This is a genomic window from Paraburkholderia sp. SSBN10T, assembly GCF_056619545.1.
Genome location: NZ_JBWQQI010000008.1, coordinates 230026 through 287696, shown reverse-complemented (window position 1 = coordinate 287696; position 57671 = coordinate 230026). Strand labels below are relative to the sequence as shown.

Genomic DNA, 57671 nt, shown 5'->3' with positions numbered 1-57671 from the left:
AGGACGTGAAGGCCGAGCCCGGCGAAAAGGCGCTCGTCACGTTTCACACGGTGGCGTTCGAAGGCTCGATCGGTTTCGTCAATCTGCTGCAGGCTACTCGCCTGCAACGCAAAGGCTTCGAGACGTCCGTGCTGCTGTACGGACCGGGCGTCACGCTCGGCTTGCAACGCGGCTTTCCGACGCTCGGCGACGAAGCGTTTCCAGGCCATCTGAACTTCAACAAGCAGTTGATGAAGTTCATGGAAGAGGGCGGCAAGGTGTATGCGTGCCGTTTTGCCTTGCAGGCGCTGTATGGACACGGCGAGGCTTCGCTGATCGAAGGGATCCGGCCGATCAGTCCGCTCGATGTGCTCGACATTCAGCTTCTGCATCGTAAGGACAACGCGCTAATCATCCACACCTGGACGGTCTGAGCACAGGCGGCCATCACCATGTCTGAAAAACGCATTGTCCGCGCGGCTGCCGTGCAGATTGCGCCCGACTTCGAGCGCAGCGGCGGCACCCTCGACAAGGTCTGCGAAGCGATCGAGCAAGCGGCGCGCGAAGGCGTGCAGTTGATCGTGTTTCCCGAGACCTTCGTGCCGTACTACCCGTACTTCTCGTTCGTGCGGCCGCCGGTGGCCTCCGGCGCCGATCACATGCGGCTCTACGAAGAGGCGGTGGTGGTGCCGGGGCCGGTGACGCAGGCCGTCGCCGAGCGGGCGCGTCTCAATCGCATGGTGGTCGTGCTCGGTGTCAACGAGCGCGATCACGGCAGTCTTTACAACACGCAACTGATCTTCGACGTGGACGGCCAGTTGCTGCTGAAACGCCGCAAGATCACGCCGACTTTCCACGAGCGGATGATCTGGGGGCAAGGCGACGCGGCCGGGCTGAAGGTCGTGCAGACCGGGCCCGCACGGGTCGGTGCACTCGCCTGCTGGGAGCACTACAACCCGCTCGCGCGCTATGCGTTGATGACGCAGCACGAGGAGATTCACTGCAGCCAGTTTCCCGGCTCGCTGGTGGGGCCGATCTTCGCCGAACAGATCGAAGTGACGATCCGCCATCACGCGCTCGAGTCGGGCTGCTTCGTCGTGAATGCGACGGGGTGGCTGAGCGAAGCGCAGATTGCTTCGGTCACGAGCGATACGAATCTGCAGAAGGCGCTGCGCGGCGGCTGCAATACCGCAATCATTTCGCCCGAAGGGCAGCATCTGGCCGCGCCGCTGCGCGAGGGCGAGGGCATGGTGATCGCCGATCTCGACATGGCGCTGATCACCAAGCGCAAACGCATGATGGATTCGGTCGGCCATTATGCGCGGCCTGAACTGCTGAGCCTCGTCATCAACGAACGGCCGGCCGCGACGGTGTCGCCGATGCCTTCGTGGGGTGCTGCTTCCGCCGCTTGCGCCGGCGCCGATTTCAACTCAACCGTGGGATGCCGCGATGAACGCCAACGAGACGCTGCCGGCTGCGAGCCGGCAATTGATGACTGAGCTGCAGTCGGCCGGCTTGCGGCTCGCCGATCCGGATGCGGGCGCCGCCAGCCGGCGCGGCGGCGCGGGGCCGTCGGACCACAAGGCCGTGACGGTTGATGGCGTGACCATCATGGTGCCGGTGCATACCAACACGGCCTGGCATTCGCCGTTCGTGGCGGCGCCCGCCGACGCAAGCGGCACCAGTGCGCTGCTGCGCGGCACGATTCCGATCGCCAATATCAGCTTTCCCCGCGCGCCGCGCTTCTACGCCATGCAGACGCTCGATGGGGTGCCGTATTCGCATATCGCCACGCTGCATGGCGCCGACGTGTTGGCCACGACGGTCCTGCAGACCTGCATCCGCTACGAGAGCCGCCGCAAGAGCTGCAAGTTCTGCGCGATCGGCCAGTCGCTCGCGGCGGGCCGCACGATTGTGCGCAAGAGCCCCGAGCAACTCGCCGAAGTGGCGCGCGCGGCGGTGCTGCTCGACGGCGTCAGGCACATGGTGCTGACCACCGGCACGCCGCCCACCGGCGACCGCGGCGCGCAGATTCTCTGCGAAAGCGCGTTTGCGATCCGCGCGGCCGTCGACCTGCCGATCCAGGCGCAGTGCGAACCGCCCGACGACGACCGCTGGTTCGCGCGGATGAAAGCGAGCGGCATCGATACGCTTGGCATGCATCTCGAAGTCGTGACGCCGGCCGTGCGCGAACGCATCATGCCGGGCAAGTCGAGCGTGCCGCTAGCGCGCTACATGGAGGCGTTCAAGGCCGCGGTGGCGGTGTTCGGCCGTGGCCAGGTGAGCACCTATATCCTCGCCGGGCTTGGCGATAGCGCGGCAGCGATTCTGGCGATCTCGCGCGAGCTGATCGAACTCGGCGTGTATCCGTTTGTGGTGCCGTTCGTGCCGATCAGCGGCACGCCGCTCGAGGACCATCCGGCGCCCACACCCGAATTCATGAAGTCGGTGCTGCAGCCGCTCGGTGCGATGCTCGCCGCCGCCGGGTTGCGTTCGAGCGATATCAAGGCCGGTTGCGGAAAATGCGGCGCGTGTTCGTCGCTGTCTTCGTACGAGGTGTGACCATGTTTGGCGAAGCGATCGCGGGCGTCTCCGCGCAACCCGATCTCGCGCCGGTGCTCTACACACCGGCCGAGTACCGCATCAAATGGACCACGCTGCCGTGGGAAGCAGAGGAGGCCTACAAGCTGCGGCGCGCGGTGTTCTGTATCGAACAGGGCCTCTTCGTCGGAGACGACCGTGACGAGATCGACGCGCGCGCCCAGCAACTGGTGGCGGTGAGCTGCATTGCCGGCATCTCCGAGCAGGTGGTGGGCACCGTGCGTATCCATCAGGAGGCGCCGGGCGTGTGGTACGGCTCGCGGCTCGCGGTGCACGCGGCGTTTCGCCGGCACGGCAAGATCGGCGCGACGCTGATCCGCCTCGCTGTGACGAGCGCCCGCGCGCTCGGTTGCGAGACGTTTCTCGCGCACGTGCAGAGCCAGAACGTGCCCTTGTTCGAGGCGCTGCATTGGCAGGCGCTCACCCAGGAGATGTTGCTGGGGCGCTCGCACCATCTGATGCAGGCGCAGCTCGAACACTATCCGCCGTGCACCGCACCGCGCAGCGGCTTTGTCACGCAAGCTCGGAGCGCGTCATGAGCGTGGCGGAGCTGGTCGCCGGCTTGCGCGAGAGCCGCGGCTTTCGTCACAAGACCGATATTGCCGGTGTGGTGTCGTCGCTGGCGCGACGCCTGCCCGGCGGCGCAGATGCGCTGGGTCAGGCGGTGGCGATAGGCGACGATTGCGCGGCTCTGGCCGACGGCGACGGTTACCTGCTGTTTGCGATCGAAGGCATGGTCAGCGACTTCGTGCAGGCCATGCCCTGGTTTGCGGGCTACAGCGCTGTGATGGTCAACGTCAGCGATATCTATGCAATGGGCGGCCGGCCGCTCGCGGTGGTGGACGCCTTGTGGAGCGACGGCATCGAAGCGGCGCACGAGGTGCTGGCGGGCATGGCGGCGGCGTCGCTGGCGTATGGCGTGCCGCTGGTCGGCGGCCATACCAATGCGCGCAGCGGCGCGGCGCAACTGGCCGTGTCGATTGTCGGGCGAGCCAGGGCGCTGTTGTCGAGCTTCAACGCGCGCCCGGGCGACCGCCTGTTGATGGCGGTCGATCTGCGCGGCCGCTTCGAGGAGCCATATCCTTTCTGGAATGCGTCGGTAGGCGCGCCCGCCGCGCGTTTGCGCGGCGATCTGGAGTTGTTGCCGCAATTCGCCGAGAGCGGGCTGTGCGATGCGGCCAAGGACATCAGCATGGCCGGCGCCCTGGGCACCGCGTTGATGTTGCTCGAATGCTCGAAGGTGGGCGCGCGTATCGATCTCGATGCGCTTCCCAAGCCGGCCGAGGTGCCGCTGGCGCGCTGGCTCACGGCGTTTCCGAGCTTCGGCTATCTGCTCGCGGTGCGCGAAGAACAGGCCGGGCGTGTCCGGGCGCAATTCGAGGCGCGCTCGCTGGCCTGCGCCGAGATCGGCACAGTCGACACATCGCGCAAGGTGGTCGTGCACCGGGGCAACGACGCCGCCGTTTTATGGGACTTTTGCGGCGAGCCGTTCATCGTGCCAATGGATGAGGCGCCGCGATGAGTACGGGGCCGCTGCGCATCGCACTGCTGACACATTCGGTCAATCCACGCGGCGGCGTGGTGCATACGCTCGAACTGGCGCGCGCCCTCAGCGTCCTCGGTCATGACATGACGGTGTTTGTGCCGGCCACGAACGATGAAACGCTGTTTCGCGAGTCCCCCTGCCGCGTGGTGTACGCGCGGATCATTGGTGCGGAGGCCGGTACGGTCGCACTGGTCGACGCGCGTATTCGCGCCTTGAAGCGCAGTCTGCAGGGGCACGGCACGGATGCCTTCGACATTCTGCATGCCGAGGACAGTATCAGCGGCAACGCGCTGGCCGAACTGAAGGCAGAAGGCTCGATTCGCGGCTTCGTGCGCACCGTGCATCACCTCGATCAGTTCGACGATCCGCGTCTTGCGGCATGGCAGGAACGCGCGTATCGCGACGCCGACCAGGTCTTGTGCGTCAGCGAGACGTGGACGCGCGAGATGCAACTGCGTTATGGAATCGCCGCGGTCACGGTGCCGAATGGTGTCGATATCGCGCGCTTCAACCCCCAGGCGAGCCCATCCGACACGGTACTCAAGCAACGGCTTGGACTGGGTGAGGGTCCGCTGATCCTCGCCGTGGGCGGCATTGAAGCACGCAAGAACACGCTGGCGCTGCTCGATGCCTTTGCGATGGTTCGTGCCGTGGCGCCGCAGGCGCAACTGGTGATCGCGGGCGGCGCAAGCCTGCTGGATCACGACGCCTATACACGGCGCTTTATCGAGCGCGTGGCGCACCACGGACTGTCAACCGGCCCAGGGCAAAGCATCGTGATCACCGGGCCGCTCACAGACGACGAGATACCCGCGCTCATGCGCAGCGCCCAGGTGCTGGCGATGGTCTCCGTGCGCGAGGGCTTCGGCCTGGTCGTACTCGAAGCGCTCGCCTGCGGCACGCCGGTGGTGGCGTCGGCGATCGCACCGTTTACCGAGTATCTCGATGACACCACCTGTAGCTGGGCCACGCCTACCGACCCAGCCTCGATTGCAAGCGCATTGCTGCGCGTGATACGCGGCGACGGCGCGACCGGTTTCGCCCGTGCGGTGCCCGCGCTGCTCGCACGTTTTAGCTGGGCGGCTAGCGCGAGCCGCCATCTCGAGGTGTATCGCGCATGGCTCGCCCGGCAGCCGCTTGCCATTCATTAAGCCTTACGTACAAGGAACTTCCCATGCCTGTCATGCACTTTCGCATTCAATGGCCCGATGGCGGCGAAGCGAATTGCTATTCGCCGTCGCAGGTGGTCAGCGAATTCTTTTCGCCGGGCCACGCGTACCCGCTCGACGACTTCGTACGACGCTCGCGCGAGGCGCTCAACATCGCCTCGGAGCGGGTGCGGCAGAAGTATGGGTTCGCCTGCTCGGCAGCGCTGGATCAACTCGCACAGATCGAACGCGACGCGGAGCGTTTTCGCGAGCACGCGGATGCCACCGTGAAAGTGATCGAACTGATCTGATTTTCTTCTTGCAAGGACGCATCATGTCGAACCTGGCACACTCCACGAGCGCGGCGCCACACGGCAATGGGCACTATCGCGTGCTCGTCGTCGGCGGCGGGCAGGCCGGTCTGTCGATCAGCTACTACCTGAAACAGGCCGGTATCGATCATCTGGTGATCGAGAAACAGACCGTCACGCACACCTGGCGCCAGCAGCGCTGGGACGCGTTCTGCCTTGTCACGCCGAACTGGCAATGCGCGTTGCCCGGTTATCCGTACACGGGCGACGATCCGCACGGTTTCATGAAGAAGGATGAAATCGTGGCCTACCTCGACGGCTTTATTGCCACCGTGGATGCGCCGGTACTCGAGCACACCGCGGTCAACCGCGTGAAGCGGCGCGATGACGGCACGTATGCGGTCACGACCACGCAAGGCGATTTCACCGCGGACCACGTGGTGGTGGCCTCGGGCGGCTATCACACGCCGATCGTGCCGCGCATGGCTGAGCGCTTGCCCGCGCGGATCGTGCAGTTGCAATCGTCCGGTTATCGCAACCCGCAGGCGCTGCCCGACGGCGCGGTGCTGGTGGTGGGCTCGGGACAATCGGGCGCGCAGATCGCCGAGGACCTGCATCTGGCCGGCCGCCAGGTGGTGCTGGCGGTGGGCGAGGCGCCGCGCTGCGCGCGCTTTTATCGCGGCAAGGACGTGGTGGACTGGCTGGCGGACATGCAGTACTACGACATGCCGGTGGAAAAGCATCCGTTGCGCGAAGGCGTGCGTGACAACACCAATCACTATGTGACCGGCCGCGACGGCGGGCGCGATATCGACCTGCGCAAGTTCGCTGCCGAAGGCATGCAGCTATACGGGCGCCTCGAAGACCTGCGCGACGGGCTGCTGCACTTCGCACCGAACCTCGCGGCGAATCTCGACGACGCGGACGATACCTATAACCGCATCAATGCGAGCATCGACGGCTTTATCGAAAAGCAGGGCATCGAGGCGGCGCCGGGTGGTGTCTATGAACCCGTGTGGCAACCGTCGCACGAACGCGCGACGCTCGCGCTCGAAGACAGCGGCATCGCTGCGATTATCTGGTGTATCGGCTTTACGCCGGACTTTAGCTGGATCGATGCGCCGGTGTTCAACGGACGCGGTTATCCGGCGCACCAGCGCGGCATTACGCCGGTGGAGGGGCTCTACTTCGTGGGCTTGCCGTGGCTGCACACCTGGGGCTCGGGCCGCTTCTCGGGGATTGCGCGCGACGCGGAGTATGTCGTGCAGGCGATTCTGGCGCGCGAGCGTGAACGGGCTGCGACGTGTGCGACGCTGGCGGCCTGAGTTGCTGAGTTGCTGAGTTGCTGAGTTGCTGAATCGCATCGCTTGAGTTGCCCGAGCGATGACCGACTGGTCGCTGGGGCAGGTCTGAGCCGTTCTGGCTGCGCGAATTCGCGCAGCCAGAACGTGTCCTCGCAGCCCAGCCTGCTTAGCTACCCAGAGCCGGATCGCTCATGCTGCTGCGTCCCGTTTCGACGTGGCCACCCAGGCGCCGCGTGAAGGTCGGGTCCGTATCGACGGTCACCGTCAGGTCGTACCAGCCGTAGGCCGCGCGCAGATCGAGGTAGAGGTCCTCATTGTCGCCGCCCTTCACCGTGCGCTTGACGATCATGCTCGGATCGTACGCGTTGGTGATGGTGAACTCGCAACGCGCCGTGCCCGGATTCTCGAGACGCAATTGCAGGTTGCCGTTGGCGACGTCGTAACCCTCGGCCACTTCCGGGCGGGCCACTTCCGAGCTGCTCCACCAGTTCGACGCTGCCGGCGGTTTGCCGGCGAAGCGGCGCAGGTAGCCGTTCGGACCGTACACGGTGTAGTCGTAGGTGCCGTTGGCGTTGAGCGGCAGTTGGTCGTCGAGACGCTTGCCGGCTTCCACCGTATAGCTGAGCGGCGCCGCGCCGCTGTTGGTCGAGTAGACGAGGAACGCCGCACCGGCCTTGCCGCTGTTGACAAAGCGGATGGCGATCTTGCCTTGCGACGCCTCGCTGTGCAGACGCACGAACAGTTCGTAGGGCAGGGCGCGCGCCGGCCGCACACCGGGTTCCTGCTTCGGCACGGCTTGAACGAGCGGCGGCAGCGGGACATAGTCCGGATGACGCAACTGGTCCGGCGGTACGTAGCTTTCCGTGCTCGGCAGCGCCGGCGTGGCGTCGTTCGGATTGACGAAGTTGAACGCCGACATCAGGTCGCCGCACACGGCGCGGCGCCACGGCGTGATATTCGCTTCGGCCAGATCGTGATGCTGGCCGAAGCGCTTCTCGATGAAGCGGATCACCGACGTGTGGTCGAACAGTTGCGAGCACACATAACCGCCCTTCGACCACGGCGAGACCACGATCATCGGCACGCGCGGTCCGAGGCCATACGGGCCGTTCGCATACTCGCCCGCCGTATATTGGCCGTTGCCGCCGTAGATCTCGTTCGTGTTGGGAACCGTCGACAGGCCGTTGGCGCTCGAAGCCGGCGCGAACGGGGGCGCCATGTGATCGAAGAAGCCGTCGTTCTCGTCGTAGTTGACGAGCAGGACCGTCTTGCTCCACACCTGCGGGTTCGACGTCAGGATCTGCAGCACCTGGTCGACATACCACGCGCCGTAGTTGGCCGGCCAGTTCGGGTGCTCGGAATAGGCTTCCGGTGCGACGATCCACGAAACCTGCGGCAGCGTGTTGTTGGTCACGTCCTGCTTGAGCACGTCGAAGTAGGTGCCGCCGTTCGCCACGTTGGTGCCGGTGCGCGCGTTGTCGTAGAGCGGATTGCCTGGCTGCGCGTTGCGATACTGGTTGAAGTAGAGCAGCGAGTTGTCGCCGTAGTTGCCGATGTAGGCGTTCGAGGTCCAGCCCCACGAACCGTTGGCATTCAGGCCGGTGCCGATGTCCTGATAGATCTTCCACGAAATGCCGGCGTTTTGCAGGACTTCCGGATAGGTCGACCAGCCGTAGCCAAGCTCGGAGTTGTCGATCACCGGGCCGCCGCCGTTGCCGTCGTTGCCCACCCAGCCGGTCCACATGTAGTAGCGGTTCGGGTCCGTCGGGCCCATCAGCGAGCAGTGATACGCGTCGCAGATCGTGAACGCGTCGGCCAGCGCATAGTGGAACGGAATGTCGTCGCGCGTCATGTACGCCATCGTCGTGGTGCCCTTGGCCGGCACCCACTGGTTGTACAGGCCGCCGTTCCATGCCGTGTGGGTGCTGTTCCAGTCGTGCGCCAGATCCTGCAGGAACTGCAGGCCGAGGTTCGGCGCGCTCGGGCGGAACGGCAACACATGGCCCACATCTTCGACTGCGCCTGCGAGCAGCGGCTGATACCACACCGGGTTGCCGGTGGGCAGCGAGATGGCGCGCGTGTCGCCAAAGCCGCGCACGCCGCGCAGCGTGCCGAAGTAGTGGTCGAACGAGCGGTTTTCCTGCATCAGGATGACGATGTGTTCGACGTCCTGAATGCTACCGGTGGCGTTGTTGGCAGGGATGGCGAGCGCGTTGCGAATGCCGAGCGGCAGCATGCTCAACGCGGTTGCGGAACCCGCAGCCGAGGCGGCTGCGCGCAGAAAATCACGGCGGTTTTTTGATGTCATGTTCGGCTTCGATCTTCAGGAGAGGGAATATGCACGACGGCGGGCAAGCACAAGCCGAACCGGCGCGGGGAGTCGGACGAGCTCAATCAACGGTGTGAATCACGGGTGTTACAAGACTGTCGGATGCGGCGGCGCCGAGCTGTGCGGAGCCCGGCGGCGGAGTCTGGATGGCGTGTGCCGGCAGCACGGAAGCGTTTTGCGACGACGCGTTTTGCGACGGCGCGGAAGGTACCGCATAAGGCGCCGGCGGGGCAGCGTTGATCTGCTCGGCGGATGTCGTGCTGGTGTCGGGCGTCTTGCTGTCGTCGTTGCCGCAGGCGCCGAGCGCCACGCATAACGCGATTGCCAGTGCCGCATGGGCGGTGCCCGGCCACGGCGTCGCCGTTCGCGGGCGCGGCCATGCGCGCGGTGCTACTACCAAACGTTTGCTCGCCGGTTTGGATTCGAACAACGCGCTGCGCGCAGACCTGGTGGACATGGGAGGCCTTTGACGGTATTGGGGGACGCTGGCGAGGGTACGTACCCTGACCAGGCACCGTCGAAGGATAACTACTTACCTGTGTAAGATTTATGAACGTTGGGTAAGAAGTTGCGATTGTGCATGTTTGCGCAATTTACAAAATGACGTTTTCGAGGCAGCGGCGTTCAGTCCGCACGTCACTCCCACACTGAGACAACCGCCTCGATCTCGACGGTGATGTTCCCCGGCAGCGAGCCCATCCCGACCGCCGAGCGCGAGTGGCGGCCCGCGTCGCCGAACACGTCGACGAACAGGTCGGAGCAGCCGTTGATGACGCGCGGATGTTCGGTGAATTCAGGCGTGGCGTTGACCATGCCGAGCAGCTTGACGATCTGCTTCACGCGTTGCAGGTCGCCCAGTTCATCATGCAGGACCGCGAGCAGGTTGAGTCCGACCAGTTGCGCATGGCGATACGCTTCTTCGGTATTGACGCTTGCGCCGACCTTGCCGGTCATGAGCGCGCCGGTTGCGTCGATCGGTCCCTGGCCCGAGAGAAACAGCAGATTGCCTGCGCGGGTGCAGTGGCAGAAATTGCCGATTGGCGAGGGCACTTGCGGTAGTTTCAGGCCGCGCGAATGCAGCCGTTCATAACAGTTCATCTGGGATCGAGTGAGTGAGAGCGGACGTTCTGAAGAGAGCGTGGCGCGGCACGATTGCAGCGAGGCGGCAATCGCGCCGCGCTCAGGCCGTTGTGGCGTTGCGCGCAGGGCGCCTGAAAGCTTCGTTCACTTAAGGTTCATGCGGCGGTCACGATTCGCGCTGGCGCCAGCCGAGTCGTGCTTCGATGCGCGCAGCGACCGCTTGCACCGCTTGCGCGTAGCGTTCGGTGCCGAGTACGGCTTTCGCTTCGGGCATCACGATGGAAATCGTGAACACGCACACGCCTGCGTTGTCGAGGACGGGGGCGGCGAGACAGGCCACCGAAGCATCGGATTCGCCGATCTGGATCGACAGGCGCGCCTCGAGTGCGTCCCTTGCAATCTGCGCGAGCACCTTGGGCCGGGTTTCGGCGCGGCCGGTGGGCGAAGCCTGAGCGTGCTGCGTAAAGAAGGCAATCCGCTCGGCGTCCGGCAAATGGCCGACCAGCAAGCGGCCCGAGGCGGTCCAGTTGAGCGGCACGCGACTGCCCACGCGCGAGGTGACACGAAAATGTCCTGGCCCCTCGGACATTTGCAGCACGACCATCATGCCTTCTTCGAGTCCGCAAACCTGCACGGACTCTTCGACTTCGGCGGACAGCCGCTGCATTTCCTCGGCGGCCACCGCGAGGTAGTCGAGCGAGCCGGCATAGGTCAGGCCGTAACCGTACAGGCGCGAGCCGAGCCAGATGGCGCCGTCGAGCCGGCGCGCGAGCAGGTTCTTCTCGACCAGGTCGTTGATGATCGAATAGACCGTGGAGAGCGGTGCGCCCACCATGCGCGCCACCTCATAGGCGGTGGCGGGCCGGCCGGCCGCTTGCAGTGCATCGAGAATCTGCACAGCGCGCTCGATCGCGCTGGTGCGGGAGCGGGGCGCCTGGGCAGTCTGGCCGGTTTGGTCGCTTTGGGCCGTGAGCCCGGCGGCCGTCTCGGAAGCGGTCGCGCCAGACTCGGCGGCGGTGGATCGGGGCGTGCGGGCCATCGTGCTCCTTGGGATGCCGGGTGGGTATGCCTAATGGGGGTTTTTGTCCAGTTGACGCTCGGGCATTGTATGCTAGACTGATCCGCAATTACAACATATATTCCATAATTAAGAAATACCAGTTTGGAGGCTTTTCTCGATGGACATCCGCACTCGTTTCGGCTTACGCCCCGTCATCAATGCCTCGGGCACGATGACGAGCCTCGGCGCGTCCATCGTCCGCGCGCCGGTAATCGAGGCGGTGGCGCAGATCCTGCCGGAGTTCGTCGAGATCGACGACCTGCAGCGCAAGGCCTCGGCGGTGATCGGCGAGGCGTGCGGCAGCGAGTCCGGCTATATCACCGCGTCGTGCTCGGCGGCGATCACCCTGAGCATCGCGGCCACCATGACGGGTGACGACCTGGGGCTGATCGAGCGTCTGCCGGACGCGAGCGGCCTGCGTAACGAAGTCGTGATCCAGACCGGGCACCTCGTCAATTATGGCGCACCGGTGGATCAGGCGATCCGCCTCGCCGGAGCAACGGTCGTTCCGGTGGGCGCCGCCACTGAAGCGCACGGCTACCAGTTGGCCGGCGCGATTGGCGCGCGCACCACGGCGGCACTCTATGTCGTGTCGCATCACGCGGTCCAGTACGGCATGATCCCGCTCGAAGAATTCATCGCCGTGGCGCACGCCCAGGGCGTGCCGGTGATTGTCGACGCCGCGTCGGAATACGACCTCAAGCGCTTTATCGCAGCGGGCGCGGATCTCGCGCTCTACTCGGCGCACAAGTTTCTCGGCGGACTCACCGCCGGCATCGTGGCCGGCCGCAAGGCGCTGGTGCGGGCGGCCTATTTCCAGAACGGCGGGATCGGCCGCGGCATGAAAGTCGGCAAGGAGGGCATCGTCGGTGCGATGGCTGCGCTCGGGCAATGGCAGCAGCGCGATCACGGCGCGGTCCGGTCCCGCGAGCGCGCTTATCTGACGCTCTGGCGCGACGCGCTGAACGCTCGCGCGGGGGTGCGCGCCGAACTCGATGCCGATCCGACCGGCAATCCTCTCGAGCGCCTGAAACTGCAGATCGATCCGCGCGAGGCGCGCACGACGGCCTGGGATCTTGCCGATGCGCTCGCGCGGCCGCCGGCCGGCGTCGCACCGGTGATCGTGCGCGATCACGAAGTCGAACAGCATTTCTTCTTCGTCGATCCGTGCAACCTGCATCCCGGCGAAGAGCAGGTCGTGCTGGCCCGGCTGGTGGCCGAACTCGAACGGGCGCAAGCCGCGCCTGAGCCGCTGGTCACGCCGTTCCATCAGCGCGACGCGCGCCGTCTGGCAGGCCGCCGCAACTGGCCGGACTGATCTGCGCGCGTGGGCCGAGATGGCCGACGCAGCCGGCGCGGCTGAAAGCGTCGCGCTGAAAACCTGATTGTTTGACCGTCACACCGGAGCAATTCCGGTGTCGCTTTGCTCTGTTCGTTTAGTACGCCTTATGTAGCTTGAAAAATCCATAACCACCGCTGTTTGCTGTTCTTTCGACTTGAGACTTGGGGAAACCATGATGCAAAAGAAAATGCTTCGTACGGCGCTCGCCATCGCCGTAACCGGGATCGGCGGCACGGCCGCGCACGCGCAAAGCAGCGTCACGCTGTACGGCATCATCGATGCCGGTTTCACCTACACCAATAATCAGAAGGGCTCGGCCGCGTATCAGGCGACTCAAGGCAACGTGCAGGGCTCACGCTGGGGCTTGACGGGTAGTGAAGATATCGGGGGCGGCAACAAGGTCCTGTTCAAACTGGAAAACAGCTTCAGCGCCGAAACGGGCGCGCTGGGCGGCGGCGGACGGATGTTCGGCCGCGGCGCATGGGTGGGCCTGAGCAATCCGACGGCCGGCACGATCACGCTCGGGCGCCAGTACAACAGCGTTCAGGACTACCTGTCGAATCTGCAGATCAACGGCGTCGGCGCGATGAGCCAGTACGGCAATGCGGTCTACGACAACGACGACCTCAACAACACCTACCGCACCGACAACGCGGTGAAGTACACCACGCCGACCTACGCCGGCTTCACCGCCAACGCGATGTACGCGTTTTCGAACATGGCGGGGCAGTTCGCCAACAACCGGGCATGGAGCGTGGGCGCCGACTATGTGAACGGCCCGCTGCGTCTCGACGCGGCGTATTCGCTGGTCGACAGTCCGGCCAGCAATACGACCGGCGCGGCGCCTTCGGACAACTACTATGGCACCGGCTCCTCGATCATCGGCACCAGCAACGTCTCGCGCAATCAGGTGTTCGGCGGCGGCGGCGCCTACACATTCGGTCCTGCCACGGTAGCGCTGCTGTACACGAATTCGCAGTTCCAGTTGATCAGCGGCGGCAGCCTGCGCTTTGCCAACTACGAAGCGAGCGTACGTTACCAGTTGACGCCCGCCACGCTGCTCGCCCTCGGCTACATCTACACGAGCCAGAACAGCAGTTCGAAGACGGCGCCGAATGCGCATTACAACCAGATCAGCGTCGGCGGCGAGTACTTCCTCTCGAAGACCACCGACCTTTACCTGAACGGCATCTACCAGAACGCTTCCGGTTCGAAGGCGTGGATCGAAGGGATTTCCAGTCCTTCGAGCACCAATGGTCAATTCGTGACCGTCGCCGGTATCCGCCACAAGTTCTAAGGACAGCGGCCGGGCCGCGCGGTAAGCGCGGCCGTCCGCACACGCGCGAGAGGCACGCGCACCGCATGCACCGCGCGGTGCGCGTGCCCCGCGCGTGGCCGATCTCATTCACCAGGAGCACCCATGGCGACCGTTCAAGGAAGTCTGTTACTCGTCTATGCATTGATTGCAATCATCGCGCTCGTCGTGCTGATCGCGCGCTTCAAGATGAATCCGTTCATCACCTTGATGATGGTGTCGGTCGCGCTGGCGCTCGCGGTCGGCATGCCGATGACGTCGATTCTCAAGTCGTTCGAAACCGGCGTGGGCGGCACGCTCGGCCATATCGCCATTGTGGTCGGGCTCGGCACCATGCTCGGCAAGATGATGGCCGAGTCGGGCGGGGCGGAGCGGATCGCCCGCACGCTGATCGAGCTGTTCGGGCCGAAGAACGTCCACTGGGCGATGATGTGCATCGCGTTTCTGGTCGGCCTGCCGGTGTTCTTCGAAGTCGGTTTTGTGCTGCTGATTCCGATTGCCTTCAACGTGGCGCAACGCACCGGCACCTCGATGATTCGCGTGGGCATTCCGATGGTGGCCGGGTTGTCTGTGGTGCACGGCCTGATTCCGCCGCACCCGGCGGCCTTGCTGGCGGTGACCGCCTACAACGCGGACATCGGCCATACGATCTTCTACGCGCTGATTGTCGGGATTCCGACGGCCGCGATTGCCGGCCCGCTGTTTTCGAAGCTGATCAGCCGTTTCGTGGTGCTGGAAGGCGTGAACCCGATGGCGCAGCAGTTCATCGAACAGGACGCGAAGCGCGCCCAGCAGCAGTTGCCGGGCTTCGGCATTACCCTGCTGACGGTGCTGCTGCCGGTCTTGCTGATGCTGCTGGGGAGCTGGGCCGACCTGCTGGCGCCGGCGAAATCGACCGCGAACAACGTGCTGCATCTGATCGGTCATCCGGATATGGCCTTGCTGCTCGCGGTGCTGCTGAGCTTCTACACCTTCGGCACGACACGCGGCTTCGGCCGGGAGCAGATTCTCAAGTTCACCAACGAGTGTCTTGCGCCAACCGCGAGCATCACCCTGGTGGTGGGGGCGGGTGCCGGTTTCGGGCGCATCCTGATCGATAGCGGTGCGTCGAAGGCGATCGTCGACGTCGCCACCGGCGCGCATGTGCCGCTGCTGATCCTGGCGTGGCTGGTGGCGGCGCTGATCCGGGTGGCGACCGGCTCGGCCACGGTGGCCATGGCGACCGCCGCGGGCATCATCGCGCCGATTGCGGCTGCGGCGGCGAGCACAGGCGGCGTGCGTCCCGAGTTGCTGGTGCTCGCCACCGGCGCGGGCTCGCTGATCCTGTCGCACGTCAACGACGGCGGCTTCTGGCTCGTCAAGGAGTACTTCGGCATGACCGTGCCGCAGACCTTCAAGACGTGGACCGTGTGCGAAACGATCATCTCGCTGACGGCGCTGCTGTTCACGCTAGGTCTGGCCGCTGTGGTCTGAGTGGTCAGGCGCGCCGGGTCTGCCCGACAAACGCCACGAACGCCACAATCGCGGCATTGAGCGCGCCGGGCGCGTCGCGATGTGGCGAGTGCCCGCAAGCATCGAGTTTGGCGAGCCGTGCTTGCGGCACTTGCGCGGCGATCGTTTCGATCTGCGCCATCGTGCCGTAGTGATCGTCGTGGCCCTGCACGGCGAGCAGCGGACAACGGATGGCCGGTAAGGCAGCGACGATGTTCCAGGCTCTGAACGCCGGGTTCAGCCAGATGTCGTTCCAGCCATAGAACGCCGAATCGACGTCGGCGTGATAGCGGCTCAATTTGTCGCGCAGACCGCTTTGCTCGTAGGCTTGCCTCGCCTGCGCGATGCTGCGCACTGAGATGTCTTCGACGAACACGTGCGGTGCTATCACCACTGCGCCTGCCAGACCGGCCGGGAAGGACGAGGCGTATAGCAGTGCGATCGACCCGCCGTCGCTATGACCGATCACCCACAGGCGAGCCCGTTGTTCGGAATCGACGCCGAGCGTGTCCAGCAGCGCGGGCAACACATCCTCGGCTTGCTCCCGCATGAAATCCACCGGCCACTTTGTGTCGCGCGGCCGCGGCGTCGAGCGTCCATAGCCGGGCCGCGAATACACCAGCCCACGCATGCCGAGCTGGTCGCACAGCGTCTGAGGCCAGTCGCGCCACATGGCGATCGAGCCGAGCCCCTCGTGCAGAAACAACGCGATCGGCGCTGCGCTGAGCCCGCTATTGAGCCAGCGGTATTCGATATCGAGCGGACCGCGCGTGGCGTTTGCGGGCAGTCGTGCGAATTCGCCAGCGGTTGCGAGCGTCGGCGCCGCGGTTGTCCCGTCGGTTGTCGCAGGGTTGTGCATGGACCACCTTAAAGCTGTTCGCGCAGTTTGAAGCGTTGAATCTTGCCGGTCGCCGTCTTCGGCAGATCGTCGACGAAAACGATATCGCGCGGATATTTGTGCGGCGCAAGCCGTTCCTTGACGAAGACCTTCAGTTCATCCGCCAGTGTGCCAGACGCCGCGACATCACGCTTCAACACCACGAAGGCGCGCGTCTTCACGAGGCCGCCATGATCGACGCCGACAACCGCCGCCTCGAGTACGGCCTCGTGTTGCACCAGCACCATCTCCACTTCTACGGGCGACACGTATTGTCCGCTCACCTTGAGCATATCGTCGCTGCGTCCGGCGTAGACATAGCAGCCGTTCGGCAGCCGCCGGTATTTGTCGCCGCTGCGGATCCATTCGCCGAGGAAGGTTGCACGCGATTTCTCGCGATTGCTCCAGTACATCAGCGCCGCGCTCGGTCCCTTGATGAACAGGTCGCCCACTTCGTCATCGGCGACGGCGTGCCCATTCTCGTCGCGCAGTTCGACCTCGTAACCGGGCACCGGACGGCCGGTGGTGCCATATTCGACACTGCCTGCGCGATTCGAAAGAAAGATATGCAGCATCTCCGTCGAGCCGATGCCGTCGAGAATCTCGGCGCCGAAGTGTGCGGTGAAGCGCTCGCCGATCTCACGCGGCAGCGCTTCGCCGGCGGAGGTGCAGATGCGTAACGCGAGATCGACGCGCTCGGGCAGATTGGGCGAGGCCAGCATGCTCGCGTAAAGCGTCGGCACGCCGTAAAACACGGTGGGTTTGTGTCGCACGAGACGCGCGAAGATCGCTTCGGCGGTGGGGCGCTCGGCCATCAGCACCGCGGTGGCGCCCACGGACAGAGGGAAGGTCAAGCCGTTGCCGAGGCCGTACGCGAAGAACAGCTTGGCGGCGGAAAACACCACGTCGGTTTCGACGATGCCGAGGATCGGCTTGCCATACAGCTCCGCGGTCCAATAGAGATTCGCATGGGTATGCACGGTGCCTTTGGGCTTGCCGGTCGAGCCCGACGAATACAGCCAGAAGGCGATATCGTCGCAACTGCTTGCGATCGGCTTGAGCGTGGGTGCGGCCGCGTCGAGCAATGCGCTGAACACCTGCGCGCGCGGCGCTTCGCCGTCGGTTGGCTGCGATAGGATCAGCAGGCAGCCGTCGTGCTCCGCCTCGCTCAGGGCCTGCTCGACAGCCGGCAGCACCGCGCCCGAAGCGATCACGACGCGAGCGTGACTGTGCGTGAGCATGTAGACGTAGTCCGCCGAGGTCAGCAGCGTATTCGCCACCACGGGTACGACGCCCGCGTACAGCGCGCCTAGAAACGCAATCGGTAGTTCTACAGTGTCCTGCATCACCAGCAGCACGCGTTCTTCGGCATGCACGCCGAGCGTGCGCAGCACCGCGGCGCAACGGCGCGCCTGCTCTTCGAGTTGCCCGTAGGTGGTGATGCCGCGGTCGTCGATATAGGCGGGCTTGCTGGCGCGTGCCTGATTGAGATCGAACAGATGCGCGGCGAAATTGAACTGGGCCGGCGGCGGCTCGACGTTCAAGGCGGGCTGGGGCTGACTAGCAGGCGGTTCCAGCAGGGCTTCCATGTTTCCTCCAGCGGTGGGGCGGCCTGGACTCGTGAGGCGCGTGGGTCCGATGATTCCCTGGTGCCAACGCCTGGTACCAGGATCAGGTACTGAGGTTTGCTTATTGCATCGAGCGCGTCAAAGCGTCGATGCCCGCGCTCGACATCTGGAGCGCCGAGCGGCGGTGATAGAAATTCAACGCCCGCAAGCCGCCCAGTTCTTCGCCGCCACCGGCCCGGCCGGGGCCGCCGTGCAGCGACATCGGCATCACGTTGCCGTGACCGGTTTGGCTTTGCTGCACCGATGGTGAAACGGCATGGACCCGTCCGTGCGAATCGGCGAGTTCGAGCGCGACACGCGCCAGATGCGCGTCGTCGTTCGCATAGATCGACGCGACCAGCGAGCCGCCGCCGCGGCGCGCGAGGGCGACGGCATGCGCTTCGGGCAACTCGCCCGCGTCTGCCGCGGGGCGGTACGGCGCCACCGTGGCGACGGGGCCGAACACTTCGACCTCGTGCAGCAGCGTGGCCTGATCGGGATCGTTGACGACGAACAGGTGCGGCGCCACGCAAGCGGCGATGGCGGGATCGGCGTCGATCAACGGCGTGGCAGAACCGTCGTAGGCGAGCACCGCTTCTTCGCGCAGCGCGGCGATGCCCGCGAGGACGTTCTCATACTGCTCGCGGTTCACGAGCGCCCCCATGCGCACGCTCTCGTTACGCGGATTGCCGACGGCAACCTTGGCGAGCTTCGCTTTGAGTGCGTCGACGACCGCCTCGAGTGCGGCGTCGGGCACGAAAACGCGGCGAATCGCCGTGCATTTCTGACCGGACTTGACAGTCATCTCACGCACGACTTCCTTGATGAACAGTTCGAAGGCGGGCGTATCCGGCGTCGCGTCGGTGCAGAGGATCGCGCTGTTGAGGCTATCTGCTTCGACGTTCAGGCGCGCACCGTGCCGCACGAAGGCGGAATGCGCGCGCAGCGTCGCGGCGGTGGCGGCCGAGCCGGTGAACGACACCACATCGAAGGCCTGCACCTGATCGAGCAGACCCGCGGCGCTGCCGCAGATCACGGACAATGCGCCGGCCGGCAGAAGGCCTGCATCGACGACGTCCGCGACCATTCGCTGCGTGAGCCATGCCGTGGCGGTGGCCGGCTTGACGATCACCGGCACCCCGGAGAGCAACGCAGGAGCCGCTTTTTCCCACAACCCCCACGACGGAAAATTGAACGCGTTGATCAGGAGCGCGACGCCGCGCGTGGGCGTGAGCACATGCTGCACGCTGAACGACTGGTCCTTGCTGAGCGATGCGGCCTCGCCGTCGCGCAATGCGTGCACGTCGCCCAGCGCCGCGCCGAGTTTCGCGTAGTAGGACAGCGTGAAAATGCCGCCGTCGATATCGACCGCCGAATCGTTGCGGGTCGTTCCGGCATTGGCCGTGGCGATCGCGTAATAGTCGTCGCGCTGCGCTTGCAGCAGCTTGACGATCGCGGCGAGGCGCTCGGCGCGTGCGGCATAGGTCAGCGCGCGCAACGCGGCGCCGCCGTGTTCGCGGGCGAAATCGAAGGCCTGCGGCAGATCGAGCCCTTCGCTCGATACGCGCACCAGCGCTTCGCCCGTCACCGGGTCGGTCAGCGTGACGCCAGCGCCGGTGCCGGCAAGCCACTGGCCGGCCACGTAGTTGTTCAGTAACTCAGTCATGGCGAGCGGTCTCAGCGAGGGGTTCAGGGGTGAATTCAATCGCGCCTTGCGGCAACAGATACAGCACCAGCGCCCGCCCGTTGGCAACGGTCGGACGATGCGCGCTACCGGGGCCGTACACGCACCAACCGGCTGGATGACCGTCGAAGGTCGCGCCCTCGGTGAGCGGCATGATCAGATCGATCTCGCCATGCGGATGAAGATGGTGCGGGCCGGCGATGTCCTGCATGTCGACCACGTCGACGGAAAAGCCGTGCGTGGCCGGCAGCGCCTTGAAGATGCGGCCATAGCGGATGCCGCCGCCTTCGCGGTTGCATAGCCAGCCTTCGGCGACGCCGGTACGGCAGGCCTGCGCAAGGTCGTGGAAGGTGGCGCCGGTTGTTGTGCTTGCTCTGTTATCGGCCGGCCACGTCGCGTTCAGCCATGTCGCCAGATCGGCGTCGAGCGGCCGGCCTTGGAGCTGAGCGGTCACGCCTGCGATCAGGCGTTGGAATTCTTCAGGGGACATACGAGCCTCCAGCGACGGCGCACACGCACCTTATTTCATGCGCGCATGCCGTCCGTCTCCGATACGCCGCAGGAAAAAGCGCGCGGCGTTTGTTATTGGATCAATATTTGGCGAAAATTAACCGGCCATCCAGTGCTTGTCAAGTACTATAGTACATGTATCGTGGTATTGGGAGCGTGAAACATGAATCAGAATGACTCCGTCACACCGTCGGACGAGCACGCCGACGACCGCGCCCGCGAGGATCGCGGCGAGCGGGAAGAGCGCGATCCGTTCCTGACGGCCATGGGCGAGCGCGTGCGTATGCTGCGCGCGCGTCGCGGCATGACGCGCAAGACGCTCGCCACCGAAACGGGTCTGTCCGAGCGGCACCTGGCGAATCTGGAATCGGGTGTCGGCAACGCCTCGGTGCTGGTGTTGCGGCAGATCGCGGCCACCCTCAATTGCCCGCTCGCCGAGGTCATCGGCGACGAAACCACCTCATCGGCCGAATGGCTGCTGATCCGCGAACTGCTGCAGGGGCGCGACCAGGCGGCGTTGCAGCGGGCCCGCATCGCGCTCGCCGAGATGTTCGCGCAGGCGCCGCGCGATCCGCACCGCAAGGACCGCATCGCCTTGATCGGCCTGCGCGGCGCGGGCAAGTCGACGCTTGGGCGGATGCTCGCGCAGGAGCGCAAGGTGCCGTTCGTCGAACTCACGCGCGTGATCGAGCAACTGGCCGGCTGTCCGCCGTCGGAGATCCATTCGCTGTACGGCGCCGCCGCCTATCGCCGCTACGAGCACCGGGCGCTGGAGGCGGTGATCCAGGAGCATGAGCGTGCGGTGATCGCGTCGCCGGGTGGCCTCGTCTCCGAGTCGGGCACCTTCAACGCGCTGCTCGCGCACTGCTACACCGTCTGGCTGCAGGCCACGCCGGAAGAGCATATGCGGCGGGTCGTGGCGCAGGGCGATCTGCGGCCCATCTCGGGCAACAAGGAAGCCATGGAGGACCTCAAGCGCATTCTTGCCGGGCGCAGCGAACTGTATGGCCGCGCGGACATGAGCTTCGACACCAGCGAGAAAACCCTTGCCGACGCCTATCTGCAATTGCGTGACCGTCTGGCTGCGCGGCTGGCGGCGGAAACGGTCGAGGACGTTCAGGCGGGTTGAGCATGCGCGGCAGTGTCGGCGTTGAGGGCTGTCAGATTAAGGGTTTATACGTAAACATGAATTAAAGTGCTTTACGTGGATGCGATGATGCACTATTGTTCAAAAAACAGTTAGGCATTGTCCAGGAGACGCCCATGTCCGCAGCCCAAACCCTGATTGCCCCGGTCGACTATCGCACCGATCCCTCGCAGTACAAGCACTGGAAACTGAGCTTCAACGGTCCGGTCGCGACGCTCGGCATCGATATCGCCGAGGACGGCGGCATCCGCGACGGCTACAGGCTGAAACTGAATTCCTACGACCTCGGCGTCGACATCGAACTGCACGACGCGATCCAGCGGATTCGCTTCGAACACCCCGAAGTCAGAACGGTGGTCCTGACGAGCCTGAAGGATCGCGTGTTCTGCTCGGGCGCCAACATCTTCATGCTGGGCCTGTCGACGCATGCGTGGAAGGTCAACTTCTGCAAGTTCACCAATGAGACGCGCAACGGGCTTGAAGACTCGTCGCGCCACTCGGGTCTCAAGTTCCTCGCGGCAGTGAACGGCGCCTGCGCCGGTGGCGGTTACGAACTGGCGCTCGCGTGCGACGAGATCTACCTGGTCGACGACCGCTCGTCGTCGGTGTCGTTGCCGGAGGTGCCGCTGCTCGGTGTGCTGCCGGGCACCGGCGGGCTCACGCGGGTGACCGACAAGCGGCGCGTGCGTCACGACCGTGCGGACATCTTCTGCACGCTGGTCGAAGGGATTCGCGGCGAACGGGCGAAGGCGTGGCGTCTGGTCGACGAGGTGGTGAAGCCCAACCAGTTCGATCAGGCGATCCAGGCACGCGCACTCGAACTGGCTGCGCAAAGCGACCGTCCCGCCGACGCGCAAGGCGTGGCGTTGACGCGCATCGAGCGCAGCGTGCGCGAGGACGGACTCGGCTACGCGACGCTGGATGTCGGCATCGACCGCGCCAGGCGGATTGCGACGTTTACCGCCAGGGCGCCGGGCGCCACGCAACCCACCGACATCGACGCCATCGTCGCAGCAGGCGCACGCTGGTGGCCGCTGCAATTCGCTCGCGAACTCGACGATGCGATCCTGTCGATGCGCACCAATGAACTCGATATCGGCACGTGGATCTTCAGGACCGAGGGCGACGCGCGCAACGTGCTCGCCGCGGACGCCGCGCTGATGCAACACAAGGACCACTGGTTCGTGCGCGAAACGATCGGCCTGCTGCGCCGCACCCTGGCGCGTATCGACGTCTCGTCGCGTTCGCTGTTCGCGCTGATCGAACCGGGCTCGTGCTTCGCGGGCACCTTCGCCGAGCTCGCGTTTGCCGCGGATCGAACCTATATGGCCGCGCTGCCCAGCAACGAAGACGAAGAGCCGGCGCTCACGCTCTCGGAAGTCAACTTCGGCCTGTATCCGATGGTCACGCATCAGTCGCGGCTGGCACGCCGTTTCTATGAGGAAGCCGAACCGCTCGATGCCGTGCGCGCCAGGATCGGCCAGGCCATCAAGCCGGTCGAGGCCGAGCGTCTCGGGCTCGTGACCGCTTCGCCCGATGACATCGACTGGGCCGATGAAATCCGCATCGCGCTGGAAGAGCGCGCGGCAATGTCGCCGGACGCGCTGACCGGTCTCGAAGCGAATCTGCGCTTTAACGGCCCTGAGACGATGGAGACGCGCATCTTCGGCCGCCTCACTGCCTGGCAGAACTGGATTTTCAACCGGCCGAACGCGGTGGGCGAGAAAGGCGCGCTCAAGGTGTACGGCAAGGGCAGCAAGGCGCAATTCGACGTCTCGCGGGTTTGACGGCGCGCCTGCGTCGCCCGTCGCCTTCACTGCTCCTATAGCACCTGTCGCACTGATTGTTTCCAGCGCATCGATGCGCGCCTCTCGAACCCGGTACGCCTGTTTCCCGACCAAGGAACCGAACATGTCTACGATCAACTACAGCGAAAAGATCCCGAACAACGTCAACCTCGCCGACGACCGCGCACTGCAGCGCGCGCTCGAGCAGTGGCAGCCGAACTTCCTGTCGTGGTGGAGCGACATGGGTCCGGACGGCTCGCACAACTACGACGTCTATCTGCGCACCGCAGTGAGCGTCGACGCGGGCGGCTGGGCGCATTTCGATCACGTGAAGATGCCCGACTACCGCTGGGGCATTTTTCTCACGCCGGGCGAGCAGGACCGCAAGATCCAGTTCGGCGAGCACAAGGGCGAAGCGGCGTGGCAGGACGTGCCCGGCGAACATCGCGCCAACCTGCGCCGCATCATCGTCACGCAAGGCGACACGGAACCGGCATCTGTCGAGCAGCAGCGTCACCTCGGCCTGACCGCGCCGTCGATGTACGACTTGCGCAACCTGTTTCAGGTGAACGTCGAAGAAGGCCGGCATCTGTGGGCGATGGTGTACCTGCTGCATCGTTACTTTGGCCGCGATGGCCGCGAGGAAGCCGAAGCGCTGCTCGGACGCCGCTCCGGCGACGACGACAACCCGCGCATTCTCGGCGCCTTCAACGAGAAGACGCCGGACTGGCTGGCGTTTTATATGTTCACGTATTTCACCGACCGCGACGGCAAGTTCCAGTTGTCCGCACTCGCCGAGTCGGGCTTCGATCCGCTCGCCCGCACCACGAAGTTCATGCTGACCGAAGAAGCGCATCACATGTTCGTCGGAGAGTCTGGCGTCTCGCGCGTGGTCCAGCGCACCGCCCAGGTCATGAACGAACTGAAGACCGACGACGTCAACAGGATTCGTGCGGCCGGTGTGATCGATCTGCCGACGATCCAGCGCTATCTGAACTTCCACTACTCGGTGACGATCGATCTGTTCGGCGCCGATCATTCGTCGAATGCGGCGACCTTCTATAGCTCGGGTTTGAAGGGCCGCTATGAGGAAACCAAACGCGACGACGACCATCAGCTCAACGGGCAGAGCTACAAACTGCTCGACGTGCAGGACGGCAAGCTGGTCGAGCGCGAAGTGCCGATGCTCAACGCGATGAACGAAGTGCTGCGCGACGATTACATCAAGGATTCGGTGGCGGGCGTGAACCGCTGGAACAAGGTGCTGGAGAAGGCGGGCATCGATTTCCGCCTGAGCGTGCCGCATAAAGCGTTCAATCGCCAGATCGGCACCTTTGCCGGTACTCGCGTGTCGCCGGATGGCCGCGTGATCGGCGCGGCCGAATGGGCCGCCAATGAAGCGAAATGGCTGCCAAGTGCGGAGGATCGCGCTTATGTGGCATCGCTGATGGGCCGTGTGACGGAAGCCGGCAAGTTCGCCAACTGGATTGCGCCGCCGGCGATGGGCGTCAATCGTCAACCGGTCGATTTCGAATACGTGCGCTTTAACTGAGCTTGCGCGGTATTAGAGACGTGGCACAGGCAGTGCGGAAACATTGTGGGAGGTAGGCATGAACGGCCCAGTATCGATCGATATCCTCAGGCAGCACCTGATCGATCCGGAGATCTGCATTCGCTGCAACACCTGCGAAGAAACCTGTCCGGTCGACGCGATCACGCACGACGCCAACAACTATGTGGTGAAGGCCGACATCTGCAACGGCTGCATGGCCTGCGTGCCGCCGTGCCCGACCGGCGCAATCGACAACTGGCGCATGGTGCTCAAGCCCGACGCCTACGGCATCGAAGAGCAGTTCGGCTGGGACGTGCTGCCGGAGCAGGGCACCATGGCGGTAGCGCCGGCGGATGACGCAAACGCGTTAGCGGCAGCGGACGAGGCGTCGCCGGAGGCGCCCGCCGTCGAGGTGGATGCCGTACGCGGTTCGACGGTGCCGCCCTGGTCCGCGGCGAAGCCGTACGTGAACCTTTACACGCACAAGGCGCCCACCACCGCAACGGTGGTGGGCAACTACCGGCTCACCGACGCCGCCACCGAAAGCGACATCCATCACATCGTGCTGGACTTCGGCTCGATGCCGTTTCCGGTGCTGGAGGGGCAGTCGATCGGCATTTTGCCGCCGGGCGCGAGCGCCGACGGCCGCGTCCATCATGCGCGCCAGTATTCGATCGCGAGCCCGCGGGACGGCGAGCGCCCCGGCTACAACAACGTTTCGCTGACGGTAAAGCGCGTCACCCAGGATCACGGCGGCAGCGCCACGACGGGCGTGTGCTCGAACTACCTGTGCGACCTGAAGAAAGGCGATGTGGTCAACGTGATCGGACCGTTCGGCGGCACCTTTCTGATGCCGAACCATCCGAACTCGCATTTGCTGATGATCTGCACCGGCACGGGCTCGGCGCCCATGCGTGCGATGACCGAGTACCGGCGGCGGCGTCGTCTGAAAGGCGCAACCGGCAAGCTGATGCTGTTTTTCGGCGCGCGCACCAAAGAGGAGTTGCCGTACTTCGGGCCGCTGACCAATTTGCCCAAAGACTTCATCGATACGAACCTGGCCTTCTCACGCACGCCTCATCAGCCGAAGCGCTATGTGCAGGATGCCATGCGCGAACGTGCGGTGGATGTCGCGCAACTGCTCAAGGACGACAACACGCATATCTATGTCTGCGGGCTCAAGGGCATGGAAGACGGTGTGCTGCAGGCGCTCAAGGAAATCGGCGAGCTGCATGGACTCGATTGGGACAGCTTGTGGGCGCGCCTGAAGCGGGAAGGGCGGCTGCATCTCGAGACGTATTGATACGTACCGCTCCACGTATCGATACGTCCGCAGACATAAGCTGGACTTTGCCCCGGAGGTGGCCTGGCTCACCTCCGGTCACTCATTGCCTTCCCGCCTCGGCGACACCGCACCGCACGCACGAATCACCAGTTGCACCACTTCCTCGGTGGACGCGTCGAACGCCTTCTGGCTCAGCGCACGCTTGCCGCCCAGCGCGAGGATCTGCGCATCGAAATCCGCGTAGTGCTGGGTGGTCGCCCAGATCATGTACATCAAGGTGTGTGCATTGACCGGCGCCAGCAGGCCGCGCGCGATCCAGTCGTCGATCACCTTGACGCGGCTCTCGAGCCAGGGCTTGACGCTCTGCATGAGGATGTCCTGCATATGCTCCGCGCCGTGGATGATCTCGTTGGCCCACACTTTCGAGCCGAGCGGGCGCCGCCGCGACAATTCCATCTTGACGCGCACATAGCCGCTGATCGCCTCCACCGGATCGTCGCTGCCCTCGAACGTATCGGCAGCCCGATGCCAGTCCTCGAACAGATCTTCGAGCACCCGGCGATACAGCGCGAGCTTGGTCGGGAAGTAGTAATGCAGGTTAGCTTTCGGCAAGCCTGCACGTTCGGCGATCATCGCCGTGCTGGCGCCTTCCAGTCCGCGCTCGGCGAATACGGCCTCCGCGCAGGCCAGCAGATGGGCCTCGTTCGATTCGCGAATGTGCGCCTTGCGCCGCCGCAAAGGCACTGGGGTCTCGTCGTTTTCAGCAATTTCGCTTGCCACTTCGTCGTGTCTCATTGTTGGCCTCGCGCGGCGCGCATGCCGCGTCGCGCTTCATTCTAGTCGTTTGGGCGCGGATTGAGTTACCTAAGGCACGCTGATTCTCTGTGCGCAAAAACGCCTTGCTGCGTTGCAATGGCACGCTTCTCGCTCTGTATTCTCCCGTACGAAAGGCATTGATTTGGCGGAGTTAATCGGCTACAACCTGTCCAACTGGACAGGATTGGATGAGCGGCCGGTACCCCAGGGTTTGCCCCGGTTCCGCCTCTTGCCGGAAAGGGCATTGCATGCACCGTGGCCGTGCGGCGACGCCCCAAAATCCGCCGCAGATGCACCAGTTGGTTATCGAAGTTGCGTGGTCGGTTCATTGAAAGGAGCGAGACGAATGAACGCGGTATCCGAGGCGTTAAGGCATGCTGAACCCGATACGTCGATCAAGGTCGACGGCAAGCGTCTGTGGGACAGTTTGATGACGATGGCGAAGATCGGCGCAACGCCGAAAGGCGGCGTCTGCCGCCTGGCGCTGACCGATCTCGACAAGCAGGGGCGCGACCTGATCGTGAGCTGGGCGAAGGAGGCGGGCTGCACGGTCACGGTCGACCAGATGGGCAATGTCTTCATGCGCCGCGCCGGGCGCAATCCCGATGCGCTGCCGGTCATGACCGGCTCGCACGCCGATTCGCAACCCACCGGCGGCCGCTTCGACGGCATCTATGGCGTGCTGGGCGGGCTCGAAGTGATTCGCAGTCTGAACGATCACGGCATCGAGACGGAGCACCCGGTGGAAGTGGTGATCTGGACCAACGAGGAAGGCTCGCGCTTCGCTCCGGCGATGGTGGCCTCCGGCGTGTTCGCCGGCGTGTTTACGCTCGAATACGGCCTCTCGCGCAAGGACGTGGACGGCAAGACCATCGGCGAGGAACTCAAGCGCATCGGCTATGCGGGCGATCAACCGTGCGGCGGCCGGCCCGTGCATGCGGCGTTCGAATTGCATATCGAACAAGGGCCGATTCTCGAAGCGGAGCACAAGACCATCGGCGTCGTCACCGACGCCCAGGGCCAGCGCTGGTACGAAATCACCTTCACCGGTCAGGAAGCGCATGCCGGCCCCACGCCGATGCCGCGCCGCCGCGATGCGCTGCTGGGCGCGGCGCGCGTGGTCGATCTGGTCAACCGCATCGGCCTCGATCATGCGCCGTTCGGCTGCGCGACGGTCGGCATGATGCAGGTGTACCCGAACTCGCGCAATGTGATTCCGGGGCGGGTCTTTTTCACGGTGGATTTTCGCCATCCCGACGACGCTGTGCTCGCGAAGATGGACGCTGCGCTGCGCGAAGGCGTCGAGCGGATTGCGAGCGGCATCGGCCTCGAAACCGAGCTCGAACAGATTTTCTATTACGCACCGGTCGCATTCGACGCCGCCTGTGTGAAGTCGGTGCGCGCCGCCGCGCAACGCTTCGGCTACGCGCATCGCGACATGGTGTCGGGCGCGGGTCACGACGCCTGTTATCTGGCGCAGGTCGCGCCGACTTCGATGGTGTTCGTGCCCTGCGTCGACGGCATCAGTCACAACGAGATCGAAGACGCCACGCTCGAATGGATCGAGGCGGGCGCGAACGTCTTGCTGCACGCCATGGTGGAGCGTGCTTGCGAGGCGGCTTCATGACAGCGTAAGGATAGCGGGGCGCCGCGCCGACGGGTTTGGTGCATCTGGTTTGCGTCGGCGCCTTTAGAACGAGCCTGACCGTATCGCCTATAAAACACGTCGTCCCGACCGCGCCTGCAGTGCGGCCGGCGGGCACGGCTACGTCCTCATATTGAAGAAGGAACGTGTATGGCCATCAAGCATAGCGGCGACATTGCCCCGCAGCGCCTGTCGCCCGAGCAGCTCTCCTGCGAATTCGCCGACATTGCGCCCTTGCTCGATCCGGCCGCCGCAGCGGTGGCGGCGAGCCGCTGTCATTACTGCTACGACGCGCCGTGCGTCCAGGCCTGTCCTACCCAGATCGACATTCCCAGCTTTATCCGCAAGATCGGCAACGGCAATCTGAAGGGCGCCGCCGTGGACATTCTGTCGGCCAATCCATTGGGCGGCATGTGCGCGCGGGTCTGTCCGACCGAGATTCTTTGCGAAGGCGCTTGCGTGCGCAACCATCAGGACGAGAAACCGGTGGCGATCGGCGCGCTGCAGCGCCATGCGACCGATTGGGCGATGGCGCGCGGCGAAGTGTTGTTCAAGCGGGCGGCGCAGACCGGGCGTCACGTGGCGGTGGTCGGCGCGGGGCCGGCGGGTCTCGCATGTGCGCATCGTCTGGCATTGGCCGGTCACACGGTGACGATTTACGACGCGCACGACAAGGCCGGCGGTCTGAACGAATACGGGATCGCCGCCTACAAGACGGTCGACGATTTTGCGCAGCGTGAAGTGGCGTGGCTGCTTTCGGTGGGGGGCATCGCCGTCAAGACCGGTGTGGCGCTCGGCCGCGAGGTCAGTCTCGATGCCTTGCGCAAGCAACATGACGCGGTGTTTCTCGCCATCGGCCTGACCGGCGTGCGGGAACTGGCGCTCGAAGGTGAGGCCCTCGGCGGTGTGCTGAACGCGGTGGATTTCATCGAACAGGTGCGTCAGGCGCGCGACCTCGCCACGGTGCCGGTGGGACGCCGGGTGGTGGTGATCGGCGGCGGCAACACGGCGGTGGATGCCGCCGTGCAAAGCCGCAAGCTCGGCGCGACGATGGTGACGATGGTCTACCGGCGCGGCGTGGAGACCATGAGCGCAACCTGGGCCGAACGCGAATTCGCGCAGAGCCAGGGCGTGACGTTGATCACGCATGCAAAACCGGTGCGGCTGCTCGGCAGCGACGGCACGGTGACGGGTGTCGAGTTCGAGCGTGTATCCGCCGAGGGTGTGGAGCGCTTCACGGTCGAGGCAGACATGGTGCTGAAGGCGATCGGCCAGACGCTGGTGGCAGTGGGCGTGGAGCGCGATCTGCTGACGCTCGACGGCAGCCGGATTGCCGTCGACGCCAATGGACAGACCTCCTTGCCGGATGTCTGGGCCGGCGGCGATTGCGCCGCGACGGGCGGCGTCGATCTGACGGTGCAGGCGGTACAGGACGGCAAGCTGGCCGCCGCCGCCATCGACGCGCACTTCGCCCGCACGGCGGTCAAGGCCGCTTAACGGCGCGCAACACGACCAAGCGATACAACGCGACACCGCGATAAAACAGAGTCCCCAAGGAGCCGAACATGGCCGATCTGCGCTGTACGATTGCCGGCATCACCTCGCCGAACCCTTTCTGGCTCGCCTCCGCGCCGCCGACCGACAAAGCCTATAACGTCAACCGCGCGTTCGAGGCAGGCTGGGGCGGTGTGGTCTGGAAAACGCTCGGCCTCGACCCGCATGTGGTCAACGTCAGCTCGCGCTACGGCGCGGTGCAATGGAACGGCCAGCGCATCGCCGGCCTGAACAATATCGAACTGATCACCGACCGCCCGCTCGACGTCAACCTGCGCGAGATCGCCCAGGTCAAGCGCGACTGGCCGGACCGTGCGCTGATCGTCTCGCTGATGGTGCCGTGCAACGAGCGCGACTGGAAATGGATCCTGCCGCTCGTCGAAGACACCGGCGCCGATGCGGTCGAACTGAATTTCGGCTGCCCGCACGGTATGAGCGAGCGCGGCATGGGCGCCGCGGTGGGCCAGGTGCCGGAATACGTGGAGATGGTCACGCGCTGGGTCAAGGAAGGCACGAAGCTGCCCTGCCTCGTGAAGCTGACGCCGAACATCAGCGACATCCGCATGGGTTCGCGCGCAGCCTATAAGGGCGGCGCGGATGGCGTGTCGCTCATCAACACCATCAACTCGATCGTCGGCGTGGATCTGGATGTGATGGCGCCCATGCCGATCGTCGACGGCAAGGGCACGCACGGCGGCTATTGCGGGCCGGCGGTCAAGCCGATCGCACTGAACATGGTGGCCGAAATCGCTCGCGATGTCGAAACGCCCAATCTGCCGATTTCCGGCATCGGCGGTATTTCGACCTGGCGCGATGCGGCGGAATTCATTGTGCTGGGCGCGGGCAGCGTGCAGGTCTGCACGGCGGCGATGCACTACGGTTTCCGGATCGTCTCGGACCTCGCCGACGGCTTGTCGAACTGGATGGACGAGAAAGGCTACGCGACGCTCGACGAGATTCGCGGCCGTGCGGTGCCCAACGTCACCGACTGGAAGTACCTGAACCTCAAGTACGACATCAAGGCGCGCATCGACCAGGACAAGTGCATCCAGTGCGGCTTGTGCCATATCGCCTGCGAGGACACCTCGCATCAGGCGATCACACGCGAAAAAGATGGCGTGCGGCATTTTGAAGTGGTGGACTCCGAGTGTGTCGGGTGCAATTTATGCATGCACGTCTGCCCGGTCGATCAATGCATCACGATGGAACGGGTCGACGCGGGCGACTACGCCAACTGGACCACGCATCCGAACAACCCGGCGCGCGTGGAGGCGGGCGAACCGCAAGCAGAGCAAACCGCGCAAGCCGCGCAAACTGTGGCAGCGCACGCCACCGCGAAAGCGGCCTGACGGGCGCAGCAGAACGGCAGCACACGATGCGCTTGTAACGATGTGGATTCCTGACCGGCCCGACGCCTGCCCAGGCAGTTCCAGAAGCGGCGCGGGCCACAACGATGACTGGAGATTGTTCAATGAAACCGACAGTGCAAGGCGCCGAGCCGCCGCTAGCGGCCGGCGTGCACGGCAGCAGTCTTTATAACGACGACCTGGCCCCGACCGGCGTCGCGCAGCGCACCTGGAAGTGGTATCACTTCGCGGCGCTCTGGGTGGGGATGGTGATGAATATCGCCTCGTACATGCTGGCGGCCGGCTTGACGGAGCAGGGCATGTCGCCGTGGCAGGCGGTGCTCACCGTGCTGCTCGGCAACCTGATCGTGCTGGTGCCGATGCTGCTGATCGGGCATGCCGGGGCGAAACACGGCATTCCGTATGCGGTGCTGGTGCGCTCGTCGTTCGGCACCCAGGGCGCCAAACTGCCGGCCATGTTGCGGGCGATCGTCGCCTGCGGCTGGTACGGCATTCAGACCTGGCTCGGCGGCAGCGCGATTTATACGCTGCTCAATATCCTCACCGGTAACGCGCTGCATGGCGAGGCCCTGCCGTTGCTCGACATCTCGTTGGCGCAACTGGCGTGCTTCCTCGTGTTCTGGGCCCTGCAGATCTACTTCATCCTGCACGGCACGGATTCGATCCGCTGGCTCGAAAGCTGGTCGGCGCCGATCAAGGTGGTAATGTGCATCGCGCTGGTCTGGTGGGCGACCTCGAAGGCCGGGGGCCTGGGCACGATGCTGTCGGCGCCGTCGCAATTCGTGGCGGGCGGCAAGAAAGAAGGGCTGTTCTGGGCGACGTTCTGGCCGGGGCTGACCGCGATGGTCGGCTTCTGGGCCACGCTCGCGCTGAACATTCCCGACTTCACACGCTTTGCCCGTTCGCAGCGCGACCAGGTGATCGGCCAGTCGATCGGCTTGCCGGCGCCGATGGCGCTGCTCTCGGTGATCTCGGTGGTGGTCACGTCGGCCACCGTGGTGATCTATGGAAAAGCGATCTGGGATCCTATCGATCTCACGAGCCGCATGACCGGCATCGGCGTGGGTGTCGCGCTGGTGATTCTCACCCTCGATACGATGTGCTGCAATCTCGCCGCCAACCTCGTCGGGCCGGCGTACGACTTTTCGAGCCTGTGGCCGAAGGGCATTTCCTATCGCGTGGGCGGCATGATTACCGCGACGATTGCAATCGTGATGATGCCGTGGAAGATTCTCGCCACCACGCAAGGCTACATTTTCACGTGGCTGGTCGGCTATTCCGCCTTGCTCGGACCGGTGGCCGGCATCCTGATGGTGGACTACTTCCTGATTCGCGGCACGCGGCTTGACCCGCGCGAGCTGTTCGACGAGAACGGCGAATACAGCTACACGGGCGGCTGGAATCTCGGCGCGGTGGTGGCGCTGCTGGTGGGCGTCCTGCCGAATCTGCCGGGCTTTTTGCATACGGCCTTTCCGGCGGCGTTTCCGAACGTGCCGGCGTTTTTCAACACGCTGTACACGTATGCATGGTTCGTGGGGCTCGCGCTGGCGTCTATCGTCTATAGCGCATGGATGAAGCTGAGCAAGGGGCCGAGTGCGCGGGTGGCGAGCGCATGACGCTTCGAGCGTGCAGATCGAAGCGGGCAGTCGCAGTGTGAAGCATGGAGCATGAAGCGTGCATGTCTCGCGCAAGGCCGGCATGCACGCCGCGGTGAGAGTGAACACGTAGCAGTCAATGAGGAGGCAGCAAGATGACGACCCTGATTCGCGGCGGCACGGTAGTCGATGCGGACCGTAGCTGGCGGGCGGACGTGTTGTGTGCCGACCCGCAGGATGGCGGCACGATCCTGCAGGTTGGCCCGGAACTGGAAGCGCCGGCGGGCGCGTCGATCGTGGACGCGCATGGACAGTACGTGATGCCCGGCGGCATCGACCCACACACGCATATGGAACTGCCCTTCATGGGCACCACGGCGAGCGACGACTTCTACACGGGCACGGCAGCGGGCCTGGCGGGCGGCACCACGAGCATCATCGACTTCGTGATTCCGAGCCCGCGCCAGTCGCTGATGGAGGCCTTCCAGTCATGGCGTGGCTGGGCCGAAAAGGCCGCCGCCGACTACGGCTTTCACGTCGCGGTGACATGGTGGGACGACTCGGTGCATCGCGACATGGGCACGCTCGTGCATGAACATGGGGTGTCGAGTTTCAAGCACTTCATGGCCTACAAGAACGCCATCATGGCCGACGACGAAGTGCTGGTGAACAGCTTCGCGCGCTCGCTCGAACTGGGCGCGTTGCCCACCGTGCATGCGGAAAACGGTGAACTAGTGTTCCAGTTGCAGCGGCAGTTGCTGGCGCGCGGCCTGAGCGGGCCGGAAGCGCATCCGCTCTCGCGGCCGTCGGAAGTGGAAGGCGAGGCGGCCAATCGTGCGATCCGGATTGCCCAGGTGCTGGGCGTGCCGGTGTATATCGTGCACGTGTCGTCCAAAGACGCGGTCGACGCGATTGCCCGAGCCCGCAACGAAGGTCTGCGCGTATTCGGTGAAGTGCTGCCGGGGCATCTCGTGATCGACGAAGCCGTGTATCGCGATCCCGACTGGACGCGTGCTGCGGCGCATGTCATGAGTCCGCCGTTCCGTTCCAGCGAGCATCGCGAGGCACTCTGGAGCGGACTGCAAGCGGGGCAGTTGCACACTACCGCAACCGATCACTGCGTGTTCTGCGCGTCGCAAAAGGCCATGGGCCGCGAAGACTTCACGAAGATCCCGAACGGGTGCGGCGGCGTCGAGGATCGCATGTCGGTGCTGTGGCATCACGGCGTGAATTCGGGGCGTCTGACGCCGAACGAGTTCGTGCGCATCACCTCGACCAATGCGGCGCAGATCTTTAATCTCTATCCGCGCAAAGGCGCGGTGCAGGTGGGGGCGGATGCCGACCTCGTGGTGTGGGACCCGGCCGCGACCAAAACCATTTCGGTCAAGACCCATCACCAGAAGGTGGATTTCAATGTGTTCGAAGGCATGACGGTGCAGGGCGTGGCCATGCATACGCTCACGCGCGGCGCGCTGGCGTGGACCGACGGCGATCTGCGCGCGCTCAGAGGCGCGGGGCAGTACCTGAAGCGGCCGCCCAACGCGGCCTACTTCGATGCGATCCGGGTGGCCAACAAGCTGAAGGAACCGCATGCGGTAGAGCGGTGAGGTGCGCGGCAAGCGCGACGCTCTTTAGTTTTCGTCGCGCTTGCCGTTAAGACAGGGTAGGCCGGCTTTGCCGAACTCAAACCTACCCGCGCAAGCAACACTCCACCGCACGTGCTGCGATCGATCCGCTCCATCTTGCTGCTTGTCCTGCTGACGCTCGGCGTTTGGCTCAGTGTGCCGATGCGGGTGAGCTTCGCCGATTCCTCGGCCGCCATTCCACCCGACGACGCGCCGCGCGCGCCGCTCAACGAGCAGATCCTCAGCGTGCCGGTCGAAACCTCGCCGCCGGTGCGCCTGCAGATGACGCTCTTCATGCCGTCGCACGGCGGACCGTTTCCGCTGGTCGTCGTGAATCACGGCTCGTCGCCCGATCCTGCCAACGCGCCGCGCGTCGGCGACAACTTCATTCCCTACTATTTCCTGTCGCGCGGTTATGCGGTGGCGATGCCGATGATGCGCGGCTATGCCGGCTCCGGGGGGCATCTGCGCCCGCATGGCTGCGACGTCGCTGCGATCGGTCTCGATGCGGCAAGCGATATTCGCAAGGTGCTCGATTACGTCAAGCAGTTGCCCGGCATCGACGCCTCGCAGATTATCGTCGCCGGTAAAAGCATGGGCGGGTGGAACACGCTGGCGTTCGGCTCGCTCAACCCGCCCGACGTCAAAGGACTCCTGAGCTTTGCAGGCGGCGTGAAGGAGTCCGATTGCCGTAGTCCCGATGCGAACCTGATCGGAGCGGCCGGACAGTTCGGCGCGCGGACCAGACTGCGTTCGATCTGGTTCTTCGGCGAGAACGACCAGATCTTTTCCACGCCAACGTGGCAAGCGATGTTCAGGCAGTACACTGCGGCGGGCGGCCGTGCGGAACTGGTGGACTACGGCGTATTCCAGAAGGATGCCCACGGCATGACGGCTTCGGGCGCGGGCCTGCCTTTGTGGGTGCAGAAAGCCGATACGTTTCTTGCGAGCATCGGCATGCCGAGCCAGGAGGTCGACCCGGAGTATCTGCCGGAGCGCGCCCGCGCCGCGAGCGCCTATGCGGACATCAACGATCTGGGCGCCGTGCCGTATATGGATGACAAGGAACGCAACGCAGTGTACCGGCGGTTTCTGGTGGCGCCGCTGCCGCGCGCCATTGCCATCGGCACCACGAACGCGGTTTATGCGTCCGGCGGCTTCGATCCGGGCCGCGACGCGCTCGACAAATGCTGGAAGCTCACGCGCTATTGCCAGATCTACGCGGTCGACAACACGGTCGTCTGGCCGCGGCTCGAAGGCGCACCGCCAGCGACGAAGTTCGCCGCGCTCGCTGACGTCGCGGCGGTTCCTTATCTGAATGCGCAGGGCCGTCAGGCGTACACGCGCTTTCTGGGCACGCGCAATCCGCGCGCTTTTGCGGTGGCGCCGGACGGCGCATGGGGCGCGGGCACGGGAGTCGATCCGCTCAACGATGCGCTCGCCGCCTGCGCCAACGGACACGCCGGTTGCCGGCTGTATGCGGTGAACCGGGAGGTGGTGTGGGCAGGGAAGTGACCCGGCCTGCCCGTCTGCGGCAGTGGCATCGCTGCGCGCAAAGCCTTGCCGTTAGGGCTTATCACCAGCACGCATATTCTTCGAAAACTTGATGCTTTGTAGATGCAGGAGCCGTTTGCTACAGTCCGCCCACCCTGCCGGGGCAGTCGATTGGGCAGCGAGCCTATCCTCGTATAACAATTTCTACGGAGCACGTTTTCATGAAGTCGATTCGTTCCATTCTGTTGATCGCCCTGCTGCAGGCCGCAGCGCTCACCTCGGCTTTCGCTGGCGACGAGCTTAACCAGATCAAGGCAGCGGGCGTGTTCAAGGTCGGCACCGAAGGCACCTATGCGCCGTTCACGTATCACGACGAAGCGGGCAAGCTGACCGGCTTCGACGTGGATATCGCCACCGCGATCGCGCAGCGTCTCGGCGTGAAGCCGGAGTTCGTCGAAGGCAAATGGGATGGCCTGATTGCCGGTCTCGATGTGAACCGGTATGACGCGGTCATCAACGAAGTCGCGGTGACCGATGCACGCAAGGTCAAATACGATTTCTCGACGCCGTACATTACCTCGCACGCGGCGCTGATCGTGCGCACGGACAATACGACCATCAAGACTTTCGACGACCTGAAGGGCAAGAAGTCGGCCAATACCCTGACCAGCAATTTCGGCAGGATTGCCAAGGAACACGGGGCGGACGTGGTGTCCGTGCAGGGCTTTAACGAGTCGATCGATCTACTGACCTCGGGCCGCGTGGATGCGACGGTCAACGATTCGCTGTCGTTCCTCGATTTCAAGAAGCACAAGCCGGACGCTCAGGTGAAGATCGTCGCGCTCGACACTGCCTCGGATAGCGACAAGTCGGCCGTGCTGCTGCGCAAGGGCGACCCTGAACTGGTGGCGGCGATCGACAAGGCGCTGGCCGACATCAAGGCGGACGGCACCTACGCGAAGATTTCGCAGAAGTATTTCGGCAAGGACGTCTCCCAATAAGCACCGGACAGGTCTGAATCATGCCAGCCTGGTTGCATCTGATGGCGCAGTCGCTGTGGCCCCTCGTCTACGCGGGGCTCGTGTTTACTGTGCCGCTTACTCTCGCTTCGTTCGCGCTTGGCTTGTTGCTGGCGTTTGCGGTTGCCTTGATCCGCCTGTTCGGCCCGCGCTGGGCAGTGGCGAGCGTGCGCTTCTATGTCTGGCTGATCCGCGGCTCGCCGTTGCTGGTGCAACTGTTCGTGATCTTCTATGGCCTGCCGAATGTGGGGATTGTGTTTGACCCGTTGACGGCGGCCATCATCGGCTTTTCGCTGAATGTCGGGGCCTATAACTCCGAAGTGATTCGCGGCGTGATCGAATCGATCCCGAAAGGGCAGTGGGAAGCCGCGTATTCGATGGGCATGACGCGTGGCCAGGCCCTGCGCCGCGCCATCCTGCCGCAGGCGGCGCGGGTGGCGCTGCCGCCCTTGTCGAACTCGTTCATCTCGCTCGTCAAGGACACCTCGCTGGCCGCCGTGCTGACGGTGCCCGAAGTGTTTCAGGCCGCGCAGCGCATTGCCTCGGTGACCTACGAGCCGCTGATTCTGTACACGGAGGCGGCGCTGGTCTATCTGGTGTTCAGTTCGGTGCTGTCGTCGGCACAGGTCAGGCTCGAACAGCGCTTTGGCCGCCATGCGCTTTTTCAGGCAGGCAATGCATGATCAAGCTGGAAAAAATCGAGAAATTCTTTGGCGAGCATCGGGTGTTGAGCGGCGTGGATCTGACGCTGGCATCGGGCAACGTCACCGCCTTGATCGGTCCGTCGGGCAGCGGCAAGAGCACGCTGTTGCGCTGTGTGAACCTGCTGGAAATTCCCGAGAGCGGTTCGCTCGAACTCGGCACGCAGCGGCTCGAGTTCAGCCGCGAGCATAAACCTGCGCGCGACGCGGTGCTGGCGATCCGGCGCCGTACCGGCATGGTGTTCCAGAATTTCCAGTTGTTCCCGCATCTGAGCGTGCTGCAAAACGTGATGGAAGGATTGCTGACGGTACAGAAGTGGGACAAGGCGCGCGCACGCGAACGTGCGCATGAACTGCTGACGAAGGTCGGCATCGCAGACAAGGCCGATGCGTGGCCCGCGACGCTCTCGGGCGGTCAGCAACAGCGGGTTGCGATTGCGCGTGCGCTGGCGCCTTCGCCGGAGGTGTTGTTGTGCGACGAACCGACTTCGGCGCTCGATCCGGGACTGGCCGCCGAAGTGGTCGAGGTGCTCAGGCAACTCGCCGGCGAAGGCATGACGATGCTGATGGCGACGCACGATCTGCGTCTTGCCGCATCGATTGCGCGTGACGTCGTGTTCCTGAACCACGGCGCGGTGGTGGAGGCGGGTATGGCGCGGCAGATCTTTACGCAGCCGCGCGAGGCGCAGACGGCGCGCTTTGTGTCGACGCTGACGCAGCGTCTGCCGGATGCGTGGGTCGAGTGAGGGACTCGCTGCGCGACAACCCCGCGAGGATTGGATGAACCGCGCGGCGGGCGCCTCCGCTCCAGCATCGCTGTAAACGCGATATCGAAAGCGGGAAATCTTGTTTGTGACAGACGCCACGCTTCGCTAGCATCTTCCGGGTAGCCGCATGCGGGCCGTGCTTTGAACGTGCGGCCTGCATGCCCGTCACCGAGCCGCTCGAATCCGCCGGGTTTCCGGCAACGCAAGCTGCGTTGGATTCGGCTCGCGCACAGCCGCGTTTTCACCGTCCGATATGTCCAGCCTACCTATATCTAGTCTTCCTGAACTCACCCATGATGTGACTCGCCTGCTTGCGCGGGAGATTGCTGCCGCCAAGCCCCTCGACGATGCCGCCGCGATCGCCGCTGCCCGGCGCGGCGTGCTCGATTTTCTTGCCGCTGCTTTCGCGGGCGCCGACGATGCCGGCTATCGCAAGCTGCTGGCGGCGATCGGCACCGGCAGTCGTGGCGAGGCGGCCGTGATCGGCCACCCGACTAGCGTCAGTGCGCTCGATGCCGCCTTGCTCAACGGCTACGCGGGACACGCGCTCGACTACGACGACGTCCATAGCAGCGTGCGCGGTCATCCCAGCACGGTAGTGTTGCCGGCTCTGTTCGCGCTCGCCCAGACCCGGCGCAGCAGCGCGAGCGAGTTGCTGGCCGCCTACGTGGTTGGCGTCGAAACCATGGCGCGCCTCGGCCTCGCGCTGGGCAGCCGCCATTACGAGCAAGGCTTTCACAACACCGCGACGCTCGGCACGCTGGGCGCCGCGGCGGCGGCTTCGTTCCTGTTGCGGCTGGATGCGGACGCAACGGAAAACGCGCTAGGTCTCGCCGCCACGCAATCGGCCGGTCTGCGTCTGCAGTTCGGCAGCGAGGCCAAGCCGCTGCACGCCGGACAGGCTGCGCGGGCCGGACTGCTCGCCGCCCAGCTCGCGGCCGCCGGCTTGCAGGGCTCGCCCGGGGCGCTCGACGGCCCGACCGGATTCTTCGCCGTATTCGGCGCGGGCGCGGCGCAACCCGAGCGCGTGCTGCAAGGCTGGGGCGCGCCCTGGCAGATCGTTGCGCCGGGTCTCTACTTCAAGCCGTGGCCCTGCTGCACGGCCACGCACTACGCCGTGCATGCCGCGCTGACATTGCGCCACGCGCATCGCCTGACGCTGCAAGAGATCGAGCGCGTGCTCGTGACCTTCCCGCCCGGCGGCGATACGCCGCTGTCGAGCCATGCTCCCGCGACCGGCCTCGAAGGGCGCTTTAGCGTTGAATACGCAGTGGCCGCCGTCTTGACCGACGGCGCGGCTGGCGTCGCCACCTTCGCCGATGTGCCGGTGCGCGCAGAACTCGCGGCGCTCGCGGCCCGCGTCTCGCGTACCCACGACGAGACCGCGCCGCGCGCTTCGACCGATCCGGCCACGCGCTTCTCCACGGTGGAGATCACGTTGAAGAACGGCGCCGTGGTCAGCCACAAGACCGACCGCCTCTATAGCGCCGAAGATCTGCAAGCCAAATTCGCGGATGCGGTAGATCACCACGCCGGATTCGCAACCCTTCCCGCGCTCGTGGACACGATGCAGAGCGCGGGCGATCTCGCCTTCATTTTCCAGTCCTTCGCCAAGATCAAAGTATGAGTACCGTTCGAACCTCCGCCGCCCGGCGGCAAATGCGCCTTGGGTTGTTTATTCAGGGCGCCGGCCATCACGTGGCCGGCTGGCGCCATCCCGACGCCCAGGCCGGCAGCGAAAACCTCGCCTTGATGCAGCGGATCACGCAGACCGCCGAACGCGCCAAGTTCGACATGGTGTTTCTCGCCGATGGCCTGACGAGCGGCCCGGATGCGCATCCGTCGATGGCGATGCGTCTCGAACCGCTGTGTTTGCTGTCGGCGCTCGCCATGGGCACGCGTCATATCGGTCTCGCCGCCACGGCGTCGACCACCTATAGCGAGCCTTATCACGTGGCGCGGGCGTTTGCCTCGCTCGATCATCTGAGCCAGGGCCGCGCCGCGTGGAATGTCGTGACCACCTCCTATGACCGGACCGCGGCGAACTTCACGCGCGGCAATCACCCGGATCACGCGTTGCGCTATGAGATGGCGGGCGAGTTCGTCGACGTCGTCAAGGGCCTGTGGGATAGCTGGGACGACGATGCCCTCGTGCGCGACAAGGCGAGCGGCGTCTACTTCGATCCCGCCAAGGTGCATACGCTCGCTCACGAGGGCCGTTTCTTTTCGGTGAAGGGACCGTTGAACGCCTCGCGTCCGCCGCAGGGGCACCCGGTGGTGATTCAGGCCGGCTCGTCGGGTCCGGGGCAGGACCTGGCGGCGCGCACCGCGGAAGTGGTGTTCACCGCGCAGCAGACGCTCGATGAAGCGCGCATCTTCTATCGCGATCTCAAGGGCAGGCTCGCGAAGTTCGGCCGCGACGGCGAGCAACTGCATGTGATGCCGGGCGTGTTCCCGGTGATCGGCAGAACTGAGCAGGAGGCCAAGGACAAGTACGCGCAGTTGCAGCAATGGACCGATACTTCGGGTGCCTTGACGCTGCTGTCCGATCGCCTCGGTCACGACGTCTCCGGATATCCGCTCGATGGTCCGCTGCCGGAACTGCCCGAATCGGAGCAACTGAAAAGCCGCGCGAAGCTGCTCACCGATCTGGCGCGCCGCGAAAACCTCACCTTGCGCGAGTTGTATCACCTGGTGGCGGGGGCGCGCGGGCATCGCATCGTGTGGGGCACGCCGACCCAGGTCGCGGATGCGCTTGAAGAATGGTTCGTCGGCGAAGGCGCGGACGGCTTTAATATCATGCCGCCGTATTTCCCCGGCGGCCTCGATGACTTTGTCGAACTGGTGGTGCCTGAGCTGCAACGGCGCGGCCTGTTTCGCACCGAGTACAGCGGCACGACGTTGCGCGATCACTTGGGACTGCCGCGGCCGGCGAGCCGCTACGCCGCGCGATAACGAGCGGCGACGGCCCGCCCGGGCGGCGCGTTACAGTGCGCGCCGCGTCCGGGCGGCTGGTTCATCGTAGCGGGATCACATCGACATCAGATAGCGAACTTGCGCAGATCGAGCGGGATAGTCACACGCGCCGCCTCGCTGCGTGCGGCGTCGCGTTCGTCGCTGGCGGCGGCCAGCGAGCGCGTCAGGAACGCACGCGTGCGCGGGCTTGCCGGGTCACGGAACAGGCGCTCGGCAGGGCCATGCTCGACGATCACGCCGGCCTCGGTGAAATACACCGCATCGCTGACTTCTTCCGCAAAGCGCATCTCGTGCGTAACCAGCACGCAGGTCATGCCGTCCTTGACCAGATCGCGGATCACAGTCAGCACTTCGCCCACCGTTTCCGGGTCGAGCGCCGAGGTCACCTCGTCGAACAGGATCAGATCCGGTTGCATGGCGAGGGCGCGCGCTATCGCCACGCGTTGCTGCTGACCGCCCGACAGCTCGCCGGGATAGGCGTGGGCCTTGTCGGCGAGCCGCACTTTCTTGAGCAGATCGTAGGCGGTGCGGGTGGCCGCTTCCTTGTCGCGGCGCAGAATGCGCACGGGCGCTATCACCAGATTGTCCAGCACGCTCAGATGCGGAAACAGGTTGTACTGCTGAAACACGAAGCCGACGCGCTTGCGCAGTTCGATCTCGTCGCGCTCGGAACCGAGCTGATCGACCCGCGTCCCGTCGACTTCGATCGTGCCGCTCTGCGGTTTGAGCAAGCCGGTGATGCAGCGCAGGATAGTCGACTTGCCGGAGCCGGACGGGCCGATGATCGAAACGGCCTGGCCGCGGAACACGTCGAGGTCGATCCCGTTGAGCACCGGGTTGGCGCCGAACGACAGATGCACGTCGCGCAGGCTGACGAGGGGACTCGACGCGGCGTGCGCGGCGGAGAGCGGTTCAACTGAATGCATAGCGTTTTTCGAGGCGCCGCGTGAAGCGCGCGATCGGGTAGCAGTAGACAAAGAAGAGGCCCAGCACGGTGAAGTAGACCAGTACCGTGAAATCGGCGCGGGCCACGGTATTGCTCGCGACCTGGGCGGTATCGAGCAGATCGTGCACGCCGACCAGCGAGGCGAGCGCCGTGCCCATGGTGATGCTCGAGTACAGGTTCATCCACGGCGGCAGCATGCGCTTGACGCACTGCGGCAGGATGATCCAGCGGAACACCTGGGTGCGGCTGAAGGCGAGCGAGCGTGCCGCATCCCACTGCGCGTGCGGAATCGACTGGATCGCGCCGCGGAAGATTTCCGCCACGTTGGCGCTGGCCGGCAAGGCGAGGCCGAGCGTCACCTTGAACCAGTCGGGAAAGGGCAGCGTGTGATGGCCGAGCGCAATCTCGAACGGAAACACGTAGGTGGAGAAGTAGATCAGCACCAGTAACGGCGCGTTGCGAAACACCTGCACGTAAGCGCGGGCCGTCACGCGCACCAGCCGCAGCGGCGACAGCAACAGCGGCCCGAGCGCCAGTCCGGCTACGGTGCCGAGCGCAATCGCCAGCAGGCTGATTTCGACGTTGACCCAGAGCGCCTTGACGAGTGCGGGAGCCCAGGTGACGAGCGCAGCCAGCGTGACGTTGTGCGCGTGGCTGGCCAGCTCGCGTTCGAGTAGCGCGAGCAGCACGCCCACCGCGATCGCGGCGAGCACCGTGCCGGGCTGACGGCGCGCCGGCGATCGTGCGGCGCTAAAAGCGAGTGGCTCAGTGGCCATAGCCGGGCATCCTCAAACGGGTTTCGAGCCAGCGGCCGGCACGGTTGATCAGAAAGGTCAGGATGCCGAAGAACAGCAGGATCAGGATCATCAGTTCGAGCACGTTGTCGCGCTGGGTCCAGATCATGATCGACGCATAGGTGACGTCGCCGACCGCGATGGCCGAGGCGATGGTGGTCATCTTCACCAGATCGACCATGTTGTTGACGAGCGCCGGCAACGCGAAGCGCAGGGCGAGCGGCAACTGCACGTTCCAGAGCCGCTGTTTGCGGCTGTAGCCGAGCGACTGCGCGGCTTCGAGCGTCGCGCGCGGCACGGCCTCGATGCCGGCGCGCAGTGCTTCCGCGTGAAACGCACCCTTGTGCAGCGCGATCACGATCACGCTCCAGATAAACGGTGTAAGCGGATTGCCGCCCAGCTCGCGCAGCGCCTGGCTCAGCAACATGTTGAGCACGAGGAACGCGCAAAACAGTTGCACCAGCGTCGGCGTGTTGCGGGTGATCTCGACGAAGAGGCGCGCCGGTCGTGCCAGCGCCTTGCGCGGCGAGATCAGCATGGCGGCCAGCAGCACGCCGGCCAGCAGACTGAAAAACGCCGTCACCACCGAGAGCTCGATCGTCACCAGCATGCCATGCAGGAACGAGGCGCGTTCGTCGGCGGCGAGCACGAAGCTGTAGTCGAGCCCCAGCTTGTCGAGCGCGGCCACCGCCTGTTCGGGCAGCGTCCCGCTCATGCCGGCTGCGCCTTGAATCTGGCGTGCAGGTCGAGCACCGCTTGCGACGGCTGCATGCCGTTCCTGTGCTCGGTGTCGATCAGCCAGCCGGTACGGTGCCAGTCCTCGACGACCTTCTCGAAAGCGTTCTGCGTATCGGTTTCACCCTTGCGAACCCAGATCACGGAAGGCGACGGAATCAGATCGTTCGAGACGGGGATGGTGTAGTCCTTCCAGTCCGGATTGTGCGCGGCCAGCAGACGCAGCGTCGGTGCGACGTGCACGGCGGCGACGCAGTTGTTGCCGCGCAAGGCGAGCAGCGATTCGGGCTGGCCGCGGAATGCCTTGACCTGCGCGCCATATTGCTCGGCGAGCGGTTTTGCGTAGTTGCTGCCTTGCGAGACGCACACGGCCTTGCCGCGCAGGTCGTTCCACGTCTTGATGCCGCTGTCCTTGCGGGTGATCAGCGCGCCGCCGATTTCCTCGAACGGCGTGGGCGGATAGGTGAGAATCTGCGCGCGCTCCTGGGTTACTTCCATGTTGGCGATCAGCGCGTCGACCTTGCCCTGCTGCAGGAATTGAACCCGGTTGGACGGCTGCACCGGAACCATTTCGATCTCCACGCCGAGATGTTTGGCGAGGTTCTCCGCGAGGTCCACGTTAAAGCCGACCGGCTTTTGCGTGGCCGGGTCGAGCGAGCCGAACGGCGGCCCGGAGAGGATCACGCCGACCACCAGCTTGTGGCGTTCGTGGATGCGGTCCAAGGTGGCGTCGGCGTGCGCGGCGCTGGTACCGAGGACGGCGAGGGCGGTGCTCAGGATCAGGGCGGTGCGGGCGAGGGCGCCGCGCGCGAGGGCGGACAACCACGGCAGGCGAGACGGTTGAAGCGGGGCAGGGCGAGTCGGACGGTTGGACATAACGGATGGTCGGTCGATCATGAGAGTGGCGCTGCGCCTTGCTGGCGGCGTGCCCATGCGCGGTGCAACGTGACGCAAAGGGCGCGCGTGGGCAGCGTACCGTGGCTATTCTCGACAAGCAGGGCTCAATCCAGAACCAAGCTTTTTTCATACCGTTATCTGATTCGCGCATTTGCGCAGACGGGACCGGCGTTATGACGTCGATTTGAGTGGCTTAACAAACCTCAACGTCATGCGGTCCGACTCGCCGATCGCGGCAAAGCGCGCCTTGTCGACACTGCCGCCTTCATAGGTGGGCGGCAGCGACCACACGCCGTGCGGGTAGTCCTTGGTGTCGCGCGGGTTGCTGTTGACTTCGCTGCTGCCGGCAAGCTCGAAGCCCGCGGCGCGCGCATGGTCGATCACATAGGCCTCGGTCACATAGCCGCTGTCGATCATCTGTTGCAGCGACGTGCCCGGCGCCGCGCGATGTTCTTCGACACCGAGGATGCCGCCCGGCTTGAGCGCCGCGTAGAACGCGCGCAGATTGGTGTCGAGCTGGCCGTCCTTGATCCAGTTGTGGATATTGCGGAACGTGAACACGCGGTCGACGTTGCCGTTCGCCGCGAAGCCGCTGAACTGGCCTGCCTGCAGCGTGCCGACGACCACGTTGCCGTAGATGGCTGGTGTCGCTGCGAGCTTGCGCGCCAGCGCGGCGTGGCCGGCCTGTTCCTCTGTCGCAGCGCTGGGCGACGGGCTCACATATTCGGCCTCGTAGAGCGTGCCGCGATCGTGCAGGTAAGGCGCGAGAATGTCCGTGTACCAGCCGCCGCCCGGGGCGATTTCGAGCACCGTTTGGGTCGGCGCGATCTCGAAGAATTGCAGCGTGCCTTGCGGATGGCGGTAGACGTCGCGTGCCTTGGCGGCGTCGCTGCGCTGCGGGCCGGCGATCGCTGCGGCGAGCGAGTCCTGGCTCGACGGCGCTGATGCGCAGGCCGCCACCAGCAGCGCGGCCAATAGCCCGGTGAGTGTGTAGCGCAGCGTGCGAAGCATCGGAGTGGAGTGGTGGGTCATGGTGGCTGGGATGGATGGATTCGGATAAGCCGCGGTGAACCTTGGAAAAAGCGGCAACAGGCCTAACGATAAGCGTTTGCGGCGTAGTTTGCACGACGCGTGTTCTGCACGCCGCGCAGATTCAGCGTATGGTATTTCGCGAGCGAGCTGCGCGCTGCTGCTGAAGCAGCCAGGATCGCGGCACACACATCAATCCCGCGTCGCCTGCATGGGGATCGGGGATCGTCGATTCGAGCGGAGAGTCTTGCATGTCTATTCAGTCACACCCGCAGCTACACTCGCAGTCAAACCCGCAGCCAAAACCGCCGCGCCAACTGCGCCTCGGCGCCTTCATGCGCCCCGTGACGATTCACACCGGCGCCTGGCGTTATCCGGGCGCCTACCCCGATGCCAATTTCAACTTCGCGCATATGAAGCGCTTCGCGCAGACACTCGAGCGCGGACGCTTCGATGCCTTCTTCATGGCCGATCATCTGGCCGTGCTCAACATGCCGGTGGAGTCGTTAAAGCGCAGTCATACGGTCACGTCGTTCGAACCGATGACCTTGCTGCCGGCGCTCGCGGCCGTGACCGAGCGCCTCGGCCTGATCGCCACGGCGTCCACCACGTTCGACGCGCCGTATCACGTCGCCCGCCGCTTTGCCTCGCTCGATCACATTAGCGGCGGCCGGGCCGGCTGGAATCTCGTCACCACTTCGAACCCGGATGCCGCGCTCAACTTCGGCCTCGAAGAGCACGTCGAGCACGATGAGCGATATCGGCGCGCGCGCGAATTCTTCGACGTCGTCACCGGACTATGGGATAGCTGGGCCGACGACGCGCTGATTCGCGACGTCGAGTCCGGCATCTTCTTCGATCCGGACAGACTGCACGTGCTCGATCACAAGGGCAAGTACTACTCGGTGCGCGGTCCGCTCAACATCGCACGTCCGGTGCAGGGTTGGCCGGTGATCGTGCAGGCCGGCTCCTCCGAAGCGGGACGGCAGATCGCCGCCGAAACCGCCGAGGCCGTTTTCACCGCGCAGACGACCCTCGCCGACGGCCAGCGTTTTTACGCGGACGTCAAAGGCCGCATGGAGAAACTTGGGCGCCCGCGCGACCATATGAAGATCTTGCCCGCCGCGTTCGTGGTGGTGGGCGACACGCTCGATGAAGCGCTGGAAAAGCGCGCCCGTCTGGACACGTTCGTGCATTACGACAGCGGCATCGCGTCGCTGTCGATCGCGCTCGGACACGATGTGTCGAGCTTCGACCCGGATGGCTCGCTGCCGGAGATCCCCGAGAGCAACGCGAGCCGCACGAGCCGGCAGCGTGTGGTCGAGTGGGCCGAGCGGGACAAACTGACGATCCGGCAACTGGCGCAGCGCATCGGCGGCTACTCGGGGCTCGAAATGGTCGGCACGCCCGCGATGATCGCCGATCAGATGGAAGCGTGGCTCGTCGGTGAAGGTTCGGATGGCTTCAATGTGATGTTCCCGTATCTGCCGGGCGGGCTCGACGATTTCGTCGACAAGGTGATTCCGGAACTGCAGCGCAGAGGTATTTTCCGGCGTGAATATGAAGGGACGACGCTGCGGGAAAATCTCGGTTTGCCCCGTCCGGAAAACCGCTTTTTCCGCGCTTGAACGCAGTCCCGTCGAACCCGGTTATTGGCGCCAGCGTCCCTCGTCCTAATGTTCGCCCACGAGCTGCGTGCGCCTGACTTCGGAGAGATGAAGCAGGATGAGCGACACCCAAACGATGCCGTAGAGCAGCATGAAGCAGCTCGAGCGAATCTTCAGCAGGTCGAGCAGCGCGCCGAACAGGATCGGCAACAGGAAGCCGCCCAGCCCGCCCGCGAGCCCGACGATGCCGGTGACGATGCCCATGTTGGCGGGGAAGTCGTCGGCGACATATTTGAACGTGGACGCCATGCCGAACGCGAACACCGCGCCCAGCACGAACGTGAGCGCGACAAAGCCCGCGAGCGGCATGCTGAGGTGCAGCGTGGCCGTGCCGTCGATCGTGTGAATCACGAAGTCGGTGGCCGGATACGAGAGAATGAACAGACAGATCCACGCGACCCACAAACCCCACCACGTCACGTTGTGCGCGCCGAACCGGTCGGCGAGTATGCCGCCCACTGCGCGCAGCACCGAGCCTGGCAGGGAGAAGCCCGCTGCGAACGCCGCGGCCGCCACCAGCGACATGCCGTACTCGGCCTTCAGGTATTGCGGAATCCATAGCGAGAGCGCCGTGAAGCCGCCGAACGTGATCGAGTAATACTGGCACAGGCGCCAGACGCGGGCGTCGGCGAGCACACGGAACGACGCGAGCAACGAGCCGCCCTTCTTGCCTGCGCCCGGATCGGGAGCGGAGGCGAACCAGAAGATCAGCGCGGTCACGAGCAGCGCGAGCGCATAGATGCGCGGCACGAAGCGCCAGCCGTAAGCGGCCTCGAGCGACGGCGTGACGAACAGATTGACCGCTGCGCCAACCGTGCCGGCGCCGAAAAAGCCCATTGCGCCTCCGCGCCGTTCGGGCGGAAAGAAGCGCGCGACATACGGTGTGCCCACGGCGAACGACGCACCCACGCAACCGAGGAAGAGCCCGATCACGAGGAACTGCCAGAACTGCGTCGCATAGCTGACGATGTAGACCGGCACGGCGCAGACCGTGAGCAGGAGCGTCATGACGATGCGCCCGCCGAACCGGTCCGTCCATACGCCGAGCGGCAGGCGCATGGCTGCGCCGGTGAGCACGGGCGTGGCGGTGAGCAGGCCGAACTCCGTGCTGTTCAACCCGAGCTCGTCGCGTAGTTGCACGCCAAGCACGCCGAACATCATCCAGACCACGAAGCAGACGAGGAACGCGAGCGTGCTCACGAGCAGGGTGGACCACGCTTTGGCGTCCACCACGATCGGCGCGCCGACGATCTGGGTGGCGATTTTGTTGGACTCGCTGCGCAGATTCATGTCATCTCTCTTGTCCTGATTGCTCATTGCACCAGCGGGCTCGTTGCGGCATCGACGGCGGCGTTTTCGAGCGACGCCCCCGCTGCGAGGATCGAAACGTACTGCTGGATGGCCTTGTGGCGCACCCGCTCCGCGAGGAAGCGGGCAATCTCACCGGCGGCGGATTCGAACGCCACCGGCTCGCCGGCCACGCGCCGCTCGATGCGTATAACGTGAAAGCCGAAGCGCGTGCGCACGAGCCGCGGCAGAAGCCCCACGCCGGGACTGTCGAACAGTGCGCTTTCGAACTCGGGCACGGTGTCGCCGCGCATCAGTTGGCCAAGGCTGCCTCCCACGCCCGCGGATGGGCAGTTCGAGAGTTCGCGAGCACGCGCTTCGAAAGTCTCCGGCTCGCGCAGCAAGACGTTGAGCGCGTCTTCGGCCTTGTGGCGCAGGAGCGCGAGCGGCACGCGGTCCGTCACTGCAAAGAGAATGTGGCTCGCGTAGACGATCTCGTTGCGTATGAAGCGCGCAGGATGCTGCTCATAGAAGCGCCGGCAGTCGTCGGCCGTCGGTTCCGGCACGCGCAGTTCGCGTGCGAGCAGCGCATCGAGTGCGTCGTCGTCGAGCGGGGTACCGGCGTCGATCAGCGCGAGTTCGACGGCGCGCTGGCGCAGCAGTTCGCGCACCACCAGCGCGCGCCGGGCGGCGAGCGGCGGGTCGGGATCGTCCGCGTGATGGCGGCTCTCCGAAACGATGGCCGCCAGATCGATTTCAACGTGATTGACCCGTGCGGGCAGTTCGCTCGCCACGGCTTGCGAATCGGCATTCATCGCGGCATTCATCGAGGTGCCTCCGTGAAGGATCAACGCCTAAGAATCAACGCTTGCGCACGAGCTGATAGGGCCGCAACAGATAGGCAACCGAAGCAATGCCGCTCCAGATGTGGACCATGCGCGTGAAAGGCGAGACGAGGAAGATCGTGAAGCCGAGGGCGATGTGCGTCTGATAGACGAGCGGCACGCCGTCGAGCAGGCTTGCGACGTTGCCGCGGAACGTCACCACGCCTTTCACGTAGTCGGTGAGCTGTTCGAACATCGCGCCGTCCATATGGCGCGCGGAGAGTACGACGGTGCCGAGCCCCAGGGCGAGCTGCACCCACAGCATCAGCACGATGATGATGTCCCACGCCTTGCTGTTGCGGCGGATGCGCGTGTCGCCCAGCCGCCGCACGATCAGCAGCGAGAGTCCGACGATAGCGAAGAGGCCCGCGACGCCACCCGCGACCATCGCGAGCAACTGGTGCACGGATGCCGAAATGAACGGCGCCACGAGCCAGTGCGGCGCGAGAAAGCCCAGGAAGTGCCCCATCACCACGACCAGGATGCCCCAGTGAAAGAGGTTGCTGCCGAGTCGCAGGGTGCCGCGCCGCAGGAGCTGGGAGGAGTCGCTCTTCCACGTGTACTGCTCGCGGTCGAAGCGCACGAGCGAGCCTAACAACAACACCGCCAGACAGATGTATGGGTAGATGCCGAACAGGAACTGATGCAAATAAGGGCCCATGGCTGCTCCTTGCTGATTGCACTGGATTGCGTGCTGCTGAATGCGTCAAACTTGTTCGAGCGCGCCGGCTTTAGCGCGGCGGGCGGCGCGCATGGAACTGGACTGGCGCGACGGCCGGCTGCGACGCCCCGACGAAGCGCACCGGCTCCTCGCTATAGGCGGCATCGAGCGCGTTCAGGCCCTCGCTGTCGTGAGGCATGTTGGCATCGTCGTCGTGCGCGTCTTCGGGCAACGCGGTATCCGTGTTGCCCGCGAGCGCCAGCACGGCGCCCGTCACGTACGCGTAATGGCTATTGCGGCGGCTCAGCTCCGCAGTGATCGACTGCAGGATCGCGGTGGTTTCGCCGAGCAGCGAGTGCGCCTCGTTAGCTTCGAGTATCGACAGATATTCGAGGAACACCGGCAGATAGTCGGGCAACTGTTGCGGGCCGAGCAGCAGGCCGTGCCGCTCGTACATCTGCTTCAGATCGATCATGGCCTGGCCGCGCTCACGCGATTCGCCGTGCACGTGCTCGAACAGATGCAGCGAGGTGGCGCGGCCGCGATCGAACAGCGCCACGTAGTTCTCCTGCAGCGAAAGCAGGTCGCGCGAGCCGAGGTATTCGAGAAAACGCAGCAGCCGCTCGCGCGTCTCGCCGCGCAACGCGCGCTCTCCTTGCACGTGGGCGCGCGCCTCGGCGAGCGTTGCGAGCGTCGTTTCGTCCGGATATTCGAGGCACATGGCGAGCAACCTGAACGTCAGGCTATTGGGGCGGATCGAGAACATGTCAGATCTCCCGGATCGGGATCTGGCGATGGCCGCTCTTCGGCGCGAACAGACTCGCCTCGCTGCGGCCGTCGGAGCAGCCGTTGCCGAACGTGAAGCCGCACGACGAGCGCAGATCGAACGCGTTCTCCGCGTACTCGCGGTGCGTCGTGGGAATCACGAAGCGGTCTTCGTAATTCGCGATCGCGAGATAGCGGTACATCTCTTCGACCTGATGCAGCGAGAGCCCCACCTGCGCCAGCACCTGGGTGGCGTCCAGGCGATCCACGTGGCGCGCGCGCATGAACGCGCGCATCGCGAGCAGCCGTTCGAGCGCTACCTGCACGGGCTGTTCGTCACCGGCCGTGAGCAGGTTCGCCAGATAGCGCAGCGGAATGCGCAGCGACTGCACGTCGGGCAGCCAGCCGTTCATGCCGAGCTCGCCGCTGTTCGCGGCGGCGTTGATGGGCGAGAGCGGCGGCACGTACCAGACCATCGGCAGCGTGCGGTACTCGGGATGAAGCGGAAACGCGATGCGCCAGTCGATCGCCATCTTGTAGACCGGCGAGCGCTGTGCGCCGTCGATCCACGCAGCGGGCACGCCGTCGCGTTCGGCCTGCGCGATCACCTCGGGATCGAACGGATCGAGGAACACGTCGAGCTGCGCCTGATAGAGGTCTTTCTCGTCGGCGACGCTCGCGGCTTCCTGGATGCGGTCCGCGTCGTAGAGCAGCACGCCCAGATAGCGGATGCGGCCCACGCAGGTTTCCGAGCAGACAGTCGGCTGCCCGGCCTCGATGCGCGGATAGCAGAAGATGCACTTCTCGGCCTTGCCGCTTTGCCAGTTGAAGTAGATCTTCTTGTATGGGCAACCGGAGACGCACATGCGCCAGCCGCGGCACTTGTCCTGATCGATGAGCACGATGCCGTCTTCCTCGCGCTTGTAGATCGAACCGGACGGACACGCGGCCACGCATGCCGGATTGAGGCAGTGCTCGCACAGACGCGGCAGATACATCATGAAGGTGTTTTCGAACTGGCCGTAGATGTCCTTCTGCACATTCTCGAAGTTGTAATCCTTGGCGCGCTTCTCGAACTCGCCGCCGAGGATTTCCTCCCAGTTCGGCCCCCACTCGATCTTCTCCATGCGCTCGCCGCTCACGAGCGAGCGCGGCCGCGCAACCGGCGTCGCGCCCGTGTTGCCGGCTTCCTGCAGATGCGCGTAATCGAAGGTGAAGGGCTCGTAGTAATCGTCGATCTCGGGCAGATGCGGGTTCGCAAAGATCTGCGCGAGCAGTCGCCACTTGCTGCCCAGACGCGGCTCGATCTTGCCGTCGGGCTTGCGTACCCAGCCGCCGCGCCAGCGTTCCTGGTTCTCCCATTCCTTCGGGTAGCCGATACCGGGCTTCGTTTCGACGTTGTTGAACCAGGCGTATTCCATGCCTTCGCGGCTCGTCCAGACGTTCTTGCAGGTGACCGAGCAGGTATGGCAGCCGATGCACTTGTCGAGGTTCAACACCATGGCAATCTGGGCGCGGACTTTCATGACGCTTCTCCTTCGCGAATCGCGGCGGGCAGGGCGCCGACCGGCGTTTCTTCCTCGTCGAGCCAGTCGATCTTCTTCATCTTGCGCACGATGAGGAACTCATCGCGGTTCGAGCCGACCGTGCCGTAGTAGTTGAAGCCGTAGGCCAGTTGCGCGTAGCCGCCGATCATGTGCGTCGGCTTGAGCGAGATGCGCGTGACCGAGTTGTGAATCCCGCCGCGCGTGCCGGTGATTTCCGAGCCCGGCGTGTTCACGATCTTTTCCTGGGCGTGATACATCATCACCATGCCGCGCGGAATGCGCTGGCTGACCACGGCGCGCGCGCACAATGCGCCGTTCGAGTTGTAGCACTCGATCCAGTCGTTATCGACCACGCCGATCTGCGCCGCATCCTGTTCCGAGATCCAGACGATCGGCCCGCCGCGCGAGAGCGTGAGCATCAGCAGATTGTCGGTGTAGGTGCTGTGGATGCCCCACTTCTGGTGCGGCGTGATGAAATTCAGCGCGATCTCGGGATTGCCGTTCGAGCGCGCGCCGACCATATGCTCGTAGCTGCCGGTGTCGATGGGCGGTTTGTAGACGCACAGCGCTTCGCCGAACGCGCGCATCCATTCGTGATCCTGATAAAGCTGCTGTCTGCCGCTTAGCGTGCGCCACGGGATCAGCTCGTGCACGTTCGTATAGCCCGCGTTGTACGAGACGTGTTCGGATTCGATGCCGCTCCACGTGGGCGACGAGATGATCTTGCGCGGCTGGGCCTGGATGTCGCGAAAGCGGATTTTCTCGTCCGCGCGCGCCTCGGCCAGATGCGCGTGCTCGATGCCGGTGATCTTGCTGAGCGCCTCCCACGCTTTTACCGACACATCGCCGTTGGTCTCGGGCGCGAGCGAGAGAATGGTTTCGGCGGCATCGAGCGCGGTTTCGATGCGCGGGCGGCCAGCGGCGTCGCCGGATTTCGGCTCGTCCGCGTAGCGGTAGTTGAGGTGGCCGAGTTCGGCCACTTCCTTCTGCGTGTTCCAGCTAATGCCCTTGCCGCCGTTGCCGAGCGTGTCCAGCAGCGGGCCGAGCGAGGTGAAGCGGTGATACGTCTCGGGATAATTGCGCTCCACCACGACCACCGCCGGCATGGTCTTGCCGGGCACCGGTTCGCATTCGCCTTTCTTCCAGTCGGCCACGCCGAACGGCTGCGCGAGTTCGCCCGGCGCGTCGTGCGCGATGGGCGAGAGCACCACGTCGCGCTCCTTGCCCAGATGCCCCACGCTCAGTTCGGAGAAGCGCTTCGCGATGCCCTTGAAAATATCCCAGTCGCTGCGCGCCTGCCAGGCGGGATCGACGGCCGCGGAGAGCGGGTGGATGAACGGATGCATGTCGGACGTGTTCATGTCGTCCTTCTCGTACCACGTGGCAGTGGGCAGCACGACGTCCGAGTACATGCAGGTGGTCGACATGCGGAAGTCCAGCGTGCAGAGCAGATCGAGCTTGCCGCGCGGCGCTTCGTCATGCCAGGCGATTTCTTCGGGATGCGGCGCGCCCTGTTTCGCGATCTCCTCGCCCTGCACGCCGTTGGTCGTGCCGAGCAGATGCTTGAGAAAATATTCGTGGCCCTTGCCCGACGAGCCAAGCAGATTCGAGCGCCACACAAACATGTTGCGTGGGAATACGGCGGGATCGTCGGGGTCTTCGCAGGCGAACTTGAGGCTGCCGTCCTTGAGCTTGCCGGCGACGCTGGCGCCCGCGTCGGCGGGTTCGCCGAGCGTGCGCCCGAGTTCGAGCGGATTGGTGGTGAGTTGCGGTGCCGACGGCAGCCAGCCCATGCGCTCCGCGCGCACGTTGTAGTCGATGGGCGCGCCGTGATAGGCCGACTTGTCCGCGAGCGGCGAGAGCAGGTCGGTCGGGTTCATCGGGTCGTAGCGCCACTGGTCGGTATGCGCGTAGAAGAACGAGGTCGCATTCATCTGGCGCGGCGGACGGTTCCAGTCGAGCGCGAACGCGAGCGGAGTCCAGCCCGTTTGCGGCCGCAGCTTCTCCTGGCCCACGTAATGCGACCAGCCGCCGCCCGACTGGCCCACGCAGCCGCACATCACCAGCATGTTGATGATGGCGCGGTAAGCCATGTCCATATGGAACCAGTGATTGATGCCCGCACCGATGATCACCATCGATTTGCCCTGGGTCTTGTCGGCGTTCTCGGCGAACTGGCGCGCGACGTTGATCACGTCCGCGCGCTTCACGCCCGTGATCGCTTCCTGCCATGCGGGCGTGTAAGGGACGTCGTCGTCGTAGCCTTGCGCGATGTCCTTGCCGCCGAGCCCCTGATCGAGGCCGTAGTTCGCGATGAACAGATCGTAGACGGTCGCCACGAGCCGCTCGCCCTCGCGCGTGGCCACGCGGCGCACACCGATGCGGCGGCTCAGCACCGACTGATGTCCGGTGTGCGCGAAGTGCGGATGCGCGACGTTGCCGAAGTACGGAAAGGCTGCGTCGACCACCTCGTCGTGTCCGTCGACGAGCGACAGCGCCGGCGTAAGCGGCTCGCCTTGCGCGTTTTCCTCGCGCAGATTCCACTTGCCGCGGTCCTCGCCTTCCTGTTGACCCCAGCGAAATCCCACCGAGCCCACCGGTACCGCGAACGCGCCGTTCGCCGCATCGATCACGACGGTTTTCCAGTCGGCATTGTTGGTCTGGCCGAGCGCATCGGCGAAGTCGGAGGCCCGCAGATAGCGGTCGGGCACGTACTGTCCAGCGCGCTCGACGAGCGTGACGAGACACGACATGTCGGTGTAGCGGCGGCAGTAATCGGTGAAATACGCGCTCTTGCCCGCGAGGTGGTACTCCTTGAGGATCACGTGGCCCATCGCGAGCGCGAGCGCCGCGTCGGTGCCCTGCTTGGGATGCAGCCAGATGTCGCCGAACTTCGCGCCTTCGGCGTAATCGGGGAAGATCGAGACGATTTTCGCGCCGCGATAGCGCGCCTCCACCATGAAGTGCGCATCGGGCGTGCGGGTCTGCGGTACGTTCGACCCCCACATCACGATGAACGTGGAGTTGTACCAGTCCGCGGATTCGGGCACGTCGGTCTGTTCGCCCCACGTTTGCGGCGAGGCGGGCGGCAGGTCGCAATACCAGTCGTAGAACGAGAGGCACACGCCGCCGATGAGCGAGAGATAGCGGGAGCCTGCCGCATACGAGACCATCGACATGGCGGGAATCGGCGAGAAGCCGATCACGCGATCGGGGCCGTGGCGCTTGATGGTGTGCACGTTCGCCGCCGCGACGATCTCGGTGACTTCGCTCCAGTCGGCGCGCACGAAGCCGCCGAGGCCGCGGCGCTTTTGATAACTGTTGCGGGCCGCTTCGTCGTCGACGATCGCGGCCCACGCGTCCACCGGCGCGAGCGTGCGGCGCTTCTCACGCCACAACTTCACGAGCGCGCTGCGCACGAGCGGATACTTGAGACGGTTCGCGCTATAGAGGTACCACGAATACGAGGCGCCGCGCGAGCAGCCGCGTGGCTCGTGGTTGGGCATGTCGGGGCGCGTGCGCGGGTAGTCGGTCTGCTGCGTTTCCCACGCGACGATGCCGCCCTTCACGTAGATTTTCCACGAACACGAGCCTGTGCAGTTGACGCCGTGCGTCGAGCGCACGATCTTGTCATGCGCCCAGCGCGTGCGGTAGGCATCCTCCCACTTTCTGTCCTCGTCTGTAACGGCGCCGTGGCCGTCCGCGAATTGCGGCCTCGGGGTTGTGAAGTAACGCAGACGGTCCAGAAAATGGCTCATGGCGCCTCCAGGTTTCGCGTTCAGGAATTAGTAATTAAATGAAACCATTCGCAGGAAGTAAAGGAGAGATGATTGCAACCGCGCTCGACCATTGAGGTTCGATGACGTCGGTCAAAGAATTGCAATTGAGATAACAATGACTGGATTCAGTAATGTCCAATCGGTTATAGATGAGATCTGCTGGGAATGCAAACAGGAAGGAGGCCATGGCGCGGCCCAGTCAGAAAGATCGCGCGAGCGGCCGCAGCCTCGCTTTGCGTCTATCTGGCGGGGACGTTGGGCTACTGGCTGTGTCGGGCGTGAAGCATGTCCCTGAAGGCTATTTCAATTGTGGATTTCAGGAAGATCTTCTATTTTTATGGAATAGGTGCTTTTAGTCGCTCTGGGGAAAGTTGCCACGTTAGACAAGAAGTCTTATATAAATGTGGATACCTTATAAAATCGAGAGGGCGACCTCCGGGATTGCAGGTGCAACGGTGTCTTTGAGGGCAAGTCTTACAAGATTAAACAGGTCTTTGAGAGTGCGATTCATCAGTTCAATAGTCGCGAGCGTAATCGCAGCGTTTGGGAACGTTTGAAACCGGGCATCGCACCCACTCGGATCATGCCCTGGAAGACCGCCTTCGTTCGATTATCCTGGTGAACTACATCCGGTCGGGTTCCGGCAGCGCGTCTCACGGCCCGTACGCTACAATGCCGACAGCCTGAAAACCGGAATATCAATGAAGATCCGCACTTTATCTCTCGCATGCATAACGACCGCCGCCGTGCTGCTCGTAGGGTGTACGGCCGTCTATAAGAACACGGACGCGTGTGAACAGATGATGCGCAGCAAACTGGCTGACGTGTCGCCCGAGCAGTTTCCCGAGGTGTCGGTCGACAAGCTGTCGGTCGACCATACGGGTACCGGTATCCACGGCTCGCGGGTCGTCGTCGAAGGCTCGCTCTCGCATATGCAGACCGCTTCCGAGGTGGCGGTGGCCTCGGCGCCGAAGGGCGCTTCGGGCGTAGTGGCCGCGTCGGCTGCTATGGCTGCCTCCGCCTCGGCCGCCTTAGCCGAGACTGCTGCCGTCGCATCAACTGCCTCAGCCGCCGCGCCTGCCACAGCGCTCGCCGCTGCTTCGGGCGCTTCCGCTACCGCGGCAACCGTCAAACCGGTCAAACCCAAGAAGGTAGTGAGGGCCGCC

The 57671-nt window shown here is 64.6% G+C and carries 47 protein-coding genes and 1 pseudogene (2 of these 48 only partly in view); 28 read left to right on the top strand and 20 right to left on the bottom strand.

Features of this window, described 5'->3' with window-relative positions; translation table 11 throughout:
• The 8 genes in view from AC1ECK_RS15575 to AC1ECK_RS15540 are tightly spaced (at most 23 nt apart) and all read left to right on the top strand, a layout consistent with a single transcriptional unit that may run on beyond the window.
• Positions 1-413, top strand: the 3' portion of a protein-coding gene (locus AC1ECK_RS15575) for an MSMEG_0572/Sll0783 family nitrogen starvation response protein (protein WP_054040483.1). The gene continues 70 nt to the left of window position 1, outside the view; 413 of the gene's 483 nt are visible here — the last part of the coding sequence; its start codon lies off the left edge, out of view; its stop codon occupies positions 411-413.
• Between the two features lie 18 nt (positions 414-431).
• A complete protein-coding gene (locus AC1ECK_RS15570; protein ID WP_480320589.1) occupies positions 432-1478 on the top strand; it encodes a Nit6803 family nitrilase in 1047 nt (348 codons plus the stop codon).
• A complete protein-coding gene (locus tag AC1ECK_RS15565) occupies positions 1471-2541 on the top strand; it encodes an MSMEG_0568 family radical SAM protein (protein WP_480320646.1) in 1071 nt (356 codons plus the stop codon). The genes AC1ECK_RS15570 and AC1ECK_RS15565 overlap by 8 nt, the downstream gene beginning before the upstream one ends.
• A 2-nt stretch (positions 2542-2543) precedes the next feature.
• Complete coding sequence (locus tag AC1ECK_RS15560; RefSeq protein ID WP_480320587.1) at positions 2544-3119, top strand: MSMEG_0567/Sll0786 family nitrogen starvation N-acetyltransferase; 576 nt, start codon at positions 2544-2546, stop codon at positions 3117-3119.
• On the top strand, positions 3116-4102 hold the full coding sequence (locus tag AC1ECK_RS15555) for a sll0787 family AIR synthase-like protein (RefSeq protein WP_480320585.1): 987 nt from the start codon (positions 3116-3118) through the stop codon (positions 4100-4102). The genes AC1ECK_RS15560 and AC1ECK_RS15555 overlap by 4 nt, the downstream gene beginning before the upstream one ends.
• Positions 4099-5277 (top strand): MSMEG_0565 family glycosyltransferase, encoded by a 1179-nt coding sequence (locus AC1ECK_RS15550; RefSeq protein ID WP_480320584.1) that lies wholly within the window; start codon positions 4099-4101, stop codon positions 5275-5277. The genes AC1ECK_RS15555 and AC1ECK_RS15550 overlap by 4 nt, the downstream gene beginning before the upstream one ends.
• Positions 5278-5300: 23 nt before the next feature.
• A complete protein-coding gene (locus AC1ECK_RS15545; RefSeq protein WP_480320582.1) occupies positions 5301-5585 on the top strand; it encodes an MSMEG_0570 family nitrogen starvation response protein in 285 nt (94 codons plus the stop codon).
• A 23-nt stretch (positions 5586-5608) separates the two neighbouring features.
• On the top strand, positions 5609-6910 hold the full coding sequence (locus tag AC1ECK_RS15540; RefSeq protein WP_480320580.1) for an MSMEG_0569 family flavin-dependent oxidoreductase: 1302 nt from the start codon (positions 5609-5611) through the stop codon (positions 6908-6910).
• 145 nt (positions 6911-7055) lie between these two features.
• On the opposite strand, the gene AC1ECK_RS15535 is transcribed toward AC1ECK_RS15540, so the two are convergent.
• The 4 genes from AC1ECK_RS15535 to AC1ECK_RS15520 form a co-directional block, all read right to left on the bottom strand.
• Positions 7056-9197 (bottom strand): phosphocholine-specific phospholipase C, encoded by a 2142-nt coding sequence (locus AC1ECK_RS15535; RefSeq protein ID WP_480320578.1) that lies wholly within the window; start codon positions 9195-9197, stop codon positions 7056-7058.
• Positions 9198-9279: 82 nt separating this feature from the next.
• Positions 9280-9675 (bottom strand): hypothetical protein, encoded by a 396-nt coding sequence (locus AC1ECK_RS15530; protein WP_480320576.1) that lies wholly within the window; start codon positions 9673-9675, stop codon positions 9280-9282.
• A 179-nt stretch (positions 9676-9854) separates the two neighbouring features.
• A complete protein-coding gene (locus AC1ECK_RS15525; protein ID WP_480320574.1) occupies positions 9855-10316 on the bottom strand; it encodes a RidA family protein in 462 nt (153 codons plus the stop codon).
• 148 nt (positions 10317-10464) lie between these two features.
• Entirely contained in the window at positions 10465-11337 is an 873-nt protein-coding gene (locus AC1ECK_RS15520; RefSeq protein WP_480320572.1) for an IclR family transcriptional regulator, read from the bottom strand.
• A 139-nt stretch (positions 11338-11476) separates the two neighbouring features.
• Here AC1ECK_RS15520 and AC1ECK_RS15515 point away from each other — a divergent pair, with 139 nt between their 5' ends.
• The 3 genes from AC1ECK_RS15515 (at position 11477) to AC1ECK_RS15505 (ending at position 15488) form a co-directional block, all read left to right on the top strand.
• Positions 11477-12676, top strand: a complete 1200-nt coding sequence (locus AC1ECK_RS15515) for an aminotransferase class V-fold PLP-dependent enzyme (RefSeq protein ID WP_480320570.1) — start codon at positions 11477-11479, stop codon at positions 12674-12676.
• A 196-nt stretch (positions 12677-12872) separates the two neighbouring features.
• Complete coding sequence (locus AC1ECK_RS15510; protein ID WP_480320568.1) at positions 12873-13997, top strand: porin; 1125 nt, start codon at positions 12873-12875, stop codon at positions 13995-13997.
• Positions 13998-14120: 123 nt separating this feature from the next.
• A complete protein-coding gene (locus AC1ECK_RS15505; RefSeq protein ID WP_480320566.1) occupies positions 14121-15488 on the top strand; it encodes a GntT/GntP/DsdX family permease in 1368 nt (455 codons plus the stop codon).
• A gap of 4 nt (positions 15489-15492) precedes the next feature.
• On the opposite strand, the gene AC1ECK_RS15500 is transcribed toward AC1ECK_RS15505, so the two are convergent.
• The 4 genes from AC1ECK_RS15500 to AC1ECK_RS15485 form a co-directional block, all read right to left on the bottom strand.
• On the bottom strand, positions 15493-16365 hold the full coding sequence (locus AC1ECK_RS15500; RefSeq protein WP_480320564.1) for an alpha/beta fold hydrolase: 873 nt from the start codon (positions 16363-16365) through the stop codon (positions 15493-15495).
• A gap of 8 nt (positions 16366-16373) precedes the next feature.
• Complete coding sequence (locus AC1ECK_RS15495) at positions 16374-17972, bottom strand: benzoate-CoA ligase family protein (protein ID WP_480320563.1); 1599 nt, start codon at positions 17970-17972, stop codon at positions 16374-16376.
• Positions 17973-18072: 100 nt separating this feature from the next.
• On the bottom strand, positions 18073-19656 hold the full coding sequence (locus tag AC1ECK_RS15490) for a 3,4-dehydroadipyl-CoA semialdehyde dehydrogenase (RefSeq protein ID WP_480320561.1): 1584 nt from the start codon (positions 19654-19656) through the stop codon (positions 18073-18075).
• Positions 19649-20164, bottom strand: coding sequence for a DUF4863 family protein (locus tag AC1ECK_RS15485; protein ID WP_480320559.1), 516 nt, complete (start codon positions 20162-20164; stop codon positions 19649-19651). The genes AC1ECK_RS15490 and AC1ECK_RS15485 overlap by 8 nt, the downstream gene beginning before the upstream one ends.
• 183 nt (positions 20165-20347) lie before the next feature.
• On the opposite strand from AC1ECK_RS15485, the gene AC1ECK_RS15480 reads away from it, so the two are divergent.
• The 4 genes from AC1ECK_RS15480 (at position 20348) to boxA (ending at position 25973) form a co-directional block, all read left to right on the top strand.
• The gene (locus AC1ECK_RS15480; protein WP_480320557.1) at positions 20348-21313 is read left to right on the top strand and encodes a helix-turn-helix transcriptional regulator; all 966 of its coding nucleotides are present in this window, start codon (positions 20348-20350) and stop codon (positions 21311-21313) included.
• 134 nt (positions 21314-21447) lie between these two features.
• A complete protein-coding gene (gene boxC / locus AC1ECK_RS15475; protein WP_480320555.1) occupies positions 21448-23118 on the top strand; it encodes a 2,3-epoxybenzoyl-CoA dihydrolase in 1671 nt (556 codons plus the stop codon).
• Positions 23119-23242: 124 nt separating this feature from the next.
• Positions 23243-24670 (top strand): benzoyl-CoA 2,3-epoxidase subunit BoxB, encoded by a 1428-nt coding sequence (boxB, locus tag AC1ECK_RS15470; protein ID WP_480320553.1) that lies wholly within the window; start codon positions 23243-23245, stop codon positions 24668-24670.
• Between the two features lie 58 nt (positions 24671-24728).
• On the top strand, positions 24729-25973 hold the full coding sequence (gene boxA / locus AC1ECK_RS15465; RefSeq protein WP_480320551.1) for a benzoyl-CoA 2,3-epoxidase subunit BoxA: 1245 nt from the start codon (positions 24729-24731) through the stop codon (positions 25971-25973).
• 78 nt (positions 25974-26051) lie between these two features.
• On the opposite strand, the pseudogene AC1ECK_RS15460 reads toward boxA, so the two are convergent.
• Positions 26052-26790 (bottom strand): annotated as a pseudogene (locus AC1ECK_RS15460) (TetR family transcriptional regulator C-terminal domain-containing protein).
• Positions 26791-27117: 327 nt separating this feature from the next.
• On the opposite strand from AC1ECK_RS15460, the gene AC1ECK_RS15455 reads away from it, so the two are divergent.
• The 11 genes from AC1ECK_RS15455 to AC1ECK_RS15405 all read left to right on the top strand — a co-directional run bounded on the left by AC1ECK_RS15455 (position 27118) and on the right by AC1ECK_RS15405 (position 41493).
• Positions 27118-28398 (top strand): allantoate amidohydrolase, encoded by a 1281-nt coding sequence (locus tag AC1ECK_RS15455; protein ID WP_480320549.1) that lies wholly within the window; start codon positions 27118-27120, stop codon positions 28396-28398.
• Between the two features lie 168 nt (positions 28399-28566).
• Positions 28567-29913, top strand: coding sequence for an NAD(P)-dependent oxidoreductase (locus AC1ECK_RS15450; RefSeq protein ID WP_480320547.1), 1347 nt, complete (start codon positions 28567-28569; stop codon positions 29911-29913).
• Between the two features lie 68 nt (positions 29914-29981).
• A complete protein-coding gene (gene preA, locus AC1ECK_RS15445) occupies positions 29982-31319 on the top strand; it encodes an NAD-dependent dihydropyrimidine dehydrogenase subunit PreA (protein ID WP_480320545.1) in 1338 nt (445 codons plus the stop codon).
• Between the two features lie 122 nt (positions 31320-31441).
• A complete protein-coding gene (locus AC1ECK_RS15440; RefSeq protein ID WP_480320543.1) occupies positions 31442-32953 on the top strand; it encodes an NCS1 family nucleobase:cation symporter-1 in 1512 nt (503 codons plus the stop codon).
• Between the two features lie 134 nt (positions 32954-33087).
• Entirely contained in the window at positions 33088-34539 is a 1452-nt protein-coding gene (gene hydA, locus AC1ECK_RS15435) for a dihydropyrimidinase (RefSeq protein WP_480320542.1), read from the top strand.
• A gap of 135 nt (positions 34540-34674) precedes the next feature.
• Positions 34675-36072: a dienelactone hydrolase family protein gene (locus tag AC1ECK_RS15430; protein WP_480320540.1), complete on the top strand. Its 1398-nt coding sequence runs from the start codon at positions 34675-34677 to the stop codon at positions 36070-36072.
• A gap of 200 nt (positions 36073-36272) precedes the next feature.
• Positions 36273-37052: an amino acid ABC transporter substrate-binding protein gene (locus tag AC1ECK_RS15425; protein ID WP_480320538.1), complete on the top strand. Its 780-nt coding sequence runs from the start codon at positions 36273-36275 to the stop codon at positions 37050-37052.
• 20 nt (positions 37053-37072) lie between these two features.
• Entirely contained in the window at positions 37073-37753 is a 681-nt protein-coding gene (locus tag AC1ECK_RS15420) for an amino acid ABC transporter permease (protein ID WP_480320536.1), read from the top strand.
• On the top strand, positions 37750-38517 hold the full coding sequence (locus tag AC1ECK_RS15415) for an amino acid ABC transporter ATP-binding protein (protein WP_480320534.1): 768 nt from the start codon (positions 37750-37752) through the stop codon (positions 38515-38517). Before AC1ECK_RS15420 ends, AC1ECK_RS15415 begins: the two co-directional genes overlap by 4 nt.
• Positions 38518-38836: 319 nt before the next feature.
• On the top strand, positions 38837-40165 hold the full coding sequence (locus AC1ECK_RS15410) for an MmgE/PrpD family protein (RefSeq protein ID WP_480320532.1): 1329 nt from the start codon (positions 38837-38839) through the stop codon (positions 40163-40165).
• Positions 40162-41493, top strand: a complete 1332-nt coding sequence (locus tag AC1ECK_RS15405) for an LLM class flavin-dependent oxidoreductase (protein WP_480320530.1) — start codon at positions 40162-40164, stop codon at positions 41491-41493. Before AC1ECK_RS15410 ends, AC1ECK_RS15405 begins: the two co-directional genes overlap by 4 nt.
• Positions 41494-41579: 86 nt before the next feature.
• Here the strand turns inward: AC1ECK_RS15405 and AC1ECK_RS15400 are convergent, their stop codons facing one another.
• The 5 genes from AC1ECK_RS15400 to AC1ECK_RS15380 form a co-directional block, all read right to left on the bottom strand.
• On the bottom strand, positions 41580-42440 hold the full coding sequence (locus AC1ECK_RS15400) for an amino acid ABC transporter ATP-binding protein (protein ID WP_480320528.1): 861 nt from the start codon (positions 42438-42440) through the stop codon (positions 41580-41582).
• Complete coding sequence (locus tag AC1ECK_RS15395) at positions 42427-43236, bottom strand: amino acid ABC transporter permease (RefSeq protein WP_480320526.1); 810 nt, start codon at positions 43234-43236, stop codon at positions 42427-42429. Before AC1ECK_RS15395 ends, AC1ECK_RS15400 begins: the two co-directional genes overlap by 14 nt.
• Positions 43226-43969 carry an amino acid ABC transporter permease gene (locus AC1ECK_RS15390; RefSeq protein ID WP_480320524.1) on the bottom strand — a complete coding sequence of 248 codons (744 nt, stop codon included), beginning with the start codon at positions 43967-43969 and terminating at the stop codon, positions 43226-43228. The genes AC1ECK_RS15395 and AC1ECK_RS15390 overlap by 11 nt, the downstream gene beginning before the upstream one ends.
• Positions 43966-44865: a transporter substrate-binding domain-containing protein gene (locus AC1ECK_RS15385; protein ID WP_480320522.1), complete on the bottom strand. Its 900-nt coding sequence runs from the start codon at positions 44863-44865 to the stop codon at positions 43966-43968. Before AC1ECK_RS15385 ends, AC1ECK_RS15390 begins: the two co-directional genes overlap by 4 nt.
• 192 nt (positions 44866-45057) lie before the next feature.
• Positions 45058-45918 carry a class I SAM-dependent methyltransferase gene (locus tag AC1ECK_RS15380; RefSeq protein WP_480320520.1) on the bottom strand — a complete coding sequence of 287 codons (861 nt, stop codon included), beginning with the start codon at positions 45916-45918 and terminating at the stop codon, positions 45058-45060.
• Between the two features lie 248 nt (positions 45919-46166).
• Here AC1ECK_RS15380 and AC1ECK_RS15375 point away from each other — a divergent pair, with 248 nt between their 5' ends.
• Positions 46167-47543, top strand: coding sequence for an LLM class flavin-dependent oxidoreductase (locus AC1ECK_RS15375; RefSeq protein ID WP_480320518.1), 1377 nt, complete (start codon positions 46167-46169; stop codon positions 47541-47543).
• A gap of 45 nt (positions 47544-47588) precedes the next feature.
• Here AC1ECK_RS15375 and AC1ECK_RS15370 read toward each other — a convergent pair whose 3' ends face one another.
• The 6 genes from AC1ECK_RS15370 to AC1ECK_RS15345 form a co-directional block, all read right to left on the bottom strand.
• A complete protein-coding gene (locus AC1ECK_RS15370) occupies positions 47589-48872 on the bottom strand; it encodes an MFS transporter (protein ID WP_480320516.1) in 1284 nt (427 codons plus the stop codon).
• Between the two features lie 23 nt (positions 48873-48895).
• Complete coding sequence (locus tag AC1ECK_RS15365) at positions 48896-49684, bottom strand: peptidylprolyl isomerase (RefSeq protein WP_480320644.1); 789 nt, start codon at positions 49682-49684, stop codon at positions 48896-48898.
• Positions 49685-49730: 46 nt separating this feature from the next.
• The gene (gene narI, locus AC1ECK_RS15360) at positions 49731-50414 is read right to left on the bottom strand and encodes a respiratory nitrate reductase subunit gamma (RefSeq protein ID WP_480320514.1); all 684 of its coding nucleotides are present in this window, start codon (positions 50412-50414) and stop codon (positions 49731-49733) included.
• A gap of 70 nt (positions 50415-50484) precedes the next feature.
• Positions 50485-51180, bottom strand: coding sequence for a nitrate reductase molybdenum cofactor assembly chaperone (gene narJ / locus AC1ECK_RS15355; RefSeq protein ID WP_480320512.1), 696 nt, complete (start codon positions 51178-51180; stop codon positions 50485-50487).
• A gap of 1 nt (position 51181) precedes the next feature.
• A complete protein-coding gene (gene narH, locus AC1ECK_RS15350) occupies positions 51182-52705 on the bottom strand; it encodes a nitrate reductase subunit beta (RefSeq protein WP_480320510.1) in 1524 nt (507 codons plus the stop codon).
• Entirely contained in the window at positions 52702-56484 is a 3783-nt protein-coding gene (locus tag AC1ECK_RS15345; RefSeq protein ID WP_480320508.1) for a nitrate reductase subunit alpha, read from the bottom strand. The genes narH and AC1ECK_RS15345 overlap by 4 nt, the downstream gene beginning before the upstream one ends.
• A gap of 722 nt (positions 56485-57206) precedes the next feature.
• Here AC1ECK_RS15345 and AC1ECK_RS15340 point away from each other — a divergent pair.
• Positions 57207-57671, top strand: the 5' portion of a protein-coding gene (locus tag AC1ECK_RS15340; protein ID WP_480320506.1) for a hypothetical protein. The gene runs 108 nt beyond the window's last position; 465 of the gene's 573 nt are visible here — the first part of the coding sequence; its start codon is at positions 57207-57209; its stop codon lies beyond the right edge, outside the window.

Excerpts from the sequence above, each read along its gene's own strand:
- AC1ECK_RS15570 (WP_480320589.1), top strand. The coding sequence starts at position 432 with ATGTCTGAAAAACGCATTGTCCGCGCGGCTGCCGTGCAGATTGCGCCC.
- AC1ECK_RS15565 (WP_480320646.1), top strand. The coding sequence starts at position 1,471 with ATGACTGAGCTGCAGTCGGCCGGCTTGCGGCTCGCCGATCCGGATGCG.
- AC1ECK_RS15560 (WP_480320587.1), top strand. The coding sequence starts at position 2,544 with ATGTTTGGCGAAGCGATCGCGGGCGTCTCCGCGCAACCCGATCTCGCG.
- AC1ECK_RS15555 (WP_480320585.1), top strand. The coding sequence starts at position 3,116 with ATGAGCGTGGCGGAGCTGGTCGCCGGCTTGCGCGAGAGCCGCGGCTTT.
- AC1ECK_RS15550 (WP_480320584.1), top strand. The coding sequence starts at position 4,099 with ATGAGTACGGGGCCGCTGCGCATCGCACTGCTGACACATTCGGTCAAT.
- AC1ECK_RS15545 (WP_480320582.1), top strand. The coding sequence starts at position 5,301 with ATGCCTGTCATGCACTTTCGCATTCAATGGCCCGATGGCGGCGAAGCG.
- AC1ECK_RS15540 (WP_480320580.1), top strand. The coding sequence starts at position 5,609 with ATGTCGAACCTGGCACACTCCACGAGCGCGGCGCCACACGGCAATGGG.
- AC1ECK_RS15535 (WP_480320578.1), bottom strand. The coding sequence starts at position 9,197 with ATGACATCAAAAAACCGCCGTGATTTTCTGCGCGCAGCCGCCTCGGCT.
- AC1ECK_RS15530 (WP_480320576.1), bottom strand. The coding sequence starts at position 9,675 with ATGTCCACCAGGTCTGCGCGCAGCGCGTTGTTCGAATCCAAACCGGCG.
- AC1ECK_RS15525 (WP_480320574.1), bottom strand. The coding sequence starts at position 10,316 with ATGAACTGTTATGAACGGCTGCATTCGCGCGGCCTGAAACTACCGCAA.
- AC1ECK_RS15520 (WP_480320572.1), bottom strand. The coding sequence starts at position 11,337 with ATGGCCCGCACGCCCCGATCCACCGCCGCCGAGTCTGGCGCGACCGCT.
- AC1ECK_RS15515 (WP_480320570.1), top strand. The coding sequence starts at position 11,477 with ATGGACATCCGCACTCGTTTCGGCTTACGCCCCGTCATCAATGCCTCG.
- AC1ECK_RS15510 (WP_480320568.1), top strand. The coding sequence starts at position 12,873 with ATGATGCAAAAGAAAATGCTTCGTACGGCGCTCGCCATCGCCGTAACC.
- AC1ECK_RS15505 (WP_480320566.1), top strand. The coding sequence starts at position 14,121 with ATGGCGACCGTTCAAGGAAGTCTGTTACTCGTCTATGCATTGATTGCA.
- AC1ECK_RS15500 (WP_480320564.1), bottom strand. The coding sequence starts at position 16,365 with ATGCACAACCCTGCGACAACCGACGGGACAACCGCGGCGCCGACGCTC.
- AC1ECK_RS15495 (WP_480320563.1), bottom strand. The coding sequence starts at position 17,972 with ATGGAAGCCCTGCTGGAACCGCCTGCTAGTCAGCCCCAGCCCGCCTTG.
- AC1ECK_RS15490 (WP_480320561.1), bottom strand. The coding sequence starts at position 19,656 with ATGACTGAGTTACTGAACAACTACGTGGCCGGCCAGTGGCTTGCCGGC.
- AC1ECK_RS15485 (WP_480320559.1), bottom strand. The coding sequence starts at position 20,164 with ATGTCCCCTGAAGAATTCCAACGCCTGATCGCAGGCGTGACCGCTCAG.
- AC1ECK_RS15480 (WP_480320557.1), top strand. The coding sequence starts at position 20,348 with ATGAATCAGAATGACTCCGTCACACCGTCGGACGAGCACGCCGACGAC.
- boxC (WP_480320555.1), top strand. The coding sequence starts at position 21,448 with ATGTCCGCAGCCCAAACCCTGATTGCCCCGGTCGACTATCGCACCGAT.
- boxB (WP_480320553.1), top strand. The coding sequence starts at position 23,243 with ATGTCTACGATCAACTACAGCGAAAAGATCCCGAACAACGTCAACCTC.
- boxA (WP_480320551.1), top strand. The coding sequence starts at position 24,729 with ATGAACGGCCCAGTATCGATCGATATCCTCAGGCAGCACCTGATCGAT.
- AC1ECK_RS15455 (WP_480320549.1), top strand. The coding sequence starts at position 27,118 with ATGAACGCGGTATCCGAGGCGTTAAGGCATGCTGAACCCGATACGTCG.
- AC1ECK_RS15450 (WP_480320547.1), top strand. The coding sequence starts at position 28,567 with ATGGCCATCAAGCATAGCGGCGACATTGCCCCGCAGCGCCTGTCGCCC.
- preA (WP_480320545.1), top strand. The coding sequence starts at position 29,982 with ATGGCCGATCTGCGCTGTACGATTGCCGGCATCACCTCGCCGAACCCT.
- AC1ECK_RS15440 (WP_480320543.1), top strand. The coding sequence starts at position 31,442 with ATGAAACCGACAGTGCAAGGCGCCGAGCCGCCGCTAGCGGCCGGCGTG.
- hydA (WP_480320542.1), top strand. The coding sequence starts at position 33,088 with ATGACGACCCTGATTCGCGGCGGCACGGTAGTCGATGCGGACCGTAGC.
- AC1ECK_RS15425 (WP_480320538.1), top strand. The coding sequence starts at position 36,273 with ATGAAGTCGATTCGTTCCATTCTGTTGATCGCCCTGCTGCAGGCCGCA.
- AC1ECK_RS15420 (WP_480320536.1), top strand. The coding sequence starts at position 37,073 with ATGCCAGCCTGGTTGCATCTGATGGCGCAGTCGCTGTGGCCCCTCGTC.
- AC1ECK_RS15415 (WP_480320534.1), top strand. The coding sequence starts at position 37,750 with ATGATCAAGCTGGAAAAAATCGAGAAATTCTTTGGCGAGCATCGGGTG.
- AC1ECK_RS15405 (WP_480320530.1), top strand. The coding sequence starts at position 40,162 with ATGAGTACCGTTCGAACCTCCGCCGCCCGGCGGCAAATGCGCCTTGGG.
- AC1ECK_RS15400 (WP_480320528.1), bottom strand. The coding sequence starts at position 42,440 with ATGCATTCAGTTGAACCGCTCTCCGCCGCGCACGCCGCGTCGAGTCCC.
- AC1ECK_RS15395 (WP_480320526.1), bottom strand. The coding sequence starts at position 43,236 with ATGGCCACTGAGCCACTCGCTTTTAGCGCCGCACGATCGCCGGCGCGC.
- AC1ECK_RS15390 (WP_480320524.1), bottom strand. The coding sequence starts at position 43,969 with ATGAGCGGGACGCTGCCCGAACAGGCGGTGGCCGCGCTCGACAAGCTG.
- AC1ECK_RS15385 (WP_480320522.1), bottom strand. The coding sequence starts at position 44,865 with ATGTCCAACCGTCCGACTCGCCCTGCCCCGCTTCAACCGTCTCGCCTG.
- AC1ECK_RS15380 (WP_480320520.1), bottom strand. The coding sequence starts at position 45,918 with ATGACCCACCACTCCACTCCGATGCTTCGCACGCTGCGCTACACACTC.
- AC1ECK_RS15375 (WP_480320518.1), top strand. The coding sequence starts at position 46,167 with ATGTCTATTCAGTCACACCCGCAGCTACACTCGCAGTCAAACCCGCAG.
- AC1ECK_RS15370 (WP_480320516.1), bottom strand. The coding sequence starts at position 48,872 with ATGAATCTGCGCAGCGAGTCCAACAAAATCGCCACCCAGATCGTCGGC.
- AC1ECK_RS15365 (WP_480320644.1), bottom strand. The coding sequence starts at position 49,684 with ATGAATGCCGATTCGCAAGCCGTGGCGAGCGAACTGCCCGCACGGGTC.
- narI (WP_480320514.1), bottom strand. The coding sequence starts at position 50,414 with ATGGGCCCTTATTTGCATCAGTTCCTGTTCGGCATCTACCCATACATC.
- narJ (WP_480320512.1), bottom strand. The coding sequence starts at position 51,180 with ATGTTCTCGATCCGCCCCAATAGCCTGACGTTCAGGTTGCTCGCCATG.
- narH (WP_480320510.1), bottom strand. The coding sequence starts at position 52,705 with ATGAAAGTCCGCGCCCAGATTGCCATGGTGTTGAACCTCGACAAGTGC.
- AC1ECK_RS15345 (WP_480320508.1), bottom strand. The coding sequence starts at position 56,484 with ATGAGCCATTTTCTGGACCGTCTGCGTTACTTCACAACCCCGAGGCCG.